Source organism: Streptococcus oralis (genome assembly GCF_021497885.1).
GTDB lineage: Bacteria > Bacillota > Bacilli > Lactobacillales > Streptococcaceae > Streptococcus > Streptococcus oralis_BQ.
This window is the reverse complement of record NZ_CP046523.1, coordinates 1,027,334-1,085,004: the sequence shown is the minus strand read 5'-3', so window position 1 is coordinate 1,085,004 and position 57,671 is coordinate 1,027,334. Positions and strand designations below refer to the sequence as shown.

Sequence of the window (57,671 nt, the reverse complement as noted above, 5' to 3'; positions counted from 1 at the left end):
CAAGCTCTTTTTCTTATCTAGATATGAGGCCTTGTCTTCAGCTGATGAGAGAGTTTTCTTCTACAAGCCACCAGTCTAGGTAAAGATATTTTCCCTGATTTTTGATATAATAGAAACATTGACTTCAAGAGTAAGGAAGAGAAAATGAACGCATTATTGAATGGAATGAATGACCGTCAAGCTGAGGCGGTGCAAACGACCGAAGGTCCCTTATTGATTATGGCGGGGGCTGGTTCTGGGAAGACTCGTGTTTTAACTCACAGAATCGCCTACTTGATTGATGAAAAAATGGTTAATCCTTGGAATATCTTGGCCATTACCTTTACCAACAAGGCTGCGCGTGAGATGAAGGAGCGTGCTTACGGACTAAATCCAGCAACCCAGGACTGCCTGATTGCGACCTTTCACTCCATGTGTGTTCGTATTTTGCGTCGTGATGCGGATCATATTGGCTACAATCGTAATTTCACCATTGTAGATCCAGGAGAACAGCGAACTCTTATGAAGCGCATTCTCAAGCAATTAAACTTGGATCCGAAAAAATGGAATGAACGGACTATTTTGGGAACCATTTCCAATGCTAAGAATGACCTAATTGATGATGTGGCTTATGCTGCTCAAGCTGGTGATATGTATACGCAAATCGTGGCCCAGTGTTACACAGCCTATCAAAAAGAGCTTCGTCAGTCAGAGTCTGTTGATTTTGATGATTTGATTATGTTGACCTTGCGTCTCTTTGATCAAAATCCTGATGTTTTGACCTATTACCAGCAGAAGTTTCAGTATATTCATGTTGATGAGTACCAAGATACCAACCATGCCCAGTACCAACTGGTCAAACTCTTGGCTTCACGCTTTAAAAATATCTGCGTGGTCGGTGATGCGGACCAGTCTATCTACGGTTGGCGTGGGGCTGATATGCAGAATATCTTGGATTTCGAGAAAGATTATCCTCAAGCCAAGGTCGTTTTGTTAGAGGAGAATTATCGTTCAACCAAAACCATTCTCCAAGCTGCCAATGACGTCATCAAAAACAATAAAAACCGCCGTCCTAAGAATCTCTGGACCCAGAATGCGGATGGGGAGCAAATCGTCTACTACAGAGCCAACGATGAACAAGATGAGGCTGTTTTTGTAGCCAAAACCATAGATGAACTTGGTCGCAGCCAAAACTTCCTTCACAAAGACTTTGCAGTTCTTTATCGAACCAATGCGCAATCTCGTACTATTGAGGAGGCCCTGCTCAAGTCCAATATTCCTTATACTATGGTTGGAGGGACCAAGTTCTACAGCCGTAAGGAAATCCGTGATATTATTGCCTATCTTAATCTTATTGCCAATTTGAGTGATAATATCAGTTTTGAGCGCATTATCAACGAACCTAAGCGCGGAATCGGCCCAGGAACCGTTGAGAAAATTCGCGATTTTGCGAATATGCAAGACATGTCTATGCTGGATGCTTCAGCAAATATCATGTTATCAGGAATCAAGGGTAAGGCAGCTCAGTCTATCTGGGAGTTCGCCAATATGATTCTGGATTTGCGGGAGCAACTGGACCAGTTAACCATTACAGAGTTAGTTGAGGCTGTTTTAGAAAAAACAGGTTATATCGATATTCTCAATGCCCAAGCGACCTTGGAAAGCAAGGCTCGGGTTGAAAATATCGAGGAATTTCTCTCTGTTACCAAGAACTTTGATGACAATCCTGATAGTCAAGAAGAGGAAACAGGTTTAGATAAACTCAGTCGTTTCTTGAATGACCTTGCCTTGATTGCGGATACAGATTCAGGCAGTCAGGAGACATCAGAAGTAACCTTGATGACCTTGCACGCTGCTAAGGGACTCGAGTTCCCAGTTGTCTTTCTCATCGGGATGGAGGAAAATGTCTTTCCACTTAGTCGTGCAGCAGAAGATCCGGATGAGCTAGAAGAGGAACGCCGTTTGGCCTATGTCGGTATCACACGAGCAGAAAAGATCCTCTATCTGACCAATGCCAACTCACGCTTGCTTTTTGGGCGTACCAACTACAATCGTCCGACCCGTTTTATCACTGAAATCAGTTCTGACCTGCTTGAGTATCAGGGCTTGGCTCGTCCAGCGAATACCAGTTTTAAAGCTTCTTATAGCAGTGGTGGCGTGGCCTTTGGTCAAGGTATGAGCTTAGCTCAGGCCCTTCAAGAACGGAAACGCAATGCTGCACCAAGCTCTATCCAGTCAAGTGGTCTCCCATTTGGACAGTTTTCAGCTGGAAATAAAAAAGATTCGACTGATACAAGTTGGTCCATTGGTGACATTGCCCTTCACAAGAAGTGGGGTGAGGGGACAGTCCTTGAAGTCTCAGGTAGTGGGGATACTCGAGAACTAAAAATCAATTTCCCAGAAGTAGGTCTGAAAAAACTTCTAGCCAGCGTAGCTCCAATTGAGAAAAAAATCTAATTTTTCATCCTTCTCACGAATAATAAAGTGAGGAGGATTTTTATGTACAGTATTTCATTTCAAGAAGATTCACTTTTGCCTAGAGAAAGACTGGTTAGAGAAGGAGTAGAGGCTCTGAGCAATCAAGAGTTGTTAGCTATTTTGCTCAGAACAGGAACACGTCAGGCTAATGTATTTGAAATCGCTCAGAAAGTCTTGAATAGTTTGACCAGTCTAACTGATTTAAAGAAAATGACCCTGCAGGAATTGCAGAGTCTATCTGGTATTGGACGGATTAAGGCCATTGAACTACAAGCGGTGATTGAACTAGGGCATCGTATTCACAAACATGAAACTCTTGAGATGGAAAGTATTCTCAGTAGTCAAAAGCTAGCCAAGAAAATGCAACAGGAACTTGGCGACAAAAAACAAGAGCACCTAGTGGCGCTCTATCTCAATACTCAAAATCAAATCATTCATCAGCAGACCATCTTTATCGGCTCTGCGACACGCAGTATTGCTGAACCGAGGGAAATCCTTCACTATGCTATTAAGCATATGGCCACCTCTGTGATTCTCGTTCATAACCATCCATCAGGTGCCGTATCTCCTAGTCGAAATGATGACCATGTTACTAAGCTAGTCAAGGAAGCTTGCGAACTGATGGGAATTGTGTTTCTGGATCATCTGATTGTCTCGCACTCGGATTACTTTAGTTACCGTGAAAAGACGGATCTGATTTAGAGTTCATTAACAACATAGTCAAATAGTGTTTTATCCTTGGGACGATTTTCAAATAGAAATTCTGGATGCCATTGAACACCGAGAAAAGCGATGCCATCAGTCGTTGTGACTGCCTCGATTATCTCATCCTTGGGATCATAGGCCACAACCTTTAAATTGGGGGCCAAATCCTTTATGCTCTGGTGGTGGAAGGAGTTGATATGAGAGATTTCTCCATAGATTTCTCGGAGAATTGTATCAGGCTCCGTTACGAGGCGTTGGGTCGTGTATTCGGCTGAACAGTCCTGCCAATGATCCTCGATATCTTGGTGAAGCGTACCTCCCATAGCGACATTGAAAAGCTGGGTACCCCGACAAACAGAGAAAATTGGTTTCTTCTGCTTGATGGCTTCTCTGATAAGGGCTAATTCAAACTGGTCTCTTTGAAGATGGTAGTCATCGCTGTCAATGGTTTTAGGTTCACCATAGAATTTTGGATCAACATTTTGCCCACCTGTTAGGATGAGTTTATCAATCATAGCGATGTAATGGCATGCCATTTCTTGATCACCAATCGGAAGGATGATGGGAATTCCGCCAGCGTCCTTGACTCCTTCAACAAAGCCTTTTGCCGCATAGCTCATCATGACATCATCATCTGGATGAGCTTTTTCATTTCCTGTAATCCCAATAACTGGTTTTTTCATAAATGCTTTCGCTTTCTAATCCTCTTTACGCATAAAATAGAGGAGAGTTTGGAGTTCGCTTGTCAAATCGACATACTGAACGACTACATCTTTTGGAAGGTGGAGATGGACGGGTGAAAAACTAAGAATACCTTTTATACCCGCATCGACCAAAAGATTGGCAACTTCTTGTGATTTAACACTTGGAACAGTTAGGATAGCAGTTTTGACATCTGCTTCTTTGATCTTTTCTTTAATCTGAGAGATGCCATAGATTGGAATCCCGTCAGGTGTCTGGGTGCCAACTTCTGGATGGTCATCTAGGTCAAAGGCCATGATAATTTTCATCTTGTTGCGCTCATGGAAGCGGTAGTGGAGAAGGGCATGCCCCATATTTCCAATTCCAACCAACATAACATTAGTAATCGAGTTATCATTTAGGAGATCAGCAAAAAAATTCATCAATTTTTTAACATCATAACCAAATCCACGACGACCTAGTTCACCAAAATAGGAAAAATCCCGACGAACGGTCGCAGAATCGATACCGATAGCCTCTGCAATTTGCTTAGAGTTGGCACGTTCAATTTTTTCTGCATGAAATCTCTTGAAAATTCGATAGTAAAGAGAGAGTCTTTTTGCTGTTGCTTTTGGAATATCAGACTGTTTATCTTTCACAAAATCACAACCTTTCTATTCTTCTATTTTATAGAAACATTGTGAAAAAATCAACAAAAACAAGAAAAAACTAAGAAATTTCTTAGTTTTTATCTGAAAAATTAGCTTGTGAAAGAAATCGGTAGAGATCGCCAACTAATCCTTGATAAATCACTTTATCATTCAGTGTTAAGGAGCTGATTAGGAGAGTGTCGGGCAGGGTGACACAGCCTGATAGTGATAGCATAAGCTCTTCGTAATCGGAAAATTCAAGTGTGCGTTCTACCTGATAGCTATCTTTATATGTGAGACGATACATAGCAAACTATCTTTCTTCTTTAGTGAAGATACCGCGTTCTACTAAACTGTCCATGAGGAAGTAGAATTTCTCTTGGTGGATATGGTGTTCTTCAGATTTAAAGATATTGACCAAACGAAGACCTGATTTGTCAGTGATATTAATTTTAACACCTGTAAGCTCTTTGTTGATGATAATTTTTAGTAGGAAACCTTCACCACTATTAGGAACTTTTTCAAGTAGACGAGTCAGTTCGTAGTTTCCGACTTTTGTTTCAAAGAAAGTATTGTCTTTTAGTGTAAACTTTTTTACAGATGGACTAAGTGTATAGTCGTAGCGGCAGTTTTGTAGTTTAATGGTTTTTTCGAATGCCATTAGGTTAATCTCCAATAATATTTTTTAAGGTTTGTGCCAGTTGTTTCAGTTCGTTCTCGGTATTAAGAGGGGACAGACTAATACGGACAGACTCTTTTAAACGATGGGAATCCGATTCATAAAGAGCTTCGAGTACATGACTGGTCTGCACAACACCAGCAGTACAGGCTGAACCAGTTGAGATTGAGATTCCTTCAAGGTCTAACCGAAGCAAGAGTAAGTCATTTTTTTGACCAGGAAAGCCAATGTTGAAAACATAAGGAAGTTGGTGTTTGCTTTCGTTGAGATAGAAGTCGAGTTCCGCAATTTCACCAAGAAAAGCAGTTTTTAATCCCTCTAGTTTTTGGTAATGCTCGGCCTGATGATCCAAGTCTTCTTTGAGGGCAGCAACCATACCGACGATGGCAGCAAGGTTTTCTGTTCCAGCCCGTTTCTTTTGTTCTTGATCGCCACCGTGAAGGTAGGAATCAAAGCCCGTGGAAGAAGCATAAAGAAAGCCAACTCCTTTTGGTCCATGGAACTTGTGAGCGGAAGCACTAAGGAAATCAATTCCTAATTCTTCAGGATGGATAGGGATTTTTCCGATAGCTTGAACAGCATCAACATGATAAGCAGCAGGATGCTCTTTTAAAATATGTCCAATTTCAGCGATAGGTAAGAGACTACCCGTTTCATTATTGGCATACATGGTAGAAACTAGAATGGTATCGTCACGTAACGCTTCTTGAATTTGCTGCGCAGTGATTTCTTGATTTACTGGTTGGATGATGGTCGTTTCAAAGCCAAAATGTTGCACCAGGTAATCAATGGTCTCAAGCACAGAATGGTGCTCAATAGCTGTCGTGATGATGTGTTTTCCACGCTCTTGATGGCGGAGACAATAGCCGATAATAGCGGTATTGTTACTTTCTGTACCGCCAGATGTGAAAAAGATTCGTTGTGGCTTGGTTCCAAGTAGGTGAGCCAACTCCTGACGGGCTTCACGGAGCAGTTTACCAGCCTGCCGACCATGACTATGAATACTAGAAGGATTACCATGAGTTTCTTGCATGACCTTGGTCATTTCTGCGATAGCTACTGCTGACATTGGAGTAGTGGCAGCATTGTCCAAATAAATCAAAGAATCACCTTATTCCTTTTTATTATATGCAAAGAGTGGGCTAACTGGTTTTCTTTCGTGGATACGGACGATGGCATCACCAATCAATTCGCTAGCGGTAATGTAGCACACATTTTTCGGAGTTCTTTCTTTTGTGGCTACTGAGTCTGTCACAAGGATTTCTTTGATGTTAGTAGCATCAAGAAGGTCAGCAGCGCCTTCTACAAAGAGACCATGACTGGATACCGCATAGATTTCAGTTGCACCTTCACGTTCGACGATTTTTGCTGCTTCTGAGAAAGTACGTCCAGTATTTAGGATATCGTCAATCAAGATGGCCTTCTTGCCTTCAACATCACCGATGATATAGCCTTGGCTACGCTCTGAATCGTCTTGAGCATAGTCGATGATTGCGATTGGTGCATCTAAATATTCAGCTAAGCTACGGGCACGTTTGACACCAGAGTTTTTTGGACTTACAACAACGACATCTGATCCCAGCAACCCTTTATCGCTGTAGTGTTTAGCAAAGAGAGGAATTGTATAGAGGTTATCTACTGGAATGTCAAAGAAACCTTGAACCTGAACAGCGTGCAAATCAAGAGTTAGAACACGACTTACACCAGCCTTGACAAGCATATTGGCAACCAGTTTTGCAGTGAGAGGTTCGCGAGAAGAAGCGATACGATCCTGACGAGCATAACCAAAGTAAGGAAGAACAACGTTGATACTATGAGCACTTGCACGTACACAAGCATCGACCATGATTAACAACTCCATCAAGTGGTTGCTAACGGGGTAGCTGGTTGATTGGATTATGTAGACATCGTAACCGCGGACACTCTCTTCAATGTTGACCTGGATTTCACCATCAGAAAATTGGCGAGAAGATAATTTTCCGAGAGGTACCCCAACCGTTTCTGCGATTTTTTGTGCAATTTCATGATTGGAATTAAGTGCAAAAAGTTTCATGTTGTTTCTATCTGACATTATAGACCGTCCTCTGTAAACTCTAAATATTTTATCTCCATTATTTTACCAGAAAATGGAGATTATTTCAGCATTTTTTCATGCTTTTAATAAAACGAATTAATTTTGAAGGAGCTTTCTGATAAGTGATCTGATTTTCTTCTAAGAATTTCTGAAAATCAGCTTTCCCTTTTTCATGGTCTGTGACTTCAAGCTCGAGTTCATAGTCTGTATGATCAAAGTAGTGACTTTCATCTAGTGCCATTAGACCAATCGACGTTTCCATTTCGTAACGAAGAGTTGAAAGACAACCCAGAACAAACCAGTCTTGGCTTTCAATACCAATCTTAGCAAGTTCCTCTAGAACGAGTCCTTGAGGAAGTATTTGTTTTTCTAGGTAAGATTCAGCCTCTGGAAGAGTTAGTTTCTGGTTGTATTCCATATTTCCTACGGTTTGAGGTACTTTCAAGGTCAACTCTGCCCAATCTGAAAAGGTGCGAATGCGCATGGCAACCCTCTTTTCTCGCAATTTGAAATCTGGCGTATCAATGTAGTAGTTTTTCTGTAGGACGGGTTGGATATGGGAAAACTGCTCTTTTAAATGATCGTAATCCTCTTTTTTCAGTAGTGTTTTCAGTTCAATTTCTAAATGTTTCATTTTTCTAACCTTTTTTCTATCTTTGAAAGCGATTTATGGTATAATGGACAATGTATTTATTGTATATGATTGTAGTGAAAAAATCAAAAATTTTCAACAACACAATCACATACCAAAAGGGAGAAAATATGACCATAGAATGGGAAGAATTTTTAGATCCTTACATTCAAGCTGTTGGTGAATTGAAGATTAAACTTCGTGGGATTCGCAAACAGTATCGTAAACAAAACAAGCACTCTCCGATTGAGTTTGTAACGGGTCGTGTCAAACCGATTGAAAGTATCAAAGAAAAAATGAATCGCAGAGGGATTGGCTACGACACTTTGGAACATGACTTACAGGATATCGCGGGTTTGCGGGTCATGGTGCAGTTCGTCGATGATGTTCAAGAAGTTGTTGCGATTTTACGCAAACGTCATGATATGAGAGTAGTACAGGAACGTGACTACATCACGCATCGGAAGGCTTCGGGCTATCGCTCCTATCATGTGGTGGTAGAGTATACAGTTGACACCATCAGTGGTGTTAAGACGATTCTGGCTGAAATTCAAATCCGGACTTTAGCCATGAATTTTTGGGCTACGATTGAGCATTCGCTCAATTATAAGTATCAGGGGGATTTCCCAGAGGAGATCAAGAAACGATTGGAGATTACAGCTAGAATTTCCCATCAATTGGATGAAGAAATGGGGAAAATCCGTGATGATATTCAGGAAGCACAGGCTCTCTTTGATCCTTTAAGTAGAAAACTAAACGACGGTGTAGGAAATAGTGACGATACAGATGAAGAATACAGGTAAACGAATTGATCTGATTGCAAATAGAAAACCGCAGAGTCAAAAGGTTTTGTATGAGCTGAAAGACCAGTTGAAAAAACATCATTTTATACTCAACGACACCAATCCTGACATCGTCATATCAATTGGTGGGGATGGGATGCTTTTGTCTGCCTTTCACAAGTACGAGAATCAGTTAGATAAAGTTCGATTTATTGGCGTACATACAGGACACTTGGGATTTTACACAGATTATCGCGATTTTGAGTTGGAACAGTTGGTTACCAATCTCCAACTGGATACTGGTGCCAAGGTTTCCTATCCTGTTTTGAATGTCAAGGTGACACTTGAAAACGGAGAAGTTAAGACCTTCCGTGCATTAAACGAAGCCAGCATCCGCAGGTCGGATCGCACCATGGTTGCGGATATCATTATTAACCACGTTCCATTTGAGCGATTTCGAGGAGATGGAGTAACTGTTTCAACGCCAACTGGAAGCACTGCCTATAACAAGTCCTTGGGTGGAGCTGTCTTGCATCCTACCATTGAAGCCTTGCAGTTGACTGAAATAGCGAGTCTTAACAACAGAGTTTATCGAACACTTGGTTCTTCGATAATCGTTCCGAAGAAAGATAAAATTGAGCTTTTACCGACTCGTAATGACTATCACACGTTATCGGTTGATAATAGCATCTATTCTTTCCGAAATATAGAACGGATTGAGTACCAAATCGACCATCACAAGATACACTTCGTAGCGACGCCAAGTCACACTAGTTTCTGGAATCGCGTCAAAGATGCCTTCATCGGCGAGGTGGACGAATGAGGTTCGAATTTATCGCAGATGAACATGTCAAAGTCAAAACCTTTCTGAAGAAACACGAGGTTTCTAAGGGACTTTTGGCTAAGATAAAGTTTCGAGGTGGGGCTATTTTGGTCAACGATCAACCTCAAAATGCGACTTATCTCTTAGATGTTGGAGACAGGGTTACCATTGATATTCCAGCTGAGGAAGGCTTTGAAACCTTGGAAGCAATTGAGCGTCCACTGGATATTCTCTATGAAGATGACCATTTTCTGGTTTTGAATAAGCCTTATGGAGTTGCTTCCATCCCCAGTGTCAATCATTCTAATACCATTGCCAATTTTATCAAGGGTTACTATGTCAAGCGGGAATATGAAAACCAGCAGGTTCATATCGTGACCAGGCTTGATAAAGATACATCTGGTTTGATGCTCTTTGCCAAGCACGGTTATGCTCATGCACGATTAGACAAGCAACTGCAACGAAAGTCTATCGAAAAACGTTATTTCGCTTTGGTTAAGGGCAATGGGGATTTGGAGCCAGAAGGGGAGATTATCGCCCCGATTGCACGTGATGAAGACTCCATTATCACGAGACGGGTCGCCAAAGGTGGAAAATACGCCCATACATCTTACAAAGTTGTAGCATCTTATGGGAATATTCACCTAGTCGATATTCGCCTGCATACTGGTCGAACTCATCAGATCCGAGTGCATTTTTCTCATATTGGCTTCCCCTTGTTGGGAGATGACCTCTATGGTGGTAGCCTAGACGACGGTATTCAGCGTCAGGCTCTGCATTGTCATTATTTATCTTTTTATCATCCTTTTCTAGAGCAAGATTTGCAACTAGAAAGCCCCTTACCGGATGATTTCAGCAATCTTATTACTCAGTTATCAACTAATACTCTTTAAAATCTATTTTGAGTATAATTTATTTTCTTAAAGGAGAAAACTCATGGAAGTTTTTGAAAGTCTAAAAGCCAGTTTAGTTGGCAAAAATGCTCGTATTGTTCTACCTGAAGGGGAAGAACCACGTATCCTTCAAGCAACGAAACGCTTGGTAAAAGAAACAGAAGTTGTTCCTGTTTTGCTCGGAAATCCTGCAAAAATTAAAATTTATCTTGAAATTGAAGGGATCATGGATGGTTATGAAGTGATTGATCCACATCATTATCCTCAATTTGAAGACATGGTGGTTGCACTCGTAGAACGTCGTAAAGGAAAAATGTCGGAAGAAGAAGCACGTCAGGTCTTACTAGAAGATGTCAACTACTTTGGTGTTATGCTTGTCTATATGGGCTTGGTAGATGGAATGGTATCAGGAGCTATTCACTCAACAGCTTCAACAGTTCGTCCAGCTCTTCAAATTATCAAAACGCGTCCAAATGTTACTCGTACTTCAGGTGCTTTTCTTATGGTGCGTGGTACAGAACGTTACTTGTTTGGTGACTGTGCCCTTAATATTAATCCTGATGCAGAAGCTCTGGCTGAAATTGCTATTAACTCAGCAATTACTGCCAAAATGTTTGGAATTCAACCCAAAATCGCTATGCTAAGCTATTCTACAAAAGGTTCTGGTTTTGGTGATAGTGTTGATAAGGTGGTTGAAGCAACTAAATTAGCACACGATCTACGTCCAGACCTTGAGATTGATGGGGAATTGCAATTTGACGCAGCTTTCGTCCCAGAAACAGCAGCACTAAAAGCTCCAGGTAGCAATGTAGCAGGTCAAGCAAATGTCTTCATCTTCCCAGGTATCGAAGCAGGAAATATCGGCTACAAAATAGCTGAACGTCTAGGTGGTTTCGCAGCTATCGGTCCCGTTCTACAAGGATTGAATAAACCGGTCAACGATCTATCACGTGGATGTAACCCAGATGATGTTTACAAATTGACGCTCATCACAGCAGCTCAGGCGATCAATCAATAAAGAAATGTGGTCTCTTCCTCTCTAGTAGAAGAGGCTTTTTTAGCACAAAGAAAAGGACAGTTAGAAGCTTCTATGTTATACTAGATATATGTTAGATTTGAAAGAATACGGTGTTGACATGTGGCCGGAGGAGAAGATTTACTCTTTCCGCGAGAAACTCCTCAACTGGTACGATGAAAACAAACGGGATTTACCATGGCGTAGAAGTAAAAATCCTTATCATATCTGGGTTTCTGAAATCATGCTCCAGCAGACTAGGGTGGATACAGTTATTCCCTACTATGAACGATTCTTGGACTGGTTTCCAACTGTTGAAAGTCTGGCGAATGCGCCTGAAGAGCGTTTGCTGAAGGCTTGGGAGGGGTTGGGCTATTATTCCCGAGTTCGCAACATGCAGAAAGCGGCCCAGCAGATTATGGCTGACTTTGGAGGGGAATTTCCAAACACCTATGAAGGAATTTCTAGTTTAAAAGGTATTGGTCCCTACACTGCGGGAGCAATTTCCAGTATCGCTTTTAATCTACCCGAGCCAGCAGTTGATGGCAATGTAATGCGAGTTTTGTCTCGCTTGTTTGAGGTCAATCATGATATCGGAGTTCCTAGCAATCGAAAGATCTTCCAAGCTATGATGGAAATCTTGATTGATCCAGAACGACCAGGAGACTTTAATCAAGCCTTGATGGACTTAGGGTCTGATATAGAGGCACCAGTTAATCCTCGACCAGAAGAAAGCCCTGTTAAGGAATTTAGCGCAGCCTATCAGAATGGGACCATGGATTCTTATCCGATTAAAGAACCCAAGAAAAAGCCTCTTCCAATCTATCTCAAGGCTTTGGTTGTGCGCAATGCTCAAGGTCAATATCTACTTGAGAAAAACGAAAGTGAGAAACTGCTAGCTGGTTTTTGGCATTTCCCCTTGATAGAAGTAGAGGAGTTTTCACAGGAAGAGGAACAGCTGAATCTGTTTGCTCAGGTCGCTGAAAAAAGCGTTACTTTCGGTCCAACACCTCAAGAAAGTTTTGAGCAAGATTATGATTTAGAAGTTGATTGGTCCCATCAAGTATTTGATCAAGTCAAGCATGTCTTTAGCCATCGAAAATGGCATATTCAAATCCTAGCGGGTCAGGTGACAGATTCGAAACAGTTTGATGACAGAGAAATTCGCTGGGTTTCTCCTCAGGAGTTTTCTGATTATCCATTTGCTAAACCTCAACAAAAGATTTGGCAAGCCTATAAAACACTTCTTGAAGATGAGGGCTGGAATTAGCCATTTGTGCCTTCTTTACATTTTTTTGTTATAATAGATAGAGAAAAGGTGAACATATGAAAAAAATATTAGTTGTAGATGATGAGAAACCAATCTCAGATATTATTAAGTTCAATATGGCCAAGGAAGGCTATGAGGTTGTAACAGCCTTTAACGGTAGAGAAGCTATCGAGCTATTTGAGGCGGAGCAACCAGATATTATTATTCTAGACTTGATGCTACCTGAAATCGATGGTTTAGAAGTTGCTAAGACCATTCGTAAGACTAGCAGTGTTCCAATCATTATGTTATCAGCCAAGGATAGTGAGTTTGACAAGGTTATCGGTTTAGAACTTGGGGCAGATGATTATGTGACCAAACCCTTCTCAAATCGTGAGTTGCAAGCGCGTGTAAAGGCTTTACTCCGCCGTACAGACCTCGCTTCAGCTGATAGTCAAGAGTCTGATGAAAAGAAATCCCAACCCCTACAGATTGGCGATTTGGAAATTCTGCCAGACGCTTACGTAGCCAAAAAATATGGTGAGGAATTAGAGTTGACTCATCGTGAGTTTGAGCTATTGTACCACTTGGCCTCTCACATTGGTCAAGTCATTACTCGTGAACACTTGCTTGAGACTGTTTGGGGCTATGATTATTTTGGTGATGTTCGTACAGTGGACGTGACCATCCGACGTTTGCGTGAAAAAATCGAAGACACTCCAAGCCGTCCAGAATACATCCTAACCCGTCGTGGTGTGGGTTACTATATGAGAAATAATGATTGAAGATATTAGACAAACGATTCTGACCAGTGATTTTATCTTTATCCTGATTTTACTTGGCTTTATCTTGGTGGTAACCTTGTTGTTACTGGAAAATCGTCGGGATAATATTCGGCTAAAGCAGATTAATCAAAAGGTCAAGGATTTGATTGCAGGGGATTATTCTCGAGTTTTGGATATGCAAGGAAGCTCTGAAATCACCAACATCACCAATAATCTTAATGACTTGTCTGAGGTCATTCGTCTAACGCAGGAAAATCTGGAGCAAGAAACAAAAAGGCTTAACAGTATTCTTTCTTATATGACAGATGGAGTTCTTGCAACCAATCGCCGTGGTCAGATTACTATGATTAACGATATGGCTAAGAAACAGCTGGGTATCGTAAAAGAAGAAGCATTGAACAAAAGCATCCTGGAATTGCTTAAGATAGAGGATGAATATGAGCTGCGTGACCTCATTACACAGATTCCTGAATTGATGATTGATTCCCAAAATGCTAATGGTGAATATCTTAGCCTTCGTGTGCGTTTTGCACTCATTCGTCGTGAGTCTGGATTCATCTCTGGTTTGGTTGCCGTTTTGCACGATACGACCGAGCAGGAGAAGGAAGAGCGTGAACGGAGACTCTTCGTGTCCAATGTTAGCCATGAGTTGCGTACTCCTTTGACCAGTGTTAAATCTTATCTTGAAGCCTTAGACGAGGGAGCCTTGTATGATCCTGTTGCCCCTGATTTTATCAAGGTTTCACTCGATGAAACCAACCGTATGATGCGGATGGTGACAGATCTCTTGCATCTCTCTCGTATTGATAATGCGACCACTCAGTTGGATGTGGAATTGATTAATTTTACAGCCTTCATCACCTTTATCCTCAATCGTTTCGATAAGATGAGGAGCCAGGATGAAGAGAAAAAATATGAGCTGGTTAGAGATTACCCAATCAATTCAGTTTGGATCGAGATTGATACTGATAAGATGACCCAGGTGATTGATAATATTCTCAACAATGCTATCAAGTACTCACCAGATGGTGGGAAAATTACTGTCAGCATGAAAACCACTGAAGACCAGATGATTTTATCTATCAAAGACCAAGGTCTAGGCATTCCAAAGCAAGATTTGCCGAAGATTTTTGACCGCTTCTACCGTGTGGATCGTGCAAGAAGCCGTGCCCAAGGTGGAACTGGTCTAGGTCTGGCTATTGCAAAAGAAATCATTAAACAACACAATGGCTTTATTTGGGCCAAAAGTGAATACGGTAAGGGATCAACCTTTACCATCGTGCTCCCTTATGATAAGGATGCCGTAAAAGAAGAAATATGGGAGGACGAAATAGAAGACTAGAATGAGTGAAAAAGGCTTTAAATACAGTATTTTAGCATCAGGTTCCAGTGGAAATTCCTTTTATCTGGAAACGCCAAAAAAGAAGATATTAGTGGATGCAGGCTTGTCTGGTAAGAAAATTACCAGCCTGCTAGCTGAAATCAATCGCAAACCAGAAGATTTGGATGCGATTTTGATTACGCATGAGCATTCAGACCATATTCATGGAGTCGGTGTGTTGGCTCGTAAGTATGGTATGGATCTTTACGCTAATGAAAAAACTTGGCAGGCTATGGAAAATAGCAAGTACCTCGGTAAGGTTGATTCATCCCAGAAGCACATTTTTGAAATGGGTAAAACCAAAACCTTTGGCGATATCGACATTGAGAGTTTTGGGGTCAGCCACGATGCGGCAGCACCCCAGTTTTACCGCTTTATGAAAGACGACAAGAGCTTTGTCATGCTGACCGATACAGGTTATGTTAGTGACCGTATGGCAGGAATTGTCGAGAATGCTGACGGTTATCTCATTGAGTCCAACCATGATGTGGAAATCTTGCGAGCAGGATCTTACGCTTGGCGTCTCAAACAGCGAATCCTATCGGATCTCGGTCACCTCTCTAACGAGGATGGTGCTGAGGCCATGATTCGTGCAATGGGAAATCGAACCAAGAAAATCTACCTCGGGCATTTGTCCAAAGAGAACAATATCAAGGAGCTGGCTCATATGACTATGGTCAATCAGCTAGCCCAAGCGGATCTGGGAGTAGGAGTAGACTTTAAAGTTTACGACACCTCCCCAGATACAGCAACACCACTGACAGAGATATAAAAAAAGGAAGGCGAGTGCCTTCTTTTTTTATATTTTTTACAATCCTGCAAATTCTTTGATTTCTTGTGCGGACATGGAAGAGTCGCAACGGACATTGATTTGTCCATCCGCAATGTGAACAAAGCCTGGTACTGTTGGGATTCCGTAGCGTGAGCGGAATTCTTGCAACTCATTGAGTTGGCTTGCTTCTTCACTGTTGATAAAGTAGATGTGCGCTTTGGTTTCAGCTACGACACCAGCCAATGTACCTGCAAATTTACGGCAGTAAGGGCAAGTTTTGCGACCGATAAAGAAGGTTGCAGTTTCTTTTTTATCAAGAGCTTCTTGCGCACGCGCTACTGTTGTGACTTCAAGATCTTTAATATTTTCTAAAAATTGTTCCATGAGTTTACCTCGCTTTCATTGATATGTCTAGTATGCCACAAAGTTCCTAAAATTGCTTAGATTTGATACGAAAAAAAGATGAGACTAGTTTATCTCATCTTTATAGAGTGTTATTTCACAAACGCATTGATTTCCGCTTCGATGTTAGCAATCTTAGCTTGTGAGTCTTCGTTGCTTTCGCCCACAACGGCAATGTAGAACTTGATTTTTGGTTCAGTACCAGAAGGGCGAACAGCAATCCATGAACCGTCAGCAAGTGTGTATTTCAATACATCACTTGGAGGAGTAGTCAAAGTTGTCACAGTACCATCTGTAGTAGTAGAAGTTTGTGCTTTAAAGTCTTCTACAACAGTGATAGCTGTTGCGTTCCATTCTTTTGGAGCATTGTTACGGAATTTAGCCATGATTGCTTTGATTTGTTCTGCACCATCGACACCAGAAAGGGTAACAGAGATGGTCTTTTCAGCGTAGTAGCCATATTCTTTGTAGATTTCTTCGATACCGTCAGCAAGTGTCAAACCACGTGAACGATAGTAAGCAGCAAGTTCAGCAACGACAAGAACGGCTTGGATAGCATCTTTATCACGTACGAATGGCTTAATCAAGTAACCGAAGCTTTCTTCAAATCCCATCATGTAGGTGTGATTGTGTTTTTCTTCGAATTCTTGGATTTTTTCAGCGATAAATTTGAAACCTGTCAAGACATTGAACATAGTTGCGCCGTAGCTTTCAGCAATCTTCGTTACCAAGTCTGTTGATACGATGGATTTGCAGAGAGCAGCATTTTCAGGAAGTGTTCCAGCACTCTTATGAGCTTCCAAGATGTATTTAGCCATGATAGCACCGATTTGGTTACCTGAAAGGTTGAGGTAGCTACCATCTTTTTGAAGAACTTCAACACCAACACGGTCAGCGTCTGGGTCAGTCGCCACAAGAACATCAGCACCAACTTGACGGCCGAGTTCTTCAGCAAGTGCAAAGGCTGCTTGGTTTTCTGGGTTTGGAGATTTAACAGTTGAGAAGTCTGGGTCTGGAGTTGCTTGGGCTTCAACGACTTGAACTGAGTCAAATCCTGCTTGTGCAAGAGCACGGCGAGCCAACATTTCACCAGTACCATGAAGTGGTGTGTAGACAATCTTCATGTCTTTACCAAACTCTTCAATCAAGGCTGGGTTGATGTTGACATCTTTTACTTCTTTGAGGTATTCAACATCGACAGCTTCGCCGATAACTTCAATCAAGCCAGAAGCTTTTTCCGCTTCTACATCGGCAACTTCCACAGCAAATGGATTTTCGATTGCACGGATGTAAGTTGTCAAAGCGTCCGCGTCGTGTGGAGGCATTTGTCCACCGTCTTCACCATAAACCTTGTAACCATTAAATGGAGCAGGGTTATGGCTGGCAGTAATCATGATACCTGCAAAACAGTTGAGGTGACGAACTGCAAATGAAAGTTCTGGAGTTGGACGAAGGCTTTCAAATACGTAAGATTTGATACCGTGTTTAGCAAGAACTGCAGCAGATTCAAAGGCAAACTCAGGTGAGAAGTGACGGCTATCGTAGGCAATTGCCACACCACGTTCTTTTTCATTTTCACCTTTTGACTCAATCAAACGAGCCAAACCTTCAGTTGCTTGACGAACAACGTAGATGTTGATGCGATTTGTACCAGCGCCGATCAAGCCACGCATACCAGCAGTACCAAATTCAAGATTGGTATAAAAGGCATCTTCCTTTGTTTTTTCGTCCATATCTTCCAAATCTTGACGAAGGTAGTCTGGAAGTTCAGCAAAATCTATCCATTTTTGATAATTTTCTTGGTAAGTCATAGAGGATCTCCTTTTTTTGTAAATTCTTTTAATCGCTTTCATTATATCACGATTTATCATTTTAGTAAAACGTTAGCATAACTTTCTGAAAAAGCTTGAAATGAAATGGATTCTATAGTCTTGAACCCCTTAGGGAAACATGCTATACTACCTATATGATTATTTTACAAGCTAATAAAATTGAACGTTCATTTGCAGGAGAGGTTCTTTTTGATAATATCAATTTGCAAGTAGATGAACGAGACCGAATTGCCCTCGTTGGGAAAAATGGTGCAGGTAAGTCTACTCTTTTAAAGATTTTGGTTGGGGAAGAGGAGCCAACTAGTGGAGAAATCAATAAGAAAAAAGATATTTCTCTGTCTTACCTAGCCCAAGATAGCCGTTTTGAGTCTGAAAATACCATCTACGATGAGATGCTTCATGTCTTTGATGACTTACGTCGGACGGAGAAGCAACTTCGTCAGATGGAGTTGGAGATGGGTGAAAAGTCTGGTGAGGATTTGGATAAACTGATGGCGGATTACGACCGCTTATCTGAGAATTTTCGTCAAGCAGGCGGCTTTACCTACGAAGCTGATATCCGTGCTATCTTAAATGGATTCAAGTTTGACGAATCTATGTGGCAGATGAAAATTGCCGAGCTTTCTGGTGGTCAAAATACTCGTCTGGCACTGGCTAAAATGCTCCTTGAAAAGCCCAATCTCTTGGTCCTGGACGAGCCAACCAACCATTTGGATATCGAAACCATTGCCTGGTTGGAAAATTACCTAGTAAATTATAGTGGTGCCCTGATTATTGTTAGCCACGACCGTTATTTTTTGGACAAGGTTGCGACGGTTACACTCGATTTGACTAAGCATTCCTTGGATCGTTATGTAGGCAATTACTCTCGTTTCGTTGAACAAAAAGAGCAAAAGCTAGCAACGGAAGCTAAGAACTATGAAAAGCAGCAGAAGGAAATCGCTGCTCTGGAAGACTTTGTCAATCGTAATCTAGTACGAGCTTCGACAACCAAACGTGCCCAATCTCGCCGGAAACAATTGGAAAAAATGGAGCGTTTGGACAAACCTGAAGCTGGTAAGAAATCAGCCAACATGACCTTTCAATCTGAAAGAACGTCTGGGAATGTTGTCCTGACTGTTGAAAATGCAGCCATTGGTTATGATGGGGAGATATTGTCAGAGCCTATTAACCTTGACCTTCGTAAGATGAACGCTGTTGCGATTGTCGGACCAAATGGTATTGGCAAGTCAACCTTTATCAAGTCAATAGTAGACCAGATCCCTTTTATCAAGGGAGAAAAGCGTTTTGGTGCCAATGTTGAGGTTGGCTACTATGACCAAACCCAAAGCAAGCTAATACCAAGTAATACTGTTCTGGATGAACTTTGGAATGATTTTAAACTGACACCAGAAGTTGAAATCCGCAACCGCCTTGGTGCCTTCCTTTTCTCAGGAGATGATGTTAAAAAGTCAGTCGGCATGCTGTCAGGTGGCGAGAAAGCTCGTTTGCTTCTTGCAAAACTTTCAATGGAAAACAATAACTTCCTGATTCTTGACGAGCCGACCAACCACTTGGACATTGATAGCAAGGAAGTTTTGGAAAATGCCCTGATTGACTTCGATGGAACCCTTCTTTTCGTCAGCCATGACCGTTATTTTATCAACCGTGTCGCCACTCATGTTTTGGAATTGTCTGAGAATGGTTCGACCCTCTATCTAGGAGATTATGACTACTATGTTGAGAAGAAAGCAGAAGTAGAAGCAAGCCAGACAGAGGAAGCTTCAATGAGTAATCAAGCAAAAGAAGCAAGTCCAGCTAATGACTACCAGGTACAAAAAGAAAGTCAAAAAGAAGCCCGCAAGCTCATGCGTCAAATCGAGAGTTTGGAAGCTGAAATCGAAGAGTTAGAAGCTCAAAGTCAAGCCATTTCTGAACAAATGTTGGAAACCAACGACGCCGAAAAACTCATGGAATTGCAGGCTGAACTGGACAAAATTAGCCATCGTCAGGAAGAAGCTATGCTTGAGTGGGAAGAATTATCAGAGCAGGTGTAAAGATGAAACATCTAGGAAAGGTATTTCGTGAATTTCGAACAAGTGGGAAGTACTCCTTGAAAGAGGCGGCAGGTGAATCATGTTCAACCTCTCAGTTATCTCGCTTCGAGCTTGGGGAGTCTGATCTAGCAGTTTCTCGGTTCTTTGAGATTTTGGACAATATTCATGTGACTATTGAAAATTTCATGGACAAGGCTAGGGATTTTCAAAATCATGAACATGTTGCCTTAATGGCACAGATTATTCCGCTTTACTACTCAAATGATATTGCAGGTTTTCAAAAGCTTCAAAAGGAACAGCTTGAGAAAGCAAAGAGTTCGACCAATCCCCTCTATTTTGAGCTGAATTGGATTCTGCTACAAGGTCTGATTTGTCAAAGAGATGCTCGTTACACGATGAGGCAGAGTGATTTGGAAAAGGTAGCAGATTATCTTTTTCAAACAGAAGAATGGACTATGTATGAGTTGATTCTTTTCGGGAATCTCTATACTTTCTACAATGTGGACTATGTGGCTCGGATTGGCAGAGAAGTGATGGAGAGGGAAGACTACTACAAGGAAATTGGTCGGCATCGTAAACTTGTTTTGATTTTAGCTCTTAACTGTTACCAGCATTGTTTGGAAAACCGTTCCTTTGCGGATGCGGACTATTTTGAGGGCTATGTAGAGAAGTTGATTGGAAATGGTATCAAGCTTTATGAGCGCAATATCTTCCATTATCTCAAAGGTTTTGCCCTCTACCAGAGAGACTTGAAAGAAGAGGGGTGTAGTCAGATGCAAGAAGCCATGCATATTTTTGATGTTCTTGGACTTCCTGAGCAAGTGGCTTACTATCAGGAACATTACGAGAAATTTGTAAAAGATTAATTTTCCCAAATAAGGGAAAAATAGAGTAGCTCCTTCCAGTTTTGATACAATAGTTTCAAAATTTGGGAGGAGTTTTTATATGAATCGACATGCAATCCAGTTGATTAGTCGTGGGGCTATTAATAAGATAGGAAATATGCTCTATGATTATGGAAATAGTGTTTGGTTGGCATCAATGGGAACGATAGGACAGACTGTTCTTGGGATTTATCAGATTTCTGAACTCGTCACATCCATTCTGGTCAATCCCTTTGGCGGAGTGATTTCAGACCGCTTTTCGCGTCGCAAAATTTTGATGACGACAGACTTGATTTGTGGCGTTCTTTGCTTAGCTATTTCTTTCATCAGAAATGATAGCTTGATGGTCACTGCCTTGATTTTTGCCAATATTGTGCAGGCGGTTGCCTTTGCATTTTCTCGTACTGCTAATAAAGCCATCATAACTGAGGTTGTAGAGAAAGATGAGATTGTGACCTATAATGCTCGCTTAGAGCTCGTTTTGCAGGTTGTAGGTGTTAGCTCCCCTGTACTTTCTTTCATCGTTTTACAATTTGCCAGTCTCCATATGACGCTCGTTTTAGATGCCATTAGTTTTTTCATCGCATTTTGTTTAGTGGCTCTTCTTCCCCAAAAAGAAATCCAAGTACATGAGAAAAAGAGTTTTAGTTGGAAAGACGTCTTTATTGATATGAAGGCTGGACTACACTATATTTGGCATCAGAAGGAGATTTTTTTCCTTTTGTTAGTAGCTTCCAGTGTTAATTTCTTTTTTGCAGCCTTTGAATTTCTCCTCCCTTTTTCAAATCGACTATACGGGGTAGAAGGAGCTTATGCAAGTATTTTGACTATGGGCGCTATTGGTTCGATTATCGGAGCTCTTCTAGCTAGTAAAATAAAGGCAAGTGTTTATAATCTTTTGATTCTATTGGCTTTTACTGGAGTTGGAGTTTTTATGATGGGATTACCACTGCCAACTTTTCTTTCCTTTTCTGGAAATTTAGTTTGTGAACTGTTTATGACGATATTTAATATTCACTTTTTTACTCAGGTGCAAACCAAGGTTGAGGGGGAATACTTGGGAAGAGTATTAAGCACAATTTTTACCTTAGCCATTCTATTTATGCCGATTGCAAAAGGATTTATGACAGTGCTGCCAAGTGTTCATCTCTTTTCTTTCTTGATAATTGGAAGCGGGGTTATCATCCTATCTTGTCTATCTCTCGTTTATGTGCGAAATCATTTTAACAAAGAGTCATAATTTCTCTTTTTTAAGAAAAGATTACACCATGAATCATTTTTCAGTCCTTCTCTATTGTGAGGAGGGCTTGCTTTGTGGTAAAATGGGATTATGAATGAAAGAATGAATGAGTTAGTTGCCTTACTTAACCGCTATGCGACCGAGTACTATACGAGTGACAATCCCTCGGTTTCAGATAGCGAGTATGATCGCCTCTACAGAGAGTTGGTCGAGTTGGAAGCTGCCTATCCAGATCAAGTTTTAGCAGACAGTCCAACCCATCGTGTTGGTGGTAAGGTTTTAGATGGTTTTGAAAAATACAGTCATCAGTATCCTCTTTATAGTTTGCAGGACGCTTTTTCACGTGAGGAGTTAGAAGCTTTTGATGCGCGTGTTCGCAAGGAGTTACCCCATCCTACCTATATCTGTGAGTTGAAAATCGATGGTTTGTCTATTTCTCTTACTTATGAAAAGGGGATTTTGGTCGCTGGGGCGACACGTGGTGATGGTTCTATTGGTGAGAATATCACAGAAAATCTCAAGCGCGTCAAGGATATTCCTTTGACCTTACCAGAAGAACTTGATATTACAGTTCGTGGGGAGTGTTACATGCCACGCGCTTCCTTTGATCTGGTCAACCAAGCCCGCCAAGAAAATGGAGAGCCTGAATTTGCCAATCCTCGTAATGCAGCTGCAGGAACCCTCCGTCAGTTGGATACAGCAGTAGTGGCCAAGCGTAATCTTGCGACTTTCCTCTATCAAGAAGCCAGCCCTTCAACTCGCGACAGCCAAGAAAAGGTTTTGAAGCATCTTGAACAGCTTGGATTTGTAGTTAATCCTAAACGAATTCTGGCTGAAAGCATAGATGAGATATGGGAGTTCATTCAAGAAGTAGGACAAGAACGGGAGAAACTGCCCTACGATATTGATGGAGTGGTAATCAAGGTTAATGACCTAGCAGGTCAAGAAGAGCTTGGCTTTACCGTTAAAGCGCCCAAGTGGGCAGTCGCCTACAAATTTCCCGCTGAAGAAAAAGAAGCCCAGCTCCTTTCAGTTGACTGGACAGTAGGTCGTACGGGTGTTGTGACTCCGACTGCCAATCTAACACCTGTCCAGCTTGCTGGGACAACCGTTAGCCGTGCGACCCTTCATAACGTAGATTATATCGCTGAAAAGGATATTCGCAAAGACGATACAGTTATCGTTTATAAGGCTGGAGACATTATTCCTGCTGTTTTGCGTGTGGTAGAGTCCAAGCGTGTTTCTGAAGAAAAACTAGATATTCCGACTAATTGTCCAAGTTGTGACAATCAATTGCTTCATTTTGAAGATGAAGTAGCCCTGCGTTGTATCAATCCTCGCTGCCCTGCCCAAATCATGGAAGGTTTGATTCACTTTGCCTCTCGAGATGCCATGAATATTACAGGACTTGGTCCATCTATCGTTGAAAAACTTTTTGCTGCTAATCTGGTTAAGGATGTGGCGGATATTTATCGTCTGAAAGTAGAAGATTTCCTCCTTTTAGAGGGTGTCAAGGAAAAGTCAGCCTCTAAACTGTTCCAGGCCATTCAAGCATCCAAGGAAAACTCTGCTGAAAAGCTCTTGTTTGGTCTGGGAATTCGCCATGTCGGAAGCAAGGCTAGCCAACTCTTGCTCCAACATTTCCACTCTATTGAAAATCTAGCCCAAGCTGATCCAGAGGAAGTGGCAAGTATTGAAAGCTTGGGTAGTGTAATTGCACAAAGCCTTCAGACTTATTTTGCTACAGAAGGGTCGAAGATTCTCTTAGACGAGTTGAAAGAAGCTGGAGTTAATCTGGACTACAAAGGACAGACAGTAGTAGCAGATGCGGCCTTGTCAGGTTTGACCGTTGTGCTAACGGGGAAATTGGAACGCCTCACTCGCTCTGAAGCCAAAAGTAAACTCGAAAGTCTTGGTGCCAAAGTCACAGGCAGTGTTTCTAAGAAAACGAATCTTGTCGTAGCAGGAGCAGATGCAGGAAGCAAGCTCCAAAAAGCGCAAGAACTTGGTATCGAGATTCGCGATGAGGCCTGGCTAGAAAGTTTGTAAAGAATAGTTGAGAACTAGATGTTAGATAGTATGGAACTATCTCTCCTGATGTGTTTTTATATCTATTAAAACTATTCTCTATTGTGCTGAATTTCCCGTTAAATTCTTCAGCACCAAATAAAATTAAAATAGAAATTAGAAATTAGGAAAAAACATGTACAATTATCCCGTTCTTCTCCATTTTCATAGAAAAAATGGAGATTATACAGCTTGCTCATTTAGCACAGACCGAGATGAAAACAAATGCTCTTTAACTTCAGAGACCACTTATTTTGGTCTTCAGTTTTCTTTTACCGTGACCAGTCAGGAGAAGGTAGATAGTTTCACCTTCAAAGCCGAGATAGATGGTGTATTAAAAGAATATCTTGTACGTTTTAACTACTATCCCTTGCTGACAGAAGCATGGATTTTAGAGGGAGATGAGACTGTGTATTATTCAGAAAATCCAGCTATTGCTAGTCCATATTATAAGGATCAGAATCCATTTGCCTTTGATAAAGCCATCCATAGCGCAAGCTTTGATCATCACTGGGGATACCAAGGAGAACTAGGTTACAGCCTTTCAGATTATCAGACAAGCTTTAAACTTTGGGCTCCAACAGCTACAGCTGTTCAGGTGGTTGTCTATGAAAACACTAGTAACGATGCACCGATTTGGAAAACATTTAATCTAGAGCGTGGGAATAGCTATTCATACAGTCATAAGTACAATACCATTGGTGTTTGGAGTGTAGACCTGGATGAAAATCTTGCAGGTAAAGCTTATCAGTATCAGATTGAATTTCCTCACCACCAGACTTTGACGAGAGATCCGTACACGATTGCCACAAGTCCTGACGGCAAACGTTCCGTAATTCTTTCTCATCAAGACAGACAAGTAGAAGGATTCGAAGTCAAACATGGTACGAAAGCTCCTTGGCGTTTGGAAAATCCATGTAAAGCAGTTATCTGTGAAATGCATATTCGTGATTTTACCAAATCGTCTACATCTGGTGTTCCTGAAGAACTCCGTGGAACCTTCTTGGGTGCTGCTCAGACTGGAACGGTTAACCAATACGGTCAAGCAACCGCCTTTGACTATATCAAAGAACTTGGTTGTAACTATGTTCAACTTCAACCTATCTTTGATCGCCATAAGGAATATGACGAGAACGGAAATGTAACCTATAACTGGGGCTATGACCCTCAAAACTACAATGCTCCAGAAACAAGTTTCTCTAGTAATCCAGATGATCCCGGACAAGTTATTCGAGACCTCAAGACCATGATTCAGGCTTATCATGATGCGGGAATCGGTGTCATTATGGATGTGGTTTATAACCATACCTTCTCAACAGTGGACGCTCCATTCCAGACAACTGTTCCCGATTATTTCTATCGTATGAATCGTGATGGAACTTTTCAAAACGGTACGGGGGTAGGAAATGAAACTGCAAGTGAACATGAGATGTTCCGCAAGTATATGATTGATTCCATTCTCTATTGGGTGAAAGAATACAATATTGACGGTTTCCGTTTCGACTTGATGGGCATTCATGATGTCAAAACTATGCAGGCAATTCGTTGGGCACTGGATGAGGTTGATCCGCGTATTCTCACTTATGGAGAAGGCTGGGATATGGGAACAGGTCTTGCTCCTTATGACAAGGCTAAGAAGGATAACGCCCACCAGATGCCAAATATAGGTTTCTTCAACGATAATCAGCGTGATGCGATCAAAGGAGGAGAAGTTTATGGAGCAATCAAATCAGGATTTGTGAGTGGTGCTGCTACAGAACCAATCGTCGCCAAGGCTATTCTTGGTAGCCGAGAGTTGGGATCTTATCTCAGTCCAAACCAGGTTCTCAACTATGTTGAAGCTCATGACAATTACAATCTTCATGACTTGCTAGCAACCCTTCATCCTGATAAGAGTTCCGACCAGATTATGCGCAAGGTTGAGACAGCGACAGCTATGAATCTTCTCATGCAAGGTATGTCCTTTATGGAACTTGGTCAAGAGTTTGGACGAACTAAGTTGATTCCAACTGGTGAACATGGAGAACTAACTCCTGCAGACCGAGAACGTGCTATGAATAGCTATAATGCTCCGGACAGTGTTAACCAAGTCAACTGGGATCTGATCAATGAACGCCAAGACAGTATCGAGTTTATTCGTCAGATTATCCGCCTAAAAACGCAAATCTGTGCCTTCTCTTATCCAACATATGAAGAAATTTACCGTCATGTCTTTGTCCACACGGCTGCTGAAAATAGTGGCTGGATTGTTTACGAGATTCACGGTGGATCAGAACATCTATTAGTGGTATTTAATGCTAAGGGAACCTCCTTCTACTTTGAAAATGCAGGTAAGCTTGAAATGTTCCTTACCAACAGTCGTTCAAAACAAGAAAATGTTATTGATGATATTAGTGTCGCAGTTTTAAAAGTGCTCTCATAAATTAATGTAGTAAAAAGGGTTAGATTATCTAATCCTTTTTGTCATTTATGAGGTTTTTAATGAAGAGTAGAATTAAGTTTCAAATAATTTGAAGGATCAAGATTGTGAAAATAATCTCAATTTTTTCACAAAAAGGGTTGTAATTTTCTGAAAATTTGATAAAATAAGTCTTAATCATTTTCAGGAGGAAGAGAATTTGACAAATTATCAGAATTTAGTAAATGGAAATTGGAAATCATCTGAAAAGGAAATTACAATCTATTCACCCATTAATCAGGAAAAGCTGGGAACAGTACCAGCTATGAGTCAAGCTGAAGTAGATGAGGCTATGAAAGCTGCGCGTGCAGCTCTCCCAGCATGGCGTGATTTAGCACCAGTTGAGCGTGCAGCCTATTTGCATAAGACAGCAGACATTTTGGAACGTGATAAAGAAAAAATTGGTACAATTCTTGCCAAAGAGGTTGCTAAAGGGATAAAAGCAGCCATTGGAGAAGTAGTACGTACAGCAGATTTGATTCGTTTTGCTGCAGAAGAAGGTCTCCGTATCACTGGACAAGCAATGGAAGGTGGCGGTTTTGAAGCTGCAAGTAAAAACAAACTAGCCGTTGTCCGTCGTGAGCCAGTTGGTGTCGTTTTAGCTATCGCGCCATTTAACTATCCAGTTAACCTTTCTGGATCTAAGATTGCTCCAGCTTTGATTGCAGGGAATGTCGTCATGTTTAAACCGCCAACACAAGGATCTATCTCAGGTCTGTTATTAGCCAAGGCTTTTGATGAGGCAGGTATCCCAGCAGGAGTATTTAATACGATAACTGGACGTGGTTCTGAAATCGGTGACTACATCATTGAACACAAGGAAGTGAACTTCATTAACTTTACAGGTTCAACACCGATCGGTGAGCGAATCGGTCGTTTAGCTGGAATGCGTCCTATCATGCTTGAACTTGGTGGGAAAGATGCAGCTATCGTTCTCGAAGATGCAGACTTGGAACACGCAGCTAAACAAATCGTCGGTGGAGCCTTTAGCTATTCAGGACAACGTTGTACTGCCATCAAGCGTGTCTTGGTTGTGGAAAGCGTAGCAGACAGATTGGCTGAATTGCTCCAAGCTGAAGTTGCTAAGCTAACAGTCGGTGACCCATTTGACAATGCAGATATCACACCTGTTGTTGACAATGCTTCAGCTGATTTCATCTGGGGATTGATTCAGGACGCTCAAGAAAAGGGTGCCAAAGCGCTCAGTCCAATCAAACGTGAGGGCAATCTCATTTGGCCAGGACTTTTTGATTATGTCACAAGAGATATGAAATTAGCATGGGAAGAACCGTTTGGACCTGTTCTCCCAATTATCCGTGTCGCTGATGCAAATGAAGCGGTAGCAATTGCCAACGAATCTGAGTTCGGTCTTCAATCCTCTGTCTTTACAAATGACTTTAAGAAGGCATTTGAAATCGCTGAAAAGCTTGAAGTCGGTACTGTTCATATTAATAACAAAACACAACGTGGACCAGATAATTTCCCATTCCTTGGTGTAAAGGGTTCTGGTGCAGGAGTGCAAGGGATTAAATACAGCATTGAAGCAATGACAAATGTCAAATCCATTGTTTTTGATGTGAAATAATTTCTAAAATCAGGAAATAACATTCCTGATTTTTATTTTTACTAAAAAATCCAGTTAAAAATTGAAAAATAACGAATGTTTTGATATTATACTAAGAAAATATATGCAAATCGTTTATTTTTTCAACAATTAAATGAAAAATTATATAATGTTAAGATATATTTTCTAAAATTTTCAAGATATTTTTTAAGAAATTCCGTAAACTGCTTGAAAGTTCTTTTAAAAGATAGTATAATAGAATTATAGAAAACGCTTACAAAAAGAAAGGGGATTGGATGAATAATCAAGAAGCATTGAGAACCTTCACTACTGGAGAAAATTTTCATCTCCAGCACTATCTAGGAGCACATAAAGAGGAAAAAGACGGAGAAATTGGTTTTACTTTCCGTGTTTGGGCACCTAACGCTCAGGCTGTGCACTTAGTTGGTGATTTTACAAACTGGACAGAGCACCAAATTCCTATGGTACGGAATGAATCGGGTGTTTGGGAAGTCTTCACAAGTCTGGCTCATGAAGGGCAGATTTATAAGTATCATATCACGCGTGCAAATGGGCACCAGATTATGAAAATTGATCCATTGGCGGTTCGTTTTGAAGCCCGCCCAGAGACTGGAGCCATCCTGACTGATATTCCAGAGAAAAAATGGAAAGATGGTCTTTGGCTAGCTAGGAGAAAACGCTGGGGCTTTTTTGAGAGACCAGTCAATATTTATGAAGCCCACGCTGGATCTTGGAAGAGAAATCCAGATGGTAGTCCATACAGCTTTGCACAACTCAAGGAAGAACTCATTCCATACCTTGTTGAGATGAATTACACTCACATCGAGTTTATGCCTTTAATGGCTCACCCGCTTGGATTGAGTTGGGGCTACCAGCTTATGGGTTACTTTGCTATGGAGCATTCTTACGGGCGACCAGAGGAATTCCAAGATTTTGTTGAGGAATGTCATTTAAACAATATCGGTGTAATTGTGGATTGGGTTCCAGGTCATTTTACCATCAATGATGACGCTCTTGCTTATTACGATGGAACACCAACTTTTGAATACCAAGACCACAACAAGGCCCATAACTACGGTTGGGGAGCTCTTAACTTTGACCTTGGGAAGAATGAAGTCCAGTCCTTCTTGATTTCTAGCATTAAATTCTGGATTGAATTTTATCATTTAGATGGTATTCGAGTGGATGCAGTCAGCAATATGCTCTACCTAGACTATGATAATGCTCCTTGGACTCCAAACAAAGACGGTGGCAATCTCAACTACGAAGGCTACTATTTCCTTCAACGTTTGAACACTGTTATCAAGTTAGCTCATCCAGATGTGATGATGATTGCAGAAGAAAGTTCATCAGCAACAAAGATTACTGGTATGAAAGAAATGGGCGGTCTAGGATTTGACTACAAGTGGAATATGGGGTGGATGAACGACATTCTCCGTTTCTACGAGGAAGACCCGATTTATCGTAAGTATGATTTTAATTTGGTAACCTTCAGCTTCATGTACGTTTTCAATGAAAACTACCTCTTACCTTTCTCACACGATGAAGTCGTTCATGGTAAGAAAAGCATGATGCACAAGATGTGGGGAGATCGATACAATCAATTTGCAGGTTTGCGAAATCTCTACACTTATCAAATTTGTCATCCAGGTAAGAAACTCTTGTTCATGGGAAGCGAATATGGTCAGTTCTTAGAGTGGAAGTCTGAGGAACAGTTAGAATGGTCTAACTTGGAAGATCCAATGAATGCTAAAATGAAATACTTCACTTCTCAACTCAATCAATTCTATAAAGAGCATCGTTGCCTTTGGGAAATTGACACCAGCTACGACGGCATCGAAATTATTGATGCGGATAATAGAGATCAGAGTGTCCTTTCCTTTATTCGTAAGAGTAAAAAGGGTGAAATGCTAGTCTGTGTCTTTAATATGGCGCCTGTTGAACGAAAAGACTTTACAATCGGACTTCCTGTCGCGGGAGTTTATGAAGAAGTTTGGAATACAGAATTGGAACAATGGGGTGGTGTCTGGAAAGAATACAACCAAACGGTTCAAACTCAAGAAGGATTATGGAAGGATTATGAGCAGACCTTGACCTTCACCTTGCCAGCTATGGGGGCAAGTATCTGGAAGATTAAACGTCGCTTGAAACCAACTAAAACTGTCACAAATAAAACCCAAAAAGGAGTAGAAAATGAAGAATGAAATGCTAGCTTTGATCCTTGCCGGTGGGCAAGGAACACGTCTCGGAAAACTCACTCAAAGCATTGCCAAACCAGCAGTGCAATTCGGTGGGCGCTACCGTATCATTGACTTTGCTCTTTCCAACTGTGCTAACTCTGGGATTCACAATGTCGGTGTGATTACACAATACCAGCCTCTTGCCTTGAACAACCACATCGGAAATGGTTCGAGCTGGGGACTAGATGGCATTAATACAGGTGTTTCTATCCTTCAACCCTACTCTGCAAGTGAAGGAAACCGTTGGTTTGAAGGGACTAGCCACGCTATCTACCAAAACATTGACTACATCGACAGTGTTAACCCAGAATATGTTTTGATCCTTTCTGGTGACCATATTTACAAGATGGACTATGATGACATGCTTCAGTCTCATAAGGACAACAACGCCAGCTTGACAGTAGCTGTTCTAGATGTGCCTCTCAAAGAAGCTAGTCGCTTTGGTATCATGAATACAGATGCCAATAATCGTATCGTTGAATTTGAAGAAAAACCAGCCGAACCTAAGTCTACCAAAGCTTCTATGGGGATTTATATCTTTGACTGGAAACGTCTACGCAACATGCTAGTAGCCGCTGAAAAGAGCAAGGTAGATATGTCAGATTTCGGTAAAAACGTTATTCCAAATTACCTTGAGTCTGGAGAAAGCGTTTATGCTTATGAATTCAAAGGCTACTGGAAAGACGTTGGTACTATCGAGTCTCTATGGGAAGCAAATATGGAATACATTGATCCAAATAACGCTTTGGATAGTCGTGATCGTCAGTGGAAAATCTACTCACGGAACTTGATTTCACCACCAAACTTTATTGGAAAACACGCTCATGTAGAAGATTCTTTAGTTGTGGATGGCTGTCTCGTGGATGGAACTGTTAAGCATTCTATTCTCTCAACAGAAGCGCAAGTACGTGAGGGTGCTGAAGTAGTAGACTCTGTAATCATGAGTGGTGCCATTATCGGAAAAGGTGCAAAAATTAAACGTGCCATCATTGGTGAAGGTGCTGTTATTTCTGAAGGTGTCGAAATTGATGGAACAGACGAAGTACAAGTAGTAGGATATGATGAAGTAGTGGGGGTAGCAACAGATGAAGATTGATAAATATTCAGCCATTTTAGGAAACACCGTTGGTTTTCACGATATGTCAACTTTGACAGATCATCGTCCAGTAGCCAGTTTGCCATTTGGAGCAAAATATCGTTTGATCGACTTCCCTCTCTCTAGCCTTGCAAATGCTGGTGTTCGTAGTGTCTTTGGAATTTTCCAACAAGACAATATTAGTTCAGTCTTTGACCACATTCGTTCAGGACGTGAGTGGGGCTTATCTACCCTTCTCAGTCACTACTATCTAGGTATTTATAATACGCGTGTTGAAAGTAGCACAGTTGGGAAAGAATATTACCAACAGCTTCTCACTTATTTGAAACGTTCAGGGTCAAATCAGACAGTTGCACTTAACTGTGATATCGTGGTGAATATTGACCTCAATCAAGTATTCCATTTACATACTACTGCCGGTCGTCCGATTACAGTTGTTTATAAGAAATTACCTAAAAAGGATATTTCAGATGTTAATGCCATCTTGGAAGTCGATGAAACAGACCGTGTTCTTTCTCATAAACTTTTTGATGCCAAATCAACAGATGAACTTTTCAACATGTCTACAGATATATTCGTTGTTGATACTCCGTGGTTGATTAAGCGTTTGGAAGAAGAAGTTCAAAAAGAATACCCAGAAAAATTACGCTATGTTTTACGTGAGTTGGCAGCTAAAGAAGGTGCTTTTGCTTATGAATACACTGGCTACCTAGCCAATGTTCACTCTGTTCAATCCTATTATCAAGCCAATATTGATATGCTAGAGTCTCAAAAATTCTACTCTCTCTTCTCACCTAACCAAAAAATTTATACCAAGGTTAAGAATGAAGAACCAACTTACTACTCAAACACCTCTAAGGTAAGTACTTCGCAGTTCGCCTCTGGTAGTATCATAGAGGGTGAAGTAGTTCAGTCGGTCCTATCACGTAATATTCACGTTCATAAGGATAGTCTAGTTAAAGACAGTCTTCTCTTCCCACGTGTTGTGATTGGTCAAGGTGCCCAAGTTGAATATGCCATCTTGGACAAAGGGGTTGAAGTTGCTGACGGTGTCGTTATTCGCGGTACTGCAGAACACCCAGTTGTAGTCAAAAAAGGCGAAAAAGTTACAGAGGATATTCATTCATGAAAATTTTATTCGTAGCAGCAGAGGGTGCGCCCTTTTCAAAAACAGGTGGTTTGGGAGATGTCATTGGCGCTCTTCCAAAATCACTGGTAAAGGCAGGGCACGAAGTTGCGGTTGTCTTACCTTACTATGACATGGTAGAGGCTAAGTTCGGCGACCAGATTGAGGATGTTCTTCACTTTGAAGTGAGTGTAGGCTGGCGTAGACAGTACTGTGGTATTAAGAAGACCGTTTTGAATGGTGTTACCTTCTACTTCGTAGACAATCAAACGTATTTCTTCCGAGGTCATGTTTACGGAGATTTCGATGATGGTGAACGTTTTGCCTTCTTCCAACTGGCTGCTCTTGAAGCCATGGAGCGAATTGATTTCATTCCAGATATTCTCCATGCCCATGATTATCACACCGCTATGATTCCTTTTCTCTTGAAGGAAAAATACAGATGGATTCAGGCTTACCAAGGAATCAAGACCGTTTTAACCATTCACAATTTGGAATTCCAAGGTCAGTTTTCTGAAGGAATGTTGTGGGATTTGTTCGGTGTTGGTTTTGAACGCTATGCTGATGGCACCCTTCGCTGGAATGATTGTCTCAACTGGATGAAAGCAGGTATTCTCTACGCGGATCGTGTCTCAACCGTATCTCCTAGCTATGCACGTGAGATTATGACTAGCCAATTCGGTTGCGGTTTGGATCAGATTCTTCGCATGGAGTCGGGTAAGGTTTCAGGTATTGTCAATGGTATTGATGCAGACCTTTATAATCCTGAGACAGATCCACTTTTAGACTATCATTTTGATAAAGAAGATTTGTCTGGAAAAGCACAAAACAAAGCAAAATTGCAAGAGAGAGTTGGTCTACCAGTACGAGCAGATGTTCCGCTTGTTGGGATTGTCTCTCGATTGACCCGCCAAAAAGGCTTTGATGTTGTTGTAGAAAGCTTGCATCGTTTCTTACAGGAGGACGTTCAAATAGTCCTTTTAGGAACAGGAGATCCTGCTTTTGAACATTCCTTCTCATGGTTTGCTCAAGTCTATCCAGACAAGCTATCAGCAAATATCACTTTTGACGTCAAACTTGCTCAAGAAATCTACGCAGCTTGCGATCTCTTTCTCATGCCGAGTCGTTTTGAGCCATGTGGTTTGTCTCAAATGATGGCTATGCGCTACGGAACTCTACCATTGGTTCATGAGGTTGGTGGTTTGCGTGATACAGTTCAATCCTTCAATCCAATCGAAGGAACTGGAACTGGATTTAGCTTTAACAATTTAACACCATACTGGCTTAACTGGAGTTTCCAAACAGCCTTGGATGTTTATAAGTACCAGCCGGAAGTTTGGAGAAATCTACAAAAACAAGCTATGGAATGTGATTTCTCATGGGATACAGCCTGCAAATCTTACCTGGACTTGTACCATAGTTTAGCAAACTAAATCATTAAAATCGTATGAAGTTTTCATACGATTTTTAAGATAGGTAGTGTAAAATAAGTTGTGTAAACATAAAAAGGAATAAATCCGTTATAGTAGAGTTGCGAAACATTACTAGAAAGAGATTTATTCCTATGACTCAGTTTACCACAGAATTGCTTAACTTCCTAGACCAAAAGCAAGATATTGATGAATTTTTTCGTTCTTCTCTTGAAACAGCTATGAATGACCTTCTTCAAGCAGAGTTATCAGCCTTTTTAGGGTATGAACCTTACGATAAAGTAGGCTATAATCCTGGGAATAGTCGTAATGAAACCTATTCACGGAAATTTGAAACCAAATATGGGACTGTTCAGTTGAGCATTCCAAGAGATTGTAATGGGAACTTTAGTCCAGCTTTGCTTCCCGCTTATGGATGTCGAGATGTCCACTTGTAAGAGATGGTTATTAAACTCTATCAAACCGGTGTAACGACTCGAGAAATTAGTGACATCATCGAGAGAATGTATGGTCATCACTATAGTCCTGCCACAATTTCTAATATCTCAAAAGCGACTCAGGAGAATGTCGCTGCTTTTCATGAGCGAAGCTTAGAAGCCAATTACTCTGTTTTATTTCTTGATGGAACCTATCTTCCCTTAAGACGTGGAACCGTTAGTAAAGAATGTATTTATATCGCACTTGGTATTACACCAGAAGGACAGAAGGCTGTTCTTGGATATGAAATCGCCCCAAATGAAAACAATGCTTCTTGGTCCACTCTGTTAGACAAGCTTCAAAACCAAGGACTCCAACAGGTTTCTCTTGTAGTGACCGATGGCTTCAAGGAGCTTGAGCAGATTATCAGTCAGGCTTACCCATTAGCTAAGCAACAACGTTGCTTAATTCATATTAGTCGAGATCTGGCTAGTAAGGTGAAGTGATCTGATTGGGCAGTTATTCTGGAGTAATTTAAAACAATTTATCGTGCTGAAAATTTAGAAATAGCAGTCCAAGCTTTAGAGGACTTTATCGCTGAATGGAAATCAAAGTATAGGAAAGTCATGGAAAGTCTGGAGAATACCGATAATCTTTTAACTTTTTATCACTTTCCCTACCAGATTTGGTACAGTATTTATTCGACAAACCTCATTGAGTCTCTCAATAAAGAAATCAAACGTCAAACGAAAAAGAAGGTTCTTTTTCCTAACGAGGAGGCTATGGAACGTTATTTAGTTACTCTGTTTGAAGATTATAATTTCAAGCAAAGTCAACGAATCCATAAAGAGTTTGGACAATGTTCTGACACACTTGAAAGCTTATTTGATTAACACTCCATAACTCTACTTGAGTGTTTACATAAAATTATTGACAGTATCTAATCAGTAAAAGGAAGTATAAATGATTAGGATTTATTGTTAATTATTGACAGTATCTGTTTGAAAATTAAAATATATAATTAAGGAGAAAATTGTGTTATTTTATTTAAGTTTATGTACTTTTCTAGGAATTAATTTAGTTTATATTATAAAAAAATTTTTTAACAAAACAGTTTTTATCCTAAGTCTTGCAATTTCATTTTGGATAATTTCTTTGCCAACATACTCTTGGATTGGTGAGGGAGAAATTGGTGCTATAATTTTGCGAAATTTAAGCGAAGTACTCCTTTCTTTACTAAATATTGCAAAATTTTTTGTTTTGGGACTTGATATTCGTGAATTACTAGGTAAATTTCCTATTAGTTATAATATAAATTATTTATATTTTTGGATAGTCATACTATACACTTTGGCATCTGCAACCACTTTGACAGTAGTTCTTTCTTATTTCAGTCAGTTTATTACAATTCTTAAAATTAGATATTTTCATACATCGAGTAATCATATTTTTCTGGGCTTATCAGATAATAATTTGAAAGTTGCCAATCAGCTTAATAAATTAACTCCTAAAGCGAAAATTATTTTTACTCCTATTGCAGGGGAATCTATATCTGTTCAGCCTTTTTTAAAATACGAAAATAATATTTCATCTCTTTTAAAACAATTAAGCAATGCAGAACAAAATAATTATTATATCTTGAATAAGGATGTTTCAAGCATTGAATCAGCTATCGACTTATTGAAAATATATGGTAATAAAATTACAAATGACTATGTATATGTACAAGATTCCTCAAAAGTCTTAGAAATGTATCTACAAAAACAGAAAAGGGAGGATAGTCAACTTAAAGTTAGATTAATAAACAGCCCTAGAACTACCATATATAACTATTTTTTTGAACACTCTAAATACTTGACAAGATTATTTAAAAATAAAGGGAAAATAATTATAATAGGTGACAATGAAATTTCAAAGGAGGCTATTAAATTGCTACTTTGGCTTGCTCAAATAGTAAGGTATGAGTTAGATTTACTCTTAATAACTTCTTCGTCGAAGCTAGAAGAAGACTTGAAATATGACATGCCAACTCTTTTCGATAACATTCAGTACGAAACCCCTCATTATTTTGAATTTAAAGTGTTACCAGAATTAACCCCAAGTTTTATTAATTCTTATTTGAAAGAATTTCAATCGTTTAATTATGTTTTTTTAATGCTTGATGATTTCACTAATTTGGAGATGGTAAATTATTTACAGAGAAATTTTGATTTTTCTTTTGGATTTTCCTTTACACTTTCATCACCATCTTTATATGATTTAAACAGTTTAGAGTATAATGACAATTTGATAGACTACTATCCATTTAGTGTACATTTTAATTCTGAATTAGAAAAAAAAGCTTTAAATCTTCATCAGAAATTTCAAAATCAATTCGTTGAAAAAAACTTCTTTAATAATCAATATAATTATTTTTCGTCTATGGCACGTGCTTTGGGTGAAAAATATGGTGAAAAGAAAAGGAATGATTATGATAATCTAGAGAAAGAGCATAATAGATGGTCTATGTTTCTGAAAACGGAAGGTTGGCGGTATAACAGTACAAAAAGTAATAGTATGAAACACCATCATTTATTAATTCCTTTTGAACAATTACCAGAACAAGAAAAATCTAAGGACTTAAACTAAGGAGACTAAAGAGTGGTAGAAAAACAAGAAACAAATACTTTTAGTAAACTTGCTAATCATGTTATTTTTAATTCTGTTACGGATAATCCTTACTATGGTGATGAACGGAAATTTTTTAAAATTAGAAAATTAGGAGAGCCATTTTACTCTACAAATATCCATCTTATACCTGGTGAAGAATATGAAGCAGAAATTTTTTTTCATAATAATGCAAATCCTATCTTAAATAAAAAAGAAAATAACTATATGGGGATTGCATTAGATGTAAAATTGAATGTTTGGCTACCTGCCACTATCAAGAAGGGGCAGACACTTTTGGCTAAGGCGACTATATCTGCAACTCATCCTAAACCACAGGTTGTTTTTTCAGAAGTTTATTTGAGTTCATTAGAAAGAACAGTTGCACTTAGATATAAAATGGACTCTGGAATATTTATAAATAACAGTAAGATTTCGGGACAACTAGTTTCTGGGACTATACTTGATGAAGGAATAAAGCTTGGATACGAAGATCTAAATGGGATTCTTCCTGGTGGACCAGATTATGCTGGGAAGGTTAGGTTTCAATTTAAGGTTGATTATCCAGACTTCAAGGTAGAAAGCCTAGTAGCTGAAGATAATTCAAATGATTTTTTTCCTGAAATAACCTCAATCTCAGATACATTTCGAATAGATGGAATATATAGAAATACAGGAAGCGTAATACAAAATAATGTAAATATCAAAGTAATTCTTCCTGATGAATTTGAATTAGTACCCGGAACGACTCGAATTACTTCAAGTCAAAATGAAATTGTCGATTTAGAATCAGAAAATTGGTTTCATTTAAGTGATAATATTTGTTCCTCTGGAATTAATATTGGTAATTATTCAAGTGGTTCTTGTGCAAGAGTAAGTTTCATTATACGAAAAAGAGATTTGATGATTTGTGGTTCATACAGTTTAATAGTACAATATATTACTGCTAATGGTGGTAAGTCAGATAGAGTGAATCTAAATATAGTGAAGAAGAGTAAGCCGATTGCCTATATAGGAGAAGAGCCATTTATATTTTTTAGCTACTCACGAACCAATAATACTTTAGCATTAGAAATAATTGAAAACTTACAAAAAAATGGTTACCGTGTTTGGTATGATGAAGGTATTTTACCATCTAGTGATTGGGCGGATCAGATTGCTTTAAAAATCGAGAAATGTAGTGGATTTCTTGCTCTTATTTCTGAAGAGTATCTAAAATCTAAGAATTGTATGGTTGAGTTGGCTTATTCTAAAGATTACTCCAATACTCCATTATTAGTTTATTTAGATAACGTGTCATTACCAAGAGGTCATAAACTATATTTTTCTGGTGTTCAAGCTCTTAATTTCTTTGAACACCGAGATATAGATTTATTATTACGTAAGGTTAATTCCTCTCCTAAGCTTTACAATTGTAAGTAGGATAAAAAATAATAAAGGATTACTCAAATAATAGCTTTCTTGTATTATGAACTTTGTATGGGAAATTATCGTAAATTTCAATTGATAGAATTAAAATCTATAGTTATACTATGTTGAAAGAACTTTAGATAACCAATTTAAGATAATGAAAGTATGGATTATAAATGAATAATGTTAGAGGACTTTGTGTCCTAGATGTTGATGGAACTCTGATAGAGGAAGAAGTTATTGATTTATTAGGGAAAGAGGCAGATTGTGAAGAAGAAGTAGTTTTGCTGACTTCCCAAGCTATGAAAGGGGAATTGGACTTTGAAACGAGTTTGAGAAAACGTGTTTCTCTTCTAAAAGGACTTTCTATAGATGTTTTCGATAAGATTCATCACAAATTACATTTTAGTAAAAATGCCACGCAATTTGTTAAAGTTCTTCAAGAAAATCAGATAGAAGTTGGTTTAGTATCAGGGGGATTTACCGATGTCGTAAAAAAATTAGCAAATGACTTAGGGATTCGTTTATTTACTGCTAATCAATTGGAAATCAGAGATGGGTATTTGACTGGAAATATTAAAGGTCCAGTTATTAGCAAAGAAGTTAAAGAATCGACTCTTCTAAAATGGGCTGATGAATTAGAGGTACCAATTGATAGAACAATTGCTATTGGAGATGGAGCTAATGATTTAGCAATGTTGAAGAGAGCTGGAATCGGCATTGGCTTCTGTGCCAAAGAAATCGTGAAAGAGGAAATTCCCCTTAAAATTGAAGATAGAGATTTAACAAAAGTATTGAATCTGATAGATTTCCTTTGATTAGAAAGATGAGTGTATGAAAATTGTTATAGCACCTGACTCTTTTAAGGAGAGTCTCCCTGCAAGTGAAGTAGCTAAAGCTATTAAACGAGGCCTTAAAAAGGCTCTGCCTGAATCGAAATGTTTGCTCTTACCTGTTGGCGATGGAGGGGAAGGAACAGTGGATGCCATTAAAAATTCACTTGGTCTTGTAGAAAAAACTGCTTTAGTGACAGGTCCCTTTGGAGATGAGATTCAAATGACTTATGTTCAAAAAGGAGAACTTGCTCTGTTCGAGGTGGCTGATCTAGTTGGGCTTGCTAAAATTCCTATTGAAAAACGAAATCCACTGAAGATTCAAACAAAGGGGATTGGTCAACTGATCCTATATTTAATCGAACAAGGAATGAAAGAAATCTATATAGGAGTTGGTGGGACATCCAGTAACGATGGAGGGATTGGGATTGCTGCAGGACTTGGTTACCAGTTATATGACAAAAATGGAGATGAACTTCTAGCTATTGGTCAGTCTTTGTTTGAAATTACTGATATTTCAAAGGAGAAAGTTATATCTATTCCTTCTGATGTGCATATTAAAATCTTAGCAGATGTGACCAATCCACTCTGTGGAACTCACGGTGCTACCTATACATTTGGAAAGCAAAAAGGATTAAACCCAGCTCAATTTCAAAAAGTTGATGATGCTATTGAAAACTTTTACCACAAAGTTGCACCTGAAGTGTTAAAATTGGATGGTGCTGGAGCAGGTGGCGGTATTGCAGCTGGCTTATGTGCTTTTGCTGGAGCAGAGATCGTATCTGGTATCCAAACTTGTTTGGATTTGATAAACTTTGATGAACAGGTTGTAGATGCAGATCTAGTTATTGTTGGTGAAGGTAGGTTAGATTCTCAAAGTTTATCTGGTAAGGCACCAATCGGAGTAGCAAAAAGAACACCAAATGGTGTTCCAGTTATTGCTATTTGTGGTAGTTTAGCTGAGGATTTACCTCCTTTACCATTTGAGAATATTATTGCCGCTTTTTCTATATTAGAAAAAAGTGAACCACTGGAAGACAGTCTAAAAAATGCAGCTATCTATTTAGAAGATACAGCTGCAAACATTGGTCAATTTTTAGCTTTGAAGAAAAATTAACCAAACCACTTTTTCCAAAGAGAAATAGGAGTTTTTTTCATCTCTTTTTCCTGCCACAAGTCTGAAAAGGCCTTTCTGAGGTCTTTTTCACTTGTTTGAACAGGGGCATCGCTATGGATAACTAGGCCAAAAGGAGAAGAGTTATGACCTTCAGAAACGATGGTCGCTTGGCAGTCAGCATCTTTGGATTGTTTTAGATAAAAAACTTGTTTATCAAACTCTACCTGAGGAGAAATTTTGACAAATAGAAGTTGAGTCTCTTTTTTTAGACTCTCTAAAATAGATACATAACCCTTTTGAAATTTATCATCATTAGCTGTTTCAAGGTCTGCATAGCCAAGGACACGTTCCTCGAAAGTTCCGAGAAAACATCTCTGTTCATCTGGATTTAGTTTAAGCCCACCATGAGCTTTTTCTAGGATTTGTTTTGATACATCAGTCATAAAAATAGTATATCATAAAATAAAGGAGAAAACAGATGAAAGAAAGCGATTACTTTATAAACTTAAGGAAAATTTGCACAAAGATAACGTTTTTTCTTGAAAAACGCTTATTTTTAAGGTATCATAGAGGTGTAAAAAATTTAACTCAAAGGAGAGTAAAAAATGTCAATTATTACTGATGTTTACGCTCGCGAAGTCCTAGACTCACGCGGTAACCCAACACTTGAAGTAGAAGTTTATACTGAATCAGGTGCTTTCGGACGTGGTATGGTTCCATCAGGAGCTTCTACTGGTGAACACGAAGCAGTTGAACTTCGCGACGGTGACAAATCTCGTTACGGTGGTCTTGGTACACAAAAAGCTGTTGACAACGTAAACAACATCATCGCTGAAGCTATCATCGGCTACGATGTACGTGACCAACAAGCTATCGACCGTGCTATGATCGCACTTGACGGTACTCCTAACAAAGGTAAATTGGGTGCAAACGCAATTCTTGGTGTGTCTATCGCTGTAGCTCGTGCTGCTGCTGACTACCTTGAAATCCCACTTTACAGCTACCTTGGTGGATTCAACACTAAAGTTCTTCCAACTCCAATGATGAACATCATCAACGGTGGTTCTCACTCTGACGCTCCAATCGCTTTCCAAGAATTCATGATCGTACCTGCTGGTGCACCATCATTCAAAGAAGCTCTTCGTTGGGGTGCTGAAATCTTCCACGCTCTTAAGAAAATCCTTAAATCACGTGGTTTGGAAACAGCCGTAGGTGACGAAGGTGGATTCGCTCCTCGTTTCGAAGGAACTGAAGACGGTGTTGAAACTATCCTTGCTGCAATCGAAGCTGCTGGATATGTTCCTGGTAAAGACGTATTTATCGGATTTGACTGTGCTTCATCAGAATTCTACGATAAAGAACGTAAAGTTTACGACTACACTAAATTCGAAGGTGAAGGAGCTGCTGTACGTACTGCTGCAGAACAAATCGACTACCTTGAAGAATTGGTAAACAAATACCCAATCATCACTATCGAAGATGGTATGGACGAAAACGACTGGGACGGTTGGAAAGCTCTTACTGAACGTCTTGGTGGTAAAGTTCAATTGGTTGGTGACGACTTCTTCGTAACAAACACTTCTTACCTTGAAAAAGGTATTGCAGAAGGTGCTGCTAACTCAATCCTTATCAAAGTTAACCAAATCGGTACTCTTACTGAAACATTCGACGCTATCGAAATGGCGAAAGAAGCTGGTTACACTGCCGTTGTATCACACCGTTCAGGTGAAACTGAAGATTCAACAATCGCTGACATCGCAGTTGCAACTAACGCAGGACAAATCAAGACTGGTTCACTTTCACGTACAGACCGTATCGCTAAATACAACCAATTGCTTCGTATTGAAGACCAACTTGGTGAAGTAGCTGAATACCGTGGATTGAAATCATTCTACAACCTTAAAAAATAAAATAGTTCAGTGAACTATTTTATCCCGAACCTTGAAATTCAAAAGTTCGGCCGTTGATTTAACAACGTTATAAGCCCCTCGGATTTTATCCGAAGGGCTTTTTTTCTGTTCAGGGGGCAAAAAGGGGACAGTGTTTATGGTATAATAGACAAAAACACTTGTATTAGGAAGAAATTATGTCTAAAGAGATTGATATTGAGTATTACCACCAGCTAGCTTTGCAAAAGCAGAAGGAGCACCGCAAAGTGTTAGCTAATCTAAAGAAAAAACCTCCTAAAAACTTAGATAAGATTGCCCAGCAGATCCACCAAGAAGTCTTTGCTGAGATTGATTGCACCGCTTGTGCTAACTGCTGCAAGACTTTGGGGCCCGACTTCAAAGAAGCAGATATTACCCGTATTGCTAAGTACTTTAAAATGAAATTACCAGCTTTTGAAGCGGAATTTCTGCAGGTGGATGAAGATGGGGATAAGGTTTTCAAATCCATGCCTTGCCCCTTTCTAGGAGGAGACAATCTCTGCTCCATCTATGATGTTCGTCCCAAGGCCTGCCGAGAATTTCCTCATACAGATCGTAAGAAGATCCATCAAATCAACCATTTGACGATTAAGAATACCTTGACCTGCCCTGCAGCTTATCTCTTTGTTGAAAAATTAAAGGATAAGTTATAGAAATTTACACCTTTAAATCTTGTACAAAGATTCTAGGGTGGAAGTATATGATATCTGATAGACTATAGATAGAATTGAACACGGCCTAAAGCTGTGTGAAAAAGATGAAATTTTCTCGGAGCAGGAGCCCCTCCGTCAATTTTCCAATTTTCACTTTGCTTTTAACGACCTTTGTATCTTGTGGAGGTAAGAAGAAACGAATATGATGCATCAATTCAATCAAACCATGGATTATTTGGAGGAGCAGCTGACTGGAGAAGTTGATATGAAAAGATTTCAGCAGCTATCTGGCTATTCTTATCCTCTCTTTAGCAGGCTATTTTCTATCTTGGCAGATATGACATTAGCAGAATATTTGCGCAATCGCAGGTTATCAGAAGCTGTGACAGACTTGCGGGAAAACTCTGACAAAATCATTGACATAGCAATGAAGTACGGCTACGAATCTGCGGATTCCTTCAGCGCAGCCTTCAAGAAATTCCATGGGGCAACACCCTCTGAAGTTCGAAATGGAAAACCTTATCGGGTTTTTCCTAGACTTCAATTATCCTTAAAGATTACAGGAGGAAAGAACATGGATATCAAGATTCAAAAGAAACCTTCTTTTACTGTGGCAGGCGTCCTATTGGAAGCTATTGACAATAGCAAATGCCCGTCTGCTTGGGAGCAACTCTATGCAACTCACAGTTTTGAAAGCCTAGAAGGTTTGGGTAGCGGCCAATCCCTTGGCGTCTGCTCGGATGTCAAAGAAGGTGAAATTATCGACTATATGGCTGCTTACGATGTGACGGATAAAGTAAAAGCAGAAGAATTGGGTTTATCAATCAAAGACATCTCTGAAGCTGAATATGCTATCGTACCAGTCAAGGGGGCTATACCAGCTAGCATCCACCATGCTTGGAAATACGTCTTAGAAGTCTTTTTCCCGGAAACTGGTTATCGCCATTCAGGAGCCCCAGACTTTGAAGTTTATTTCAAAGGAGATATGTCGTCCCCAGACTACCAAATGGAACTCTGGATACCAGTCATCAGGGACTAGATCATTTTCTGATTTTTTATAAAGATGCAAATCGAACTCTGTAGAAAGAATCTCTACAGAGTTTTTAATTGTTGACATTCATGTCTGTAAACAAACCATATTTTTTGTTTGGATTTTATGGGGCATGAGAATAGTTTTCTCGGTATACTAGTCCCATAGAAGATAAGGAGGCATGAATATGCAGATGTATTTTGGAGATGTGTCGCTTTGCTATAGCTATTCATTGGCAATGACACTGGATGGCTATGGCTACGACTTTAAAGCAGACTTTCTAGAGGCAATCATGGTGATGGGAAATGGCGCTAGTATCGTAAAGGAAGATGAGCAGCACCCTCTAGTATTCTTTGATAATGGAATGCCAGATCTTTCCATCTCTCATTCCTTAAAAATACTAGGTTTTGACTATGAGGATTTCTATCTAAAAGATGGAGCAGAAATTAATTTGGAAGAGATTAAAAGAAAGTTGGAAACCTTTCTGTCCAATGGACCTGTAGTACTGGGACCTCTTGATATGGGACATTTGACTTACAATCCCAATCACACAATCCTTTATGGTGTGGATCACTTTGTAACTGTGTATGCTCTTGATAGTCAGTATCTCTATTTGCATGATCCAGCTGGTTTTTCCTGTATGAAGGTTACTTTTAATGACATTTTAGAAGCTTGGAAGGCGGAGGCTATTAACTATAAGCGTGGAGCTTATTCCATGTGGGGAAATTTTAAGAAGGTCAAGAGTCCTAGTCAGACTGAAATCTATCAGGAAACAGCAAGGATTATGAAAAACCGATATCTGAATGGTCAAAACGGTGTTTTGGAATGTTATGCAAAAGCAGTTGCTGAGAACGGCTTAAATGCCGAGCAAAAACAATTGCATCAGTATTTCAGCTTCAAACTTGCAGCTGTTCGAAATCTCTATCTCAGTAAGTTCTTAAAAGATCATAATCCAGAAGGGGCAAGATTAAAAGAGGAATTAGCTACTCTATTTGGCCAGGCCCACCTTTCATGTTTAAAAGAAGATTATCAAGAACTAGCCCACTTGCTCTATCAGATAGCTGAAGTGGATGGTCGCTTTAGAGATTTATATGTAAAGTAGCAGGACTAGGGATGCTCTTAAACTTTAGAAATTAGCCAGTAAAAGCAGTTTTTCGTAAAATGAAGAACTGCTTTTTGATTATGGTATAATGAAGTAAGAAAATAGCTTATTCTAGTTGAAAATGAAGGGAGAACGCCTATGCCTAGACCAAGAACAAAAGAGGAATTAGTGCTAACCTCTAAGGAAAACTATGAAAAACTTAATCACTTTATATCTAAATTAAGTGAAGAGGAACTACAGACTCCTTTTGATTTTTCAAAAGACCAAAAGAAAAAAGAAGCTCACTGGAAAAGAGATAAAAATCTACGGGATGTCCTGATCCATCTCTATGAATGGCATCAGTTACTTTTGACCTGGGTTTATTCTAATCAAAAGGGACATGAACGACCTTTTCTCCCTGAGCCTTATAATTGGAAAACTTATGGGGAAATGAATGTCGCTATTTGGAAGAAGCACCAGAAAACGTCTTTAGAAGAAGCGACTAGGTTACTAGAGCAATCGCATAAAGAGGTTTTAGAGTTGATGGAAGGCTTTAGCAGTGACCAACTCTTTAACAAAGGTGTCTATAAGTGGACGGGAGGGACAAGTCTAGGTTCCTACTTTGTCAGTAGTATCTCCAGTCACTATGATTGGGCTATCAAAAAACTTAAAGCTCATCAGAAAAATTGTAAGACTAGCTAGTTGAAGTGCTTTAGTTCTCGTGATTTTTAAGCTCTTCTAGCTTTAGGATCCTTCAAAAATTAAAATTTAAAACCGTCATAGACTTAGAACAGCCCTAAAACATTTATTTTATAGCAATTCTAAGTTTAGAAATGCATTGATATTAAAGGGATTGAACTGTTCGATGCTTAGAATAGCTTGATTCTGAGAAATGTTAACTAGAAAATGATTCGAATAGCTTTTTTCTGATATAGGATGATAGATAGATGGGGGAAATGATGAGCATACAAAAAGAGAAAGTTAAAAAAGAGTTGGTGTCCCTCTGTTTGGGAGAGTTCACAGCCGTCCTATCTATTTGGTTTTGTTTTTTTCTTTTGAAAAATAGGCTTGGTGATGTGAATAGTCTAGTAACCATTCTCTATCCTCTGTCTTTACTGATATTTATTTTGCTTCAAGGTTCAATTTATTGGGCAATTTTGATTAGAAGGCTGTCGAAACCTCAGTTCGGAAGTGGAACTGTTCCCAAACTATATGGTTGTTTCAGAATACTAGACCTTGTTTTACTTATTTCAGGCTTTCCTTTTATAGTCTGGAACACACAGAGTGTTCGAGTGGCTATTATAGCCACACTAATACAGCTTTTTGCCCTTATCGAATGGATTAATTATTTCCTCGTACGCTTATCTTATAGTTTGAATCTACTTGTTTTATGGAAACGAATTGTTAAGGGAAAACTTGAAAAAAGCAGAATAGCCAAGGAGTTGGGGTAGGGGATAATGAATGTATGTTTTAGATACTATCAATATAAAACTTTATTTGACGTTAAATAATATTAAAAATGAATAGGAGAATATCTATGTCTGTAGGGTTAATGGTTGGTTATAATTGGTGGACTATAGGAGAAGGGAGTCTTTTTAATTCATTCTTTTCGACTATTTTCATTCGATTAGAGAATAATGAGTGGGGAAGTAGATACCCAGTAATAATGAATAAGCTTTACTGGGGAGATGTTCCTTTTGAATCTGTTGAAAGAGGAATAGCTGAGTTGGTATCTATCCAAGAGGAGTTGAAAAAATTTCTCCCTCAGGATGTTATATGGGATTTTGAAGATTTGTCACTCACTCCTCCTTGGGGAAATAATATCGCAGAGCATATAACAAATTTATCGCATTATTTCATAACGAGTTCCGGAAAAGATTTATTCGAAGTTTTGCTGACTAGTTTTAGATTTGCATTTGAGCACGGTCAAAATGTGAGTGTAAAAAGTATTTGAAACTCAATAAATCAAAGGTTCATTTATGCTATAATATTCTTAATGAAACTCAGAAAGGAAGCTCAATGTTCAATAAATTTCTACTCTTCGAAATTACTTAATGGAATAAATCAAATAGTTATAGAGAATGTGCAAAAATGAATGAAAAATTACTTTTCTATGTTATTACTCACCTCTAGTCAACCATTAAAAATACTGATTTGATTTTTGTGATGAAAGTCAGGATCTTCACCAGATTTGCTAGTCATGATGAGTTGATGGCATTGATTGGTTTTTACCACGATTGACATAATCGTTAGTTTTCTCAAATGGCTTAATTATTATTTTTGAAAGGTCTTTTATGGAAAAAATTCTATCTTTAGGTCTGACAGGTAGGAAATTACTTGCTCAGGGTTTCTTATTTGTTCTGCTAGGTCTTATCTTGATGGTTACGGGGACTTGGTTGCCAGTAACGGTTATTCGACTGGTTCTGTTTTTAGCTTGGATAGCAACGGTCTTAGATTTAGTATTACGTATTTTCAAAAAAAGTCAGTCAACGGACACCTTGGGAGTTGCACTGGTTAAATTGTTAGTGCTGGGATATTTGCTAGGCTCGAATCTTGCGACGGATGTGCCGATTTATATTTTGGCTCTTGTGATTGGAGTTTATCAGATTTTTCATGCTACTATCAACCTTGTCACCTATGTTCTCTACCGCAAAAACAAAATTCGACCTCGTTTTCGTCTCTTACTAGATGGACTCGTACTAGTTTTTCTTGGTGGGACTAGTCTTTTGTCCTCTACAGGAAATTCTGTCTTTCAACTCTTTGTATTAGGGGCTTATTTTTTCCTTTATGGTGTGTCCAATATCCGTGACGGTTTCTTGTTTGAGGAGGAAATTGGGAAAAACCATCTCAAACGTCGTGTAAGAATGAGCTTACCTATTGTCCTAGCCGCTCTCATCCCTGCAAGTACTTTAGCAAAAATCAATAAATTCATGCAGGAAAATGCTGATGAGAGAGAGGATATCCATCTTGGAATGGTGAAGTCTGGTAAGACAGCGGAGCTTGAAATTTTTGTTCATACAGCTGAGACCTCTCTGTTTTCGGCAATTGGTCATGTGGATATATGCTATCAAGGCCGTGTTATTTCTTATGGCAACTATGATCCGTCTTCTGAGATCTTATTTGGCATGGTAGGAGATGGTGTCTTATATTTCTGTGATCGTGACAAGTACATTGACCTATGTAAACGTGAGAGTCAAAAAACGCTTTTTGGTTATGGGATAGATTTGACGCCTGAAATGGAAAAAGCAGTTCAGAAAAAGTTGGCTGAATTGAAACAACTGACGATTCCATGGGAGCCAAGTGCAGATAAAATCATGACAGGTGATGGTAAGGAAGACTACACCTACGCTTATAAAATCAGACATGAGACAGATGGGGAACTTTATAAATTTATCAAATCTAAGTTTAAATCCTACTTTGTCTTATCTACAAACTGTGTGCTCTTGGCTGATACCATAGTCGGTCAGGCTGGCACCGATATCCTCTCACCCAAAGGATTTATCGCTCCAGGAACTTACCAAGCCTACCTTGATCGAGAGTTTGAAAAACCAAATAGTATAGTCGTATCTAAACATGTTTATTAAGGAGAATTTATGAACTTAGTTAAAAAATATACCCCGTTAATCCTTTTTATAGGGCTGGTTGCTCTTGTAATTCTGAATGCATCGAGCTTTATATCAGGAGCAATCTCTCTCTTTGATGTAACATCAACCTTGATTTATGGTGCTGTTATTGCTTTTGTGCTTAATGTTCCTATGAAAAAAATTGAACAGTTCCTAGTTAAAATGAAGGTAAAGGCAGAGTTGTGTCGTCCTATTGCCATGGTTCTTGTTTTCCTAGCTCTTATCTTGATCGTGATTGGTCTTTTGGTTTTGATACTGCCAACCCTATCTCAGACTATTAGTCAGCTGGGAACAGTCCTTTCAACTGTCCTCACTAAACTTGGGAAATTGCTAGACAGCTCGGAATTTGTAACCAAAGACATGTTGTCAACTATCGTATCAGGCATACAGGGAGAATCTAGTTCTATTAGCCAAGCTTTGATAGGTTTTTTATCAGGTCTGACTAGTAATATCGGCAATATTTTTTCAAGTTTGATGAATGCTTTCCTGATTATAGTCTTCACATTTTCATTTTTATCTAGTAAGGAACATTTGGCTGAGATGACGAGTCGACTTCTAAAAGTTTTACTTCCAGAGAAGGTGGTGATAAAGTTGACTTACGTTGGACAAGTAGCACTAGAGACTTATGACCAATTTTTGATGAGTCAGCTGATTGAAGCGGTTATAATAGGAGTTATGGTAGCGGTTGGCTATAGCCTATTTGGCCTACCTTATGGGGTAATGACAGGTATCTTTGCAGGAGTGCTATCGTTCATTCCTTATGTAGGGCCTATGATTGCTTGTGTTGTGGGAGCGATTTTTATCTTCACAGTGAGTCCTACTCAAGCCTTACTTTCCATTCTTCTATATCAAGTTATACAGCTGATTGAAGGAAACCTTATTTATCCTAGAGTTGTAGGTCAGTCTATTGGTTTGCCAGCTCTTTTCACACTTGCAGCAGCTAGTATCGGAGGCAATCTCTTTGGCTTACTTGGGATGATATTCTTTACACCGATATTTGCTGTTATCTATCGATTGGTTAAGGAATTTGTCGTTGCAAAGGAAAATCAGCTAGATAAAAAATAAATTTAATGAGACTTGTTAAATAAATTATCTGTGTGAAAGAAGAAAATAAAATAATTACTTGGACTTTGTCTCTTTTCCTGTTTTGAAGGTTCATGAGACTATTTTATCTCCTTAGAAAGGAAAACTTCAAATTGCCCTACAAATTTCTACTCTTCGACCTTGACCACACCTTGCTTGATTTTGATGCTGCTGAGGATGTGGCTTTGACGCAACTTCTAAAGGAAGAAGGAGTTGCGGACATTCAAGCCTATAAAGACTATTATGTTCCTATGAACAAGGCTCTCTGGAAGGAGTTGGAGCAAAAGAAAATCAGTAAACAAGAGCTGGTTAACACGCGCTTTTCTCGTCTATTTGCGCATTTTGGACAGGAAAAAGACGGTAGGTTACTTGCTCAGCGTTACCAATTTTACTTAGCCCAACAGGGACAAACTCTTTCGGGTGCTCATGAACTCTTGGACAGCCTCATCGAACGTGATTATGATTTGTATGCTGCGACAAATGGGATTACTGCCATCCAGACGGGTCGTCTGGCTCAATCAGGTCTGGCTCCCTATTTCAACCAAGTCTTTATCTCTGAGCAGTTGCAAACGCAAAAACCTGATGCACTATTCTATGAAAAAATTGGTCAACAGATTACTGGATTTTATAAAGAAAAGGCCCTGATGATTGGAGATTCTCTAACCGCCGACATTCAAGGTGGCAATAATGCTGGAATTGATACTATCTGGTACAACCCTCATCGCCTTGAAAATCACACACAAGTCCAGCCAACTTATGAAGTCCATTCTTACCAAGACTTGCTGGATTGTTTAGATAAACTGTAAAAAGTGGTTTAGATAGCCACTTTTTGCTATAATAGAGGCAGTAAAAATGAAGGAGTTGGCGATGCAACACTCATCATGGCATGCTTTGATTAAGGAGCAATTACCTGAAGGTTATTTTGGGAAAATCAATCAATTTATGGAACAGGTCTATGCTCAGGGAACTGTTTATCCACCTAAGGAAAAAGTTTTTCAGGCTCTCTTGACTACACCGCTTGAAGAAGTGAAGGTGGTGATTCTAGGGCAAGACCCCTATCACGGGCCAGGTCAAGCGCAGGGTTTGAGTTTTTCTGTACCTGACTCAATCCCAGCTCCGCCGTCCTTGCAAAACATTTTAAAAGAATTGTCAGATGATATCGGCGTTAAGAAATCTCATGATTTGACGTCTTGGGCTGAGCAGGGAGTCTTGCTTCTCAATGCTTGCTTGACGGTTCCTGCTGGGCAGGCCAATGGTCATGCTGGGCAGATATGGGAGCCATTTACAGATGCTGTGATTCGGGTTGTCAATAATCTAGACAGACCTGTAGTCTTTGTACTCTGGGGTGCTTATGCACGCAAGAAGAAGGCCTTGGTTACCAATCCTCACCACTTGGTTATCGAATCAGCCCATCCTAGTCCTTTATCGGTTTATAGAGGATTTTGGGGTTCCAAGCCTTTTTCCAAGGCCAATGCATTCTTAAAAGAGACAGGACAAGTGCCAATCGATTGGTTTAGATAAGGAGAGAATATGCCTCAGTTAGCGACGATTTGCTACATTGATAACGGAAAAGAACTGCTCATGCTCCATCGCAATAAGAAGCCCAACGATGTCCATGAAGGCAAATGGATTGGTGTGGGTGGAAAGCTAGAGCGAGGTGAGACTCCACAGGAATGTGCAGCGCGTGAAATCCTCGAAGAAACAGGGCTCAAAGCCAAGCCAGTACTTAAAGGTGTTATCACTTTTCCTGAATTTACGCCAGATTTAGACTGGTACACCTATGTTTTTAAGGTGACAGAGTTCGAGGGTGACTTGATTGACTGCAATGAGGGGACCTTAGAATGGGTTCCCTATGATGAAGTCTTAAGCAAGCCAACTTGGGAGGGTGATCACACCTTTGTTGAGTGGCTTTTAGAAGATAAACCTTTCTTTTCAGCAAAGTTTGTTTATGATGGGGATAAATTGTTGGATACCCAAGTTGATTTCTATGAATAAAGGAGAAAGCAGATGCTACTAATCAAAAATGGTCGTGTAATGGATCCCAAGTCTGGTTTGGATCAAGTGTGTGATGTTTTAGTGCAAGATGGGAAAATTGTCAAAATAGCTGCCGAAATCAAGGAAGAAGGAGCAGAGCTAATTGATGCTACGGGCCTTGTTGTTGCGCCTGGACTAGTCGATATCCATGTTCATTTCCGTGAACCTGGTCAAACTCATAAAGAAGACATTCATACTGGGGCCCTAGCAGCCGCTGCAGGTGGCTTTACAACCGTTGTCATGATGGCTAATACTAGTCCAACCATTTCGGACGTAGAGACTTTGAAAGAAGTTCTCCAGTCTGCTGCCAAGGAAAAGATTAACGTCAAGACAGTTGCGACTATTACCAAGAACTTTAATGGCCAAGACTTGACAGACTTTAAGGCTCTTTTAGAAGCTGGAGCCGTTGGTTTTTCAGATGATGGAATTCCGCTTGAAAGTAGTAAAGTGGTTAAGGAAGCAATGGTAGAAGCCAAAAAACTCAATACCTTTATCTGCCTTCATGAGGAAGATCCAGGTTTGAATGGAATTCTTGGCTTTAACGAAAACATCGCTAAAGAACATTTCCATATCTGTGGAGCGACAGGAGTGGCTGAGTACGCTATGATTGCGCGCGATGTTATGATTGCCTATGCAACCAAGGCCCATGTTCACATTCAGCATTTGTCTAAGGAAGAAAGTGTCAAGGTGGTGGAGTTTGCTCAAGGACTAGGTGCGCAGGTCACAGCAGAAGTAGCGCCACAGCATTTCTCTAAGACAGAAGCTCTTCTTTTAACTCAAGGAAGCAATGCCAAAATGAATCCTCCACTTCGTTTGGAGTCAGACCGTCGTGCCGTTATCGAAGGTCTCAAGTCAGGTGTTATCACAGTTATCGCAACGGACCACGCGCCTCACCATGCAGATGAGAAAAATGTTGAAGATATCACCAAAGCACCATCTGGTATGACAGGTTTGGAAACCTCTCTTTCTCTTGGTTTGACTTATTTGGTGGAAGCTGGTGAGTTGAGCTTGATGGAATTGCTAGAAAAAATGACTGTCAATCCAGCCAAGCTTTACAACTTTGAAGCAGGTTACTTGGCTGAGAATGGTCCAGCGGATATCACTATCTTTGACGCTAAGGCTGACCGCCTTGTGGACTCCCATTTTGCGTCAAAAGCAGCTAATTCCCCATTTATCGGTGAAACTTTAAAAGGGCAGGTTAAATATACCATCTGCAAGGGACAAATTGTCTACCAAAACTAGATGGGATTCTGCTCTAGAAACTATAAGAATAGAGAGCGTATATGTATCCAACCCATCAATTTAAAGACAAGTTTGTCTTATTTCTTAAGATATTTTTCCCTATTCTGATCTATCAATTTGCCAATTATTCTGCCTCTTTTGTTGATACAACCATGACTGGGCAGTACAATACCATGGACTTGGCGGGGGTGTCAACCGCAACGAGTCTATGGAATCCTTTCTTTACTTTTTTAACAGGGATTGTTTCGGCCATGGTTCCCATCATAGGCCATCATCTGGGACGGGGCAAAAAGGAAGAAGTAGCATCTGATTTTTACCAATTTATCTACTTGGCTTTCGGACTGTCTTTGGTCTTGCTTGGAATGGTAGTATTCTTAGCGCCACCTGTCTTAACCAACATCGGACTAGAAGCTCAAGTGGCGGCAGTTGCAGTTTCCTATCTTTGGTACCTGTCTATTGGAATTATTCCCTTGTTGCTGTTCAGTGTCATTCGCTCTTTGTTGGATTCTCTTGGATTGACCAAGCTATCTATGTACCTCATGCTCCTATTACTTCCGCTCAATAGTGGTTTTAACTATCTCTTGATATATGGAGCTTTCGGTTTCCCTGAGCTTGGTGGCGCAGGAGCAGGACTAGGAACTTCACTAGCCTATTGGGTTTTATTGGGGATTTCTATTCTTGTTTTATTCAAACAAGAAAGGTTAAAAGCGTTACATCTTGAAAAACGCATTCCACTAAATATAGATAAAATCAAGGAAGGTGTTCGATTAGGTCTACCAATCGGGGGAACCGTATTTGCTGAAGTAGCCATTTTCTCCGTGGTTGGACTAATCATGGCTAAGTTTTCATCGCTCATCATTGCCAGTCACCAGTCAGCTATGAATTTTTCGAGTCTCATGTATGCTTTTCCTATGAGTATTTCCTCTGCTATGGCGATTGTTGTGTCTTACGAGGTGGGGGCCAAACGTTTTGAGGATGCAAAAATCTATGCTCGTCTGGGGAGAGTAACCGCCCTTATTTTTGCAGGTCTTACCCTATCTTTTCTCTACATTTTTAGAGATCGTGTAGCAAGTCTATATGGGAATGACTCTCAGTTCATTGAAACAACTGCTGTATTTCTAACCTACAGTCTCTTTTTCCAGCTAGCTGATACCTTTGCGGCTCCGCTCCAAGGAATTTTAAGAGGGTATAAGGACACTATCGTTCCTTTCTATCTTGGCTTAATCGGATATTGGGGAGTAGCGATACCACTAGGATATCTACTAGATCAAGTAACTGACTTAGGGGCATTTGCCTACTGGATTGGGTTAATTGCCAGCTTGATTGTTTCTGGTTGTTTGTATCAATGGCGTCTGAAAACCGTAATGAAAAGATTGAGCTAATTTTTGGAAAATATCCTGAAAAAGCACTTTGTGAAAAAATACTCTAACTAGAGAGAATCCCTGTTTTAACAGGGGTTTATTTTTTTATATTGTGAATTTTTATTAGCCATATACTTTGACAGCGTATACTAAAAAAGGTAAAATAGTAAGGTAAGTACAAAGTTAGAAAGGCAAGATTATGTCAACTTTAGATAAGAATCTTTTGCTAGAGATGTTCCGTAAGATGGAAGAAATCCGTCGCATGGACTTAAAAATCGCTCAGTTAGTGAAAAAGGGGAAAGTTCCCGGTATGACTCACTTTTCTGTCGGAGAGGAAGCTGCTAACGTCGGAGCGATGCTGGCTCTTAATCCAGATGATCTGATTACCTCAAATCACCGTGGACACGGGCAAGCTATTGCTAAGGGGATTGACCTCAACGGAATGATGGCTGAAATCCTCGGGAAATACACTGGAACCTGTAAAGGAAAAGGTGGTTCTATGCACATCGCTGACCTGGATGCTGGGAACCTCGGTGCCAATGGTATCGTTGGTGGTGGTATGGGAATCGCTGTCGGTGCAGCCCTCAGTCAACAAATGCAAAACACTGGAAAAATCGTCGTTTGCTTCTTTGGAGATGGTGCGACCAACGAAGGTGTCTTCCACGAAGCAGTCAACATGGCTTCTATTTGGAACTTGCCAGTTGTTTTCTACTGCATTAACAACGGTTATGGGATCTCTGCGGATATCAAGAAAATGACCAATGTAGAGCATATCCATCAACGTAGTGCGGCATATGGAATTCCTGGAATGTTTATCGAAGATGGGAACAACGTCATCGATGTCTATGAAGGATTTAAGAAAGCTGTAGATCATGTTCGTGGTGGCAATGGCCCAGTCTTGATCGAAAGTGTAACCTATCGCTGGCTTGGCCACTCATCATCTGACCCTGGTAAATATCGTACTCGTGAAGAAGTGGAATTGTGGAAACAAAAAGACCCAATCGAAAACCTTCGCAAATACCTCATTGAAAACAATATTGCAAGTGCAGAAGAATTGGAAGAAATTCAAGCACAAGTCAAGGAAGCAGTAGAAGCTTCTGTTAAATTTGCTGAAGAAAGCCCATTCCCACCACTAGAATCAGCATTTGAAGATATTTACGCAGACTAAGGAGAAAGAGATAAAAATGGAAACAAAAACAATGTCGTTCCGTGACACCATTATCCTTGCTATGTCTGAGGAAATGCGTCGCGATGAAAATGTATTCTTGATGGGAGAAGACGTCGGTGTCTTTGGAGGAGACTTCGGAACTTCTGTTGGAATGCTCGAAGAATTTGGTCCAGAACGTGTTCGTGACTGTCCGATTTCTGAAGCTGCTATCTCAGGTGCAGCAGCAGGAGCAGCCATGACAGGACTTCGTCCAATCGTCGATATGACCTTCATGGACTTCTCGGTCATTGCCATGGACAATATCGTCAACCAAGCTGCTAAAACACGTTACATGTTTGGTGGGAAAGGTCAGGTTCCAATGACTGTCCGATGTGCAGCTGGTAACGGAGTTGGTTCTGCAGCTCAGCACTCTCAGTCTCTAGAGTCTTGGTTCACACACATCCCAGGTCTTAAGGTTGTAGCTCCAGGTACACCTGCTGACATGAAAGGACTTCTCAAGTCTTCTATCCGTGATAACAACCCTGTTATCATCCTTGAATACAAGTCAGAATTTAACCAAAAAGGGGAAGTGCCAGTTGATCCAGACTATACAATCCCACTTGGGGTTGGGGAAATCAAACGCGAAGGTACAGATGTAACAGTCGTTACTTATGGAAAAATGCTTCGCCGTGTGGTTCAAGCTGCTGAAGAATTAGCAGAAGAGGGAATTTCAGTTGAAATTGTGGACCCACGTACCCTCGTTCCACTTGATAAGGATATCATCATTAACTCAGTGAAGAAGACTGGTAAGGTCGTTCTGGTCAACGACGCCCACAAAACAAGTGGCTATATCGGAGAGATTTCAGCTATTATTTCAGAATCAGAAGCATTTGATTATCTAGACGCACCAATCCGCCGTTGCGCCGGAGAAGATGTGCCAATGCCTTACGCGCAAAACCTTGAAAATGCAATGATTCCAACAGTTGAAAGCATCAAAGATACAATCCGTAAGACATATAACAAAGAATAATACATAATATAAGTTATGTAAATAAAATAAAAAAGACGAGAAACTTTGTATCTTTTAGGTGCAGAACTCTTTTCGTCCTTAATATCTTAGTATAGAATTGGAGAGGTCATGGCTGATGACAAGCTAAGAGCGACTCCTGCGGCTAGAAAGTTAGCGGATGATCTAGGAATCAACCTCTACGACGTTTCTGGCTCAGGTGCAAACGGTCGTGTCCACAAAGAAGACGTGGAAACTTATAAAGACACAAACGTGGTTCGCATTTCGCCACTTGCAAAACGAATTGCCCTTGAACATAACATTGCTTGGCAGGAAATCCAAGGAACAGGTCACCGTGGTAAGATCATGAAGAAGGACGTTTTGGCCTTGCTTCCTGAAAATATCGAAAACGACACCATCAAGTCTCCTGCTCAAATCGAAAAAGTGGAAGAAGTTCCAGACAATATCACTCCTTATGGTGAGATTGAGCGTATCCCGATGACGCCAATGCGTAAGGTTATCGCCCAACGTATGGTTGAATCCTACCTAACTGCGCCAACCTTCACGCTCAACTATGATGTCGATATGTCAGAAATGTTGGCTCTTCGTAAGAAGGTTCTTGAGCCGATTATGGAAGCAACTGGTAAGAAAGTAACGGTTACAGATCTTCTTTCACTCGCTGTTGTAAAGACCTTAATGAAACACCCTTACATCAATGCTTCATTGACTGAAGATGGCAAGACCATTATCACTCATAACTATGTCAACCTTGCGATGGCGGTTGGGATGGATAACGGCCTAATGACACCTGTTGTCTATAATGCTGAAAAAATGAGCTTGTCAGAGTTGGTTGTAGCCTTTAAGGATGTGATTGGTCGTACCTTGGATGGTAAATTAGCTCCAAGCGAACTCCAAAATTCAACCTTCACAATAAGTAACTTGGGAATGTTTGGTGTTCAGTCCTTTGGTCCGATTATTAACCAACCAAACTCAGCAATCCTCGGGGTTAGCTCAACAGTTGAGAAACCTGTTGTTGTCAATGGTGAGATTGTGATTCGCCCTATCATGAGTCTAGGATTAACTATTG

51 protein-coding genes and 1 pseudogene (1 of these 52 cut by a window edge) are annotated in these 57,671 nt (G+C 40.0%); 42 read left to right on the top strand and 10 right to left on the bottom strand.

The features are described from left to right. Positions 1-144 precede the first annotated feature (144 nt). Positions 145-2,436 carry a DNA helicase PcrA gene (gene pcrA, locus GOM48_RS05485; RefSeq protein ID WP_235096366.1) on the top strand — a complete coding sequence of 764 codons (2,292 nt, stop codon included), beginning with the start codon at positions 145-147 and terminating at the stop codon, positions 2,434-2,436. A gap of 42 nt (positions 2,437-2,478) precedes the next feature. Further along, positions 2,479-3,159 (top strand): RadC family protein, encoded by a 681-nt coding sequence (gene radC / locus GOM48_RS05480; protein WP_235096365.1) that lies wholly within the window; start codon positions 2,479-2,481, stop codon positions 3,157-3,159. On the opposite strand, the gene GOM48_RS05475 is transcribed toward radC, so the two are convergent. The 7 genes from GOM48_RS05475 to GOM48_RS05445 form a co-directional block, all read right to left on the bottom strand. Continuing rightward, positions 3,156-3,845, bottom strand: a complete 690-nt coding sequence (locus GOM48_RS05475) for a gamma-glutamyl-gamma-aminobutyrate hydrolase family protein (protein ID WP_235096364.1) — start codon at positions 3,843-3,845, stop codon at positions 3,156-3,158. The two genes, radC and GOM48_RS05475, sit on opposite strands and share 4 nt — an antisense overlap. 15 nt (positions 3,846-3,860) lie before the next feature. Then, positions 3,861-4,502 (bottom strand): redox-sensing transcriptional repressor Rex, encoded by a 642-nt coding sequence (locus tag GOM48_RS05470; RefSeq protein ID WP_084975467.1) that lies wholly within the window; start codon positions 4,500-4,502, stop codon positions 3,861-3,863. 82 nt (positions 4,503-4,584) lie between these two features. Next, entirely contained in the window at positions 4,585-4,800 is a 216-nt protein-coding gene (locus GOM48_RS05465; protein ID WP_235096363.1) for a DUF4649 family protein, read from the bottom strand. A gap of 6 nt (positions 4,801-4,806) precedes the next feature. Beyond that, positions 4,807-5,154, bottom strand: a complete 348-nt coding sequence (locus GOM48_RS05460; RefSeq protein ID WP_000863520.1) for a DUF1831 domain-containing protein — start codon at positions 5,152-5,154, stop codon at positions 4,807-4,809. Between the two features lie 4 nt (positions 5,155-5,158). Then, on the bottom strand, positions 5,159-6,274 hold the full coding sequence (locus GOM48_RS05455; RefSeq protein ID WP_000639644.1) for a cysteine desulfurase family protein: 1,116 nt from the start codon (positions 6,272-6,274) through the stop codon (positions 5,159-5,161). Between the two features lie 9 nt (positions 6,275-6,283). Next, the gene (locus GOM48_RS05450) at positions 6,284-7,243 is read right to left on the bottom strand and encodes a ribose-phosphate diphosphokinase (protein ID WP_001283842.1); all 960 of its coding nucleotides are present in this window, start codon (positions 7,241-7,243) and stop codon (positions 6,284-6,286) included. A gap of 67 nt (positions 7,244-7,310) precedes the next feature. Further along, positions 7,311-7,880: a CYTH domain-containing protein gene (locus tag GOM48_RS05445; RefSeq protein WP_000681299.1), complete on the bottom strand. Its 570-nt coding sequence runs from the start codon at positions 7,878-7,880 to the stop codon at positions 7,311-7,313. Between the two features lie 128 nt (positions 7,881-8,008). Here GOM48_RS05445 and GOM48_RS05440 point away from each other — a divergent pair, with 128 nt between their 5' ends. The 8 genes from GOM48_RS05440 to GOM48_RS05405 all read left to right on the top strand — a co-directional run bounded on the left by GOM48_RS05440 (position 8,009) and on the right by GOM48_RS05405 (position 15,577). After that, positions 8,009-8,680 (top strand): GTP pyrophosphokinase family protein, encoded by a 672-nt coding sequence (locus GOM48_RS05440; protein WP_000151563.1) that lies wholly within the window; start codon positions 8,009-8,011, stop codon positions 8,678-8,680. Further along, the gene (locus GOM48_RS05435) at positions 8,664-9,482 is read left to right on the top strand and encodes an NAD kinase (RefSeq protein ID WP_223326689.1); all 819 of its coding nucleotides are present in this window, start codon (positions 8,664-8,666) and stop codon (positions 9,480-9,482) included. The genes GOM48_RS05440 and GOM48_RS05435 overlap by 17 nt, the downstream gene beginning before the upstream one ends. Further along, a complete protein-coding gene (locus GOM48_RS05430) occupies positions 9,479-10,375 on the top strand; it encodes an RluA family pseudouridine synthase (RefSeq protein ID WP_235096362.1) in 897 nt (298 codons plus the stop codon). Before GOM48_RS05435 ends, GOM48_RS05430 begins: the two co-directional genes overlap by 4 nt. Positions 10,376-10,418: 43 nt before the next feature. Then, complete coding sequence (pta, locus tag GOM48_RS05425; RefSeq protein WP_000451592.1) at positions 10,419-11,393, top strand: phosphate acetyltransferase; 975 nt, start codon at positions 10,419-10,421, stop codon at positions 11,391-11,393. An 88-nt stretch (positions 11,394-11,481) separates the two neighbouring features. After that, a complete protein-coding gene (gene mutY / locus GOM48_RS05420; protein ID WP_235096361.1) occupies positions 11,482-12,660 on the top strand; it encodes an A/G-specific adenine glycosylase in 1,179 nt (392 codons plus the stop codon). Between the two features lie 56 nt (positions 12,661-12,716). Beyond that, positions 12,717-13,424, top strand: a complete 708-nt coding sequence (yycF, locus tag GOM48_RS05415) for a response regulator YycF (RefSeq protein WP_235096360.1) — start codon at positions 12,717-12,719, stop codon at positions 13,422-13,424. Further along, positions 13,417-14,766 (top strand): cell wall metabolism sensor histidine kinase VicK, encoded by a 1,350-nt coding sequence (gene vicK / locus GOM48_RS05410; protein ID WP_235096359.1) that lies wholly within the window; start codon positions 13,417-13,419, stop codon positions 14,764-14,766. The genes yycF and vicK overlap by 8 nt, the downstream gene beginning before the upstream one ends. Position 14,767: 1 nt before the next feature. After that, positions 14,768-15,577: an MBL fold metallo-hydrolase gene (locus GOM48_RS05405; protein ID WP_235096358.1), complete on the top strand. Its 810-nt coding sequence runs from the start codon at positions 14,768-14,770 to the stop codon at positions 15,575-15,577. A gap of 36 nt (positions 15,578-15,613) precedes the next feature. On the opposite strand, the gene GOM48_RS05400 is transcribed toward GOM48_RS05405, so the two are convergent. Further along, complete coding sequence (locus tag GOM48_RS05400) at positions 15,614-15,961, bottom strand: thioredoxin (RefSeq protein ID WP_235096357.1); 348 nt, start codon at positions 15,959-15,961, stop codon at positions 15,614-15,616. A gap of 110 nt (positions 15,962-16,071) precedes the next feature. Further along, positions 16,072-17,790, bottom strand: coding sequence for a phospho-sugar mutase (locus GOM48_RS05395; RefSeq protein WP_235096356.1), 1,719 nt, complete (start codon positions 17,788-17,790; stop codon positions 16,072-16,074). A gap of 155 nt (positions 17,791-17,945) precedes the next feature. Between GOM48_RS05395 and GOM48_RS05390 the strand changes: the two genes are divergently transcribed. The 15 genes and pseudogenes from GOM48_RS05390 (at position 17,946) to GOM48_RS05320 (ending at position 40,396) form a co-directional block, all read left to right on the top strand. Continuing rightward, entirely contained in the window at positions 17,946-19,847 is a 1,902-nt protein-coding gene (locus GOM48_RS05390; RefSeq protein ID WP_235096355.1) for an ABC-F family ATP-binding cassette domain-containing protein, read from the top strand. 2 nt (positions 19,848-19,849) lie between these two features. Further along, complete coding sequence (locus GOM48_RS05385) at positions 19,850-20,713, top strand: MutR family transcriptional regulator (protein ID WP_235096354.1); 864 nt, start codon at positions 19,850-19,852, stop codon at positions 20,711-20,713. A 79-nt stretch (positions 20,714-20,792) separates the two neighbouring features. Beyond that, positions 20,793-21,971 carry an MFS transporter gene (locus tag GOM48_RS05380; RefSeq protein ID WP_235096353.1) on the top strand — a complete coding sequence of 393 codons (1,179 nt, stop codon included), beginning with the start codon at positions 20,793-20,795 and terminating at the stop codon, positions 21,969-21,971. 90 nt (positions 21,972-22,061) lie between these two features. Next, positions 22,062-24,020 (top strand): NAD-dependent DNA ligase LigA, encoded by a 1,959-nt coding sequence (ligA, locus tag GOM48_RS05375; RefSeq protein ID WP_235096352.1) that lies wholly within the window; start codon positions 22,062-22,064, stop codon positions 24,018-24,020. A gap of 154 nt (positions 24,021-24,174) precedes the next feature. Next, a complete protein-coding gene (gene pulA, locus GOM48_RS05370; RefSeq protein ID WP_000283095.1) occupies positions 24,175-26,460 on the top strand; it encodes a type I pullulanase in 2,286 nt (761 codons plus the stop codon). Positions 26,461-26,656: 196 nt separating this feature from the next. Continuing rightward, the gene (locus GOM48_RS05365; RefSeq protein WP_000186350.1) at positions 26,657-28,081 is read left to right on the top strand and encodes an NADP-dependent glyceraldehyde-3-phosphate dehydrogenase; all 1,425 of its coding nucleotides are present in this window, start codon (positions 26,657-26,659) and stop codon (positions 28,079-28,081) included. A 275-nt stretch (positions 28,082-28,356) separates the two neighbouring features. After that, positions 28,357-30,285, top strand: a complete 1,929-nt coding sequence (gene glgB / locus GOM48_RS05360) for a 1,4-alpha-glucan branching protein GlgB (RefSeq protein WP_038806126.1) — start codon at positions 28,357-28,359, stop codon at positions 30,283-30,285. Then, positions 30,275-31,417, top strand: a complete 1,143-nt coding sequence (locus GOM48_RS05355) for a glucose-1-phosphate adenylyltransferase (protein ID WP_000787259.1) — start codon at positions 30,275-30,277, stop codon at positions 31,415-31,417. Before glgB ends, GOM48_RS05355 begins: the two co-directional genes overlap by 11 nt. After that, positions 31,407-32,546, top strand: a complete 1,140-nt coding sequence (gene glgD / locus GOM48_RS05350) for a glucose-1-phosphate adenylyltransferase subunit GlgD (protein ID WP_000687022.1) — start codon at positions 31,407-31,409, stop codon at positions 32,544-32,546. The genes GOM48_RS05355 and glgD overlap by 11 nt, the downstream gene beginning before the upstream one ends. After that, the gene (gene glgA, locus GOM48_RS05345; RefSeq protein WP_235096351.1) at positions 32,543-33,976 is read left to right on the top strand and encodes a glycogen synthase GlgA; all 1,434 of its coding nucleotides are present in this window, start codon (positions 32,543-32,545) and stop codon (positions 33,974-33,976) included. The genes glgD and glgA overlap by 4 nt, the downstream gene beginning before the upstream one ends. A gap of 131 nt (positions 33,977-34,107) precedes the next feature. Continuing rightward, positions 34,108-35,283 (top strand): annotated as a pseudogene (locus GOM48_RS05340) (IS256 family transposase). A 142-nt stretch (positions 35,284-35,425) separates the two neighbouring features. Beyond that, the gene (locus GOM48_RS05335) at positions 35,426-37,018 is read left to right on the top strand and encodes a RyR domain-containing protein (protein WP_235096350.1); all 1,593 of its coding nucleotides are present in this window, start codon (positions 35,426-35,428) and stop codon (positions 37,016-37,018) included. Between the two features lie 12 nt (positions 37,019-37,030). After that, positions 37,031-38,458, top strand: a complete 1,428-nt coding sequence (locus GOM48_RS05330; protein WP_235096349.1) for a toll/interleukin-1 receptor domain-containing protein — start codon at positions 37,031-37,033, stop codon at positions 38,456-38,458. Between the two features lie 164 nt (positions 38,459-38,622). Next, complete coding sequence (gene serB, locus GOM48_RS05325) at positions 38,623-39,264, top strand: phosphoserine phosphatase SerB (RefSeq protein ID WP_235096348.1); 642 nt, start codon at positions 38,623-38,625, stop codon at positions 39,262-39,264. A 16-nt stretch (positions 39,265-39,280) separates the two neighbouring features. Further along, the gene (locus tag GOM48_RS05320) at positions 39,281-40,396 is read left to right on the top strand and encodes a glycerate kinase (RefSeq protein WP_235096347.1); all 1,116 of its coding nucleotides are present in this window, start codon (positions 39,281-39,283) and stop codon (positions 40,394-40,396) included. Here GOM48_RS05320 and GOM48_RS05315 read toward each other — a convergent pair. After that, positions 40,393-40,839 (bottom strand): DUF1694 domain-containing protein, encoded by a 447-nt coding sequence (locus GOM48_RS05315; protein ID WP_235096346.1) that lies wholly within the window; start codon positions 40,837-40,839, stop codon positions 40,393-40,395. The genes GOM48_RS05320 and GOM48_RS05315 overlap by 4 nt on opposite strands. A gap of 162 nt (positions 40,840-41,001) precedes the next feature. On the opposite strand from GOM48_RS05315, the gene eno reads away from it, so the two are divergent. The 17 genes from eno to GOM48_RS05230 all read left to right on the top strand — a co-directional run. Continuing rightward, the gene (eno, locus tag GOM48_RS05310; RefSeq protein ID WP_000022821.1) at positions 41,002-42,306 is read left to right on the top strand and encodes a surface-displayed alpha-enolase; all 1,305 of its coding nucleotides are present in this window, start codon (positions 41,002-41,004) and stop codon (positions 42,304-42,306) included. A gap of 176 nt (positions 42,307-42,482) precedes the next feature. Then, positions 42,483-42,977, top strand: a complete 495-nt coding sequence (locus GOM48_RS05305; protein WP_000031476.1) for a YkgJ family cysteine cluster protein — start codon at positions 42,483-42,485, stop codon at positions 42,975-42,977. 202 nt (positions 42,978-43,179) lie between these two features. Continuing rightward, positions 43,180-44,016 carry an AraC family transcriptional regulator gene (locus GOM48_RS05300; RefSeq protein ID WP_235096345.1) on the top strand — a complete coding sequence of 279 codons (837 nt, stop codon included), beginning with the start codon at positions 43,180-43,182 and terminating at the stop codon, positions 44,014-44,016. A 178-nt stretch (positions 44,017-44,194) separates the two neighbouring features. Next, positions 44,195-45,109 (top strand): peptidase, encoded by a 915-nt coding sequence (locus tag GOM48_RS05295; RefSeq protein ID WP_235096344.1) that lies wholly within the window; start codon positions 44,195-44,197, stop codon positions 45,107-45,109. 138 nt (positions 45,110-45,247) lie between these two features. After that, a complete protein-coding gene (locus GOM48_RS05290) occupies positions 45,248-45,790 on the top strand; it encodes a ClbS/DfsB family four-helix bundle protein (protein ID WP_235096343.1) in 543 nt (180 codons plus the stop codon). 245 nt (positions 45,791-46,035) lie between these two features. Continuing rightward, a complete protein-coding gene (locus GOM48_RS05285) occupies positions 46,036-46,539 on the top strand; it encodes a hypothetical protein (RefSeq protein WP_235096342.1) in 504 nt (167 codons plus the stop codon). A gap of 86 nt (positions 46,540-46,625) precedes the next feature. Then, a complete protein-coding gene (locus GOM48_RS05280; protein ID WP_235096341.1) occupies positions 46,626-47,042 on the top strand; it encodes an immunity 70 family protein in 417 nt (138 codons plus the stop codon). Between the two features lie 340 nt (positions 47,043-47,382). Continuing rightward, on the top strand, positions 47,383-48,672 hold the full coding sequence (locus tag GOM48_RS05275; RefSeq protein WP_000411457.1) for a hypothetical protein: 1,290 nt from the start codon (positions 47,383-47,385) through the stop codon (positions 48,670-48,672). A gap of 9 nt (positions 48,673-48,681) precedes the next feature. Further along, entirely contained in the window at positions 48,682-49,776 is a 1,095-nt protein-coding gene (locus GOM48_RS05270; protein ID WP_001055022.1) for an AI-2E family transporter, read from the top strand. A 131-nt stretch (positions 49,777-49,907) separates the two neighbouring features. Next, positions 49,908-50,600 carry a YjjG family noncanonical pyrimidine nucleotidase gene (locus GOM48_RS05265; RefSeq protein WP_001146400.1) on the top strand — a complete coding sequence of 231 codons (693 nt, stop codon included), beginning with the start codon at positions 49,908-49,910 and terminating at the stop codon, positions 50,598-50,600. 61 nt (positions 50,601-50,661) lie between these two features. Next, positions 50,662-51,315, top strand: coding sequence for a uracil-DNA glycosylase (locus tag GOM48_RS05260; protein WP_001164853.1), 654 nt, complete (start codon positions 50,662-50,664; stop codon positions 51,313-51,315). Positions 51,316-51,324: 9 nt separating this feature from the next. After that, positions 51,325-51,789 carry an NUDIX hydrolase gene (locus GOM48_RS05255; protein ID WP_001135768.1) on the top strand — a complete coding sequence of 155 codons (465 nt, stop codon included), beginning with the start codon at positions 51,325-51,327 and terminating at the stop codon, positions 51,787-51,789. Between the two features lie 12 nt (positions 51,790-51,801). Further along, positions 51,802-53,070, top strand: coding sequence for a dihydroorotase (locus GOM48_RS05250; RefSeq protein WP_000924511.1), 1,269 nt, complete (start codon positions 51,802-51,804; stop codon positions 53,068-53,070). A 41-nt stretch (positions 53,071-53,111) separates the two neighbouring features. After that, complete coding sequence (locus GOM48_RS05245) at positions 53,112-54,452, top strand: MATE family efflux transporter (protein WP_000283627.1); 1,341 nt, start codon at positions 53,112-53,114, stop codon at positions 54,450-54,452. Positions 54,453-54,630: 178 nt separating this feature from the next. Beyond that, positions 54,631-55,599 (top strand): thiamine pyrophosphate-dependent dehydrogenase E1 component subunit alpha, encoded by a 969-nt coding sequence (locus GOM48_RS05240; protein ID WP_000105373.1) that lies wholly within the window; start codon positions 54,631-54,633, stop codon positions 55,597-55,599. A gap of 16 nt (positions 55,600-55,615) precedes the next feature. Then, entirely contained in the window at positions 55,616-56,608 is a 993-nt protein-coding gene (locus GOM48_RS05235; RefSeq protein WP_008808674.1) for an alpha-ketoacid dehydrogenase subunit beta, read from the top strand. A 108-nt stretch (positions 56,609-56,716) separates the two neighbouring features. Then, a protein-coding gene (locus GOM48_RS05230; RefSeq protein ID WP_235096340.1) for a dihydrolipoamide acetyltransferase crosses the window boundary here: on the top strand, positions 56,717-57,671 show its 5' portion. 89 nt of this gene lie beyond the right edge of the window; the window shows 955 of its 1,044 coding nt (coding positions 1-955); it begins with the start codon at positions 56,717-56,719; its stop codon lies beyond the right edge, outside the window.

Coding starts and splice junctions, on each gene's coding strand:
- GOM48_RS05395 (WP_235096356.1), bottom strand. CDS start 17,790: ATGACTTACCAAGAAAATTATCAAAAATGGATAGATTTTGCTGAACTT.
- glgD (WP_000687022.1), top strand. CDS start 31,407: ATGAAGATTGATAAATATTCAGCCATTTTAGGAAACACCGTTGGTTTT.
- GOM48_RS05380 (WP_235096353.1), top strand. CDS start 20,793: ATGAATCGACATGCAATCCAGTTGATTAGTCGTGGGGCTATTAATAAG.
- GOM48_RS05445 (WP_000681299.1), bottom strand. CDS start 7,880: ATGAAACATTTAGAAATTGAACTGAAAACACTACTGAAAAAAGAGGAT.
- GOM48_RS05400 (WP_235096357.1), bottom strand. CDS start 15,961: ATGGAACAATTTTTAGAAAATATTAAAGATCTTGAAGTCACAACAGTA.
- serB (WP_235096348.1), top strand. CDS start 38,623: ATGAATAATGTTAGAGGACTTTGTGTCCTAGATGTTGATGGAACTCTG.
- glgB (WP_038806126.1), top strand. CDS start 28,357: ATGAATAATCAAGAAGCATTGAGAACCTTCACTACTGGAGAAAATTTT.
- GOM48_RS05430 (WP_235096362.1), top strand. CDS start 9,479: ATGAGGTTCGAATTTATCGCAGATGAACATGTCAAAGTCAAAACCTTT.
- vicK (WP_235096359.1), top strand. CDS start 13,417: ATGATTGAAGATATTAGACAAACGATTCTGACCAGTGATTTTATCTTT.
- GOM48_RS05250 (WP_000924511.1), top strand. CDS start 51,802: ATGCTACTAATCAAAAATGGTCGTGTAATGGATCCCAAGTCTGGTTTG.
- GOM48_RS05315 (WP_235096346.1), bottom strand. CDS start 40,839: ATGACTGATGTATCAAAACAAATCCTAGAAAAAGCTCATGGTGGGCTT.
- GOM48_RS05245 (WP_000283627.1), top strand. CDS start 53,112: ATGTATCCAACCCATCAATTTAAAGACAAGTTTGTCTTATTTCTTAAG.
- GOM48_RS05450 (WP_001283842.1), bottom strand. CDS start 7,243: ATGTCAGATAGAAACAACATGAAACTTTTTGCACTTAATTCCAATCAT.
- GOM48_RS05465 (WP_235096363.1), bottom strand. CDS start 4,800: ATGTATCGTCTCACATATAAAGATAGCTATCAGGTAGAACGCACACTT.
- GOM48_RS05280 (WP_235096341.1), top strand. CDS start 46,626: ATGTCTGTAGGGTTAATGGTTGGTTATAATTGGTGGACTATAGGAGAA.
- yycF (WP_235096360.1), top strand. CDS start 12,717: ATGAAAAAAATATTAGTTGTAGATGATGAGAAACCAATCTCAGATATT.
- pta (WP_000451592.1), top strand. CDS start 10,419: ATGGAAGTTTTTGAAAGTCTAAAAGCCAGTTTAGTTGGCAAAAATGCT.
- GOM48_RS05285 (WP_235096342.1), top strand. CDS start 46,036: ATGGGGGAAATGATGAGCATACAAAAAGAGAAAGTTAAAAAAGAGTTG.
- GOM48_RS05260 (WP_001164853.1), top strand. CDS start 50,662: ATGCAACACTCATCATGGCATGCTTTGATTAAGGAGCAATTACCTGAA.
- GOM48_RS05255 (WP_001135768.1), top strand. CDS start 51,325: ATGCCTCAGTTAGCGACGATTTGCTACATTGATAACGGAAAAGAACTG.
- glgA (WP_235096351.1), top strand. CDS start 32,543: ATGAAAATTTTATTCGTAGCAGCAGAGGGTGCGCCCTTTTCAAAAACA.
- GOM48_RS05235 (WP_008808674.1), top strand. CDS start 55,616: ATGGAAACAAAAACAATGTCGTTCCGTGACACCATTATCCTTGCTATG.
- GOM48_RS05475 (WP_235096364.1), bottom strand. CDS start 3,845: ATGAAAAAACCAGTTATTGGGATTACAGGAAATGAAAAAGCTCATCCA.
- pcrA (WP_235096366.1), top strand. CDS start 145: ATGAACGCATTATTGAATGGAATGAATGACCGTCAAGCTGAGGCGGTG.
- GOM48_RS05270 (WP_001055022.1), top strand. CDS start 48,682: ATGAACTTAGTTAAAAAATATACCCCGTTAATCCTTTTTATAGGGCTG.
- GOM48_RS05295 (WP_235096344.1), top strand. CDS start 44,195: ATGCAGATGTATTTTGGAGATGTGTCGCTTTGCTATAGCTATTCATTG.
- mutY (WP_235096361.1), top strand. CDS start 11,482: ATGTTAGATTTGAAAGAATACGGTGTTGACATGTGGCCGGAGGAGAAG.
- GOM48_RS05320 (WP_235096347.1), top strand. CDS start 39,281: ATGAAAATTGTTATAGCACCTGACTCTTTTAAGGAGAGTCTCCCTGCA.
- radC (WP_235096365.1), top strand. CDS start 2,479: ATGTACAGTATTTCATTTCAAGAAGATTCACTTTTGCCTAGAGAAAGA.
- pulA (WP_000283095.1), top strand. CDS start 24,175: ATGTACAATTATCCCGTTCTTCTCCATTTTCATAGAAAAAATGGAGAT.
- GOM48_RS05240 (WP_000105373.1), top strand. CDS start 54,631: ATGTCAACTTTAGATAAGAATCTTTTGCTAGAGATGTTCCGTAAGATG.
- GOM48_RS05300 (WP_235096345.1), top strand. CDS start 43,180: ATGATGCATCAATTCAATCAAACCATGGATTATTTGGAGGAGCAGCTG.
- GOM48_RS05440 (WP_000151563.1), top strand. CDS start 8,009: ATGACCATAGAATGGGAAGAATTTTTAGATCCTTACATTCAAGCTGTT.
- GOM48_RS05275 (WP_000411457.1), top strand. CDS start 47,383: ATGGAAAAAATTCTATCTTTAGGTCTGACAGGTAGGAAATTACTTGCT.
- GOM48_RS05390 (WP_235096355.1), top strand. CDS start 17,946: ATGATTATTTTACAAGCTAATAAAATTGAACGTTCATTTGCAGGAGAG.
- eno (WP_000022821.1), top strand. CDS start 41,002: ATGTCAATTATTACTGATGTTTACGCTCGCGAAGTCCTAGACTCACGC.
- GOM48_RS05405 (WP_235096358.1), top strand. CDS start 14,768: ATGAGTGAAAAAGGCTTTAAATACAGTATTTTAGCATCAGGTTCCAGT.
- GOM48_RS05355 (WP_000787259.1), top strand. CDS start 30,275: ATGAAGAATGAAATGCTAGCTTTGATCCTTGCCGGTGGGCAAGGAACA.
- GOM48_RS05385 (WP_235096354.1), top strand. CDS start 19,850: ATGAAACATCTAGGAAAGGTATTTCGTGAATTTCGAACAAGTGGGAAG.
- ligA (WP_235096352.1), top strand. CDS start 22,062: ATGAATGAAAGAATGAATGAGTTAGTTGCCTTACTTAACCGCTATGCG.
- GOM48_RS05305 (WP_000031476.1), top strand. CDS start 42,483: ATGTCTAAAGAGATTGATATTGAGTATTACCACCAGCTAGCTTTGCAA.
- GOM48_RS05460 (WP_000863520.1), bottom strand. CDS start 5,154: ATGGCATTCGAAAAAACCATTAAACTACAAAACTGCCGCTACGACTAT.
- GOM48_RS05435 (WP_223326689.1), top strand. CDS start 8,664: ATGAAGAATACAGGTAAACGAATTGATCTGATTGCAAATAGAAAACCG.
- GOM48_RS05290 (WP_235096343.1), top strand. CDS start 45,248: ATGCCTAGACCAAGAACAAAAGAGGAATTAGTGCTAACCTCTAAGGAA.